Below are 57,671 nucleotides of genomic sequence, written 5' to 3'. Positions count from 1 at the left end.
ATCGCATCTACAGTTGCCTGATAAGCAGCTTAATCAGCCAGTTGGCCAGTTGAGCATTGGCCAACAACAGCGGGTGGCTGCGGCTCGCGCAATGATCGGCTCTCCAGAGTTAATTATTGCCGATGAACCCACCTCAGCGTTGGATAAAACCAATCGCGAACATTTTATGAACCTGTTGATGTCTGAGTTAGAGCACTGTGATAGCAGCTTGTTATTGGTGAGTCACGATCAAGAGCTAGCGAATCGTTTCCATCAGGTGGTTGATTTGCCAGCACTTAATTTGGGAGGTCAACATGAGCTTGCTTAAATTGGCTTGGCATAGTTTGTGGGCAAGGCGTGGTACCGCATTGCTTAGTTTGCTTACCATCGCCCTTAGTGTGGCCCTATTGTTAGGTGTGGAAAATCTACGTACTCAAGCTAAATCGAGTTTTGCCTCAACCATCTCTGGCACCGATTTAATTGTGGGTGCACGCAGTGGCCCTACTCAATTACTGCTTTATTCGGTATTTCGCATTGGTAATGCCACCAATAATATTAGCTGGGACAGTTACCAAGAAATTGCAGGTCAGTCGTCGGTAAAATGGTCGATCCCTATTTCCCTGGGGGATTCGCATCGCGGCTATCGTGTAATGGGCACCACCAATAGCTTTTTTGAGCATTATCAATACGCCAATAAACAGCCTTTAGAGTTTGCCCAAGGCCAGCAATTAAACGATACCTTTGAAGTGGTATTAGGCGCCGAAGTTGCCCGCAAGTTGGGTTATAAACTGGGTGACAAAATTGTAGTGGCACACGGAATTGCTGCAGTAAGTTTTGTTAATCATGACCAGTTCCCTTTTGAAGTGAGCGGCATTTTAAAGCCTACTGGTACGCCAGTAGACAGAACGGTGATAACCTCGCTTGCTGGCATCGAAGCGATTCACCTTCCACCGCAAGCACAGCCATTTACCGAGGCTCAGTTAACGCCTTCAAGCATCACTGCAATGATGCTGGGCACACAATCCCGCTTACAAATTTTTAATTTGCAGCGGCAGATTAATCAATACAAAAATGAAGCGCTGTTAGCGATATTGCCAGGAGTGGCTTTGCAAGAACTGTGGGGCATTTTAAGCATTGCCGAAAGTGCTCTGTTAGCGGTATCCATTTGTGTGGTTATCACTGGCTTAATGAGCATGTTAAGCACCTTGATGGTGAGCTTAAAAGAACGCCGTAGAGAGATGGCAATTTTGCGCTCGGTAGGGGCTAAACCGCGACATATCTTTGGTTTGTTACTGATTGAAGCCTTGTTATTGAGTGCGTTAGGCGCTTTGCTTGGCTTAGCCAGCATGTATCTAATTTTGGGGGCAGCGAAACCTATACTGCTTAATCAGTTTGGTTTCTATTTAGTGTTAAACTGGCCTACTGTAGAGCAATGCTACTTATTGCTGGCCGTAGTTGTGGTGGGCTTTTTAGCTGGCGTACTACCTGCTTGGCGCGCTTATCGTTATTCGCTTAGCGATGGCATGAGCATAAAAATTTAGTAAGGGTAAAACATGAAACTAGCTTATTACGTAGTGGGTTTATTGCTGGTTAGCATGAACCTACAGGCCAATGGCGTAGACGTTTGGAACGAGTTGCTGCCAGAAAATGAACGCAACATGCCGATGCCTGAAATTGATCACAACATACCGCTGGATCAGGCCGGTCAGCAAAATCTCAATGTGAGCGTAAATAAAGAGCTGGACGGCAAGCCAATCCGTATTCCGGGCTTTGTAGTACCGCTGGATACCGAAGGGGAGTTGGTGAAGGAGTTTTTATTGGTGCCGTACTTTGGCGCTTGTTTGCATTATCCGCCACCACCGCCAAACCAAATTGTTTATGTTACTCACTCAAAAGGTTTACAGCTAGAAGACTTATGGGAACCTGTTTGGGTTGAAGGAACCATCAATACTCAAGTTCAAACTGTTGAAGGGGTAGCCACCGCTGGCTATTCAATCAGCGAACCTGAGTCGATCGTGTTGTATACCGATTAATCTAACACAATACCTAGGGCGATATATGGCACTACGTAAAACGCAATAATAGCGGTTTTATACAGTGCCAAGCCTAGGTAATGAAAGCGGTCGAACTTCTCTACGCTAAGGTTGAACCATTTAGAGTGCAGTTTGTAGGTCCAGTCGTGAGCTAGGGTTAAAAAAGCAAACCAATACAGCAATACCGCAATATTGATAATGGCTCCCCAGCCTAACGCGCTGCGAATTAACTCAAGTTCCATAACGTCACCTGTATATTTTTAATTATTTGAAAGCAACTAAGCCACTTAATCAATTTACCATTGCTTAGTGTCACTGCAAGCCTATTGGCTTATTCCACAGTAAAGTTTTGTTCAAAAATGCGTACTTGCTGTTGATTGTATATCGCGACTTGCCAGTCGCCGCGACTGTTTAAGTCAAAGCGCTTGCTGGCATTGGTGCGCCAGCGTGGGCCACCAATGTCTAAATCAACCGATGCCTGAAGTTGCTGCTGGTGATACCAGTTTACTTGAATGCTTTGACCTTGCATCTCACGCAACTCCATAAACAAATAGACCTGCTGAATTTGATTGAGCTCAATTCGAGTTAAGTTGTCCACTGGCTCTCGTTGGCTAATGGTAGAACTTAGCTGGGCTCGAGCGACTTGGCTCGATGCCTTATTGGTTTGCTCAGAGCTGTGAGCAAGCTCCCTATCAACATTTCCGGCCGCAACGGCCTCTTCATTAGTTGCTGTTTCAACCTTGCTTGCTGCTGGCTCTACGACAACATTAGCTTGAGCGGCAGGTATGCTTATTTGCTCGCTAGCAAGCTCTGCTTGTTCTGAAGTGCTGGGAGTGGTGTTGGCTAAGTTATTAGCTTGCTGCTTAGCTTGTGCGGTATCGGTCTCCGGCTGAGCTAGGTTTGTTTTTGAGGTGTTCTTTGTTACTGCGACTACCGGCTCACTAACTGCCTGTTCCGTTTTTGAGGGCTGCAGCTGTTGCTCTTCATTAGCCACAATCGGCGAGCTTTCAGCTGCAATCTCTTCAAATTGTTCGGTTTGAGGTTGCTCGGTTGAGGCTTCTAAGGCTGGTAACTCTGCCTTATCGGAATTATTTTCAACTTGGCTGGCTTGTTGGTTTGTAAAGGCATTCGACTCGGCTGTAGGTTCTGCGTTAGCTGGCCACATTAAATGCAGCAAAGCGAATATAACTAAGGCAAGCACTATCAATGCGGCAAAAACTTTGCGTAAGTCAAAGGGTGGCTTTGGCGCGGGAACTTTATCTATAGTTGCCGCTTGGTCTGCGGATGAGTTGAAATGTATTTTGATGCTTACTTGTTCTGCCATGACTGAGGATTTGCCCCATACTCCAATGAAAACTGCTGGGCGATTTTACCGATTATGCGCCTTAGCTGCTATTGATTTACCTTAAATCTGGTCGTTGTTGTTGTGTGGTTGCGCTATGCCTTCCGTCTACTGTTTAGTAAAAGCGTTCATTTCTAGAGAGCTTTAGGCAGAAATCTCAGCATATTGTCTTAAAATCTCTTTTATCTTCGGAATTATCTAGCTTTTATCCTTCGGCTTCAAACAACGAGTGTTAAATATATTTTACATTTTTCCTTTTGTGTGCCAATTTAGCTTTAATTAAATTTGCTAAATTTTGACGAGGTTTTGCAGAGGATATGGAACATAAACAAGCTCTCATTGGTGTTATTACTTGTCATAAACCGCAAGGTTTATATCAGGTGCAAAGTGTTAATGAGTTTTACTTGAACGCTTTGGAAAGCTATGACGCAGCCCCGGTATTACTGACTCACCAGCTAAAAGGGAGAAGTTTGCAACGGGTATTAGATGGCCTAGATGGAGTATTATTTACCGGTAGCCATTCTAATGTGCACCCCGAGTTATATGGCGCTAAACATTTAGAGCCGCGCTTAGACCGAGGGCGCGATAGCTTGGCATTCTCTATTGTTGAATATTCTAAACAGCATGGTTTACCTGTTTTGGGAATTTGTCGCGGCTTTCAGGAGATGAATGTCGCCCTAGGTGGCAGCCTGCATCACAAAGTCTATCAACTTGGTGGTTGTGTAGAACACCGAGAGCCGGATACCGAAGACTTCACTAAAAAGTATGCTGATCAGCACTCTTTGCAGCTTGCTCAAGACAGCTGGCTGGGCGATTGGTTAGATAGCGATACGATTCAGGTTAATTCCTTACATAATCAAGGCATTAATCGGCTCGCTGAGCCTTTGTTGGTTGAGGCGCAAGCAGAGGATGGTTTGGTAGAAGCGTTTCGGCTTGCTGAACACCCATTTTTCTATGCTGTGCAATGGCATCCCGAGTGGCAAGCCAGCGAAAATAAGGTATCACAAGCCATTTTTAGCCAATTTTTGGCAGCGGCAAAACGCCGTGCTGCGTAGCAGTTACTAGGGTTAACAGACCATTGGAGAGCACCATGCAACAACACACGTCGTCTTATTACGCTGCCAGCACAAATAACCAGCGAGAGTTTCCTCAGTTAAATCAAGATATTCGTTGTGATGTTTGCATCATTGGTGCTGGTTTTAGTGGTTTGTCTTCGGCCTTGCACCTCGCTGAGAAAGGTTTCCATGTGGTGGTGTTAGAGAGTGCCAAGGTGGGCTTTGGCGCAACTGGGCGCAATGGCGGACAAGTAGTTAACAGCTATAGCCGCGACGTGGACGTAATTGAGCAGCGCTATGACAAAAATACCGCCCAAGCCTTGAATGAAATGATCTTTGAGGGCGGAGAAATCATCCGTTCTCGCATTGCCCAATATAATATTGAGTGTGACTACCAAGCCGGTGGTGTTTTTGCTGCCAACAACCCTAAGCAGTTTAAAGGCTTACAGGAGCAAAAAGCCAATTGGGAGCGTTTTGGCAATCACCAATTGCAATTGTTAGATAAAGCAGAGTTAGAACAAATAGTAGGTACCACTGCCTACCAAGGTGGCTTATTGGACATGCAAGGTGGGCATATTCATCCGCTTAATCTTGCTCTAGGTGAAGCCGAAGCGGTACTTGGTTTAGGTGGTGAGATTTATGAGCAATCGGCAGTGTTAAGTTACCAAGCGGGTGAACCTGCCAAAGTCACTACCGAACATGGCAGTGTTACTGCCAACTATCTATTGTTTGCCGGAAATGCCTACTTGGGTGGGCTTGAGCCAAAGCTGAGCGATAAGGCGATACGCTGCGGCACCCAAGTAATAGCCACTGAGCCTTTAAGTGATGAGCTGTGTCAGCAGCTATTACCAAAAAACTACTGTGTGGAAGATTGTAACTACTTGCTTGATTACTACCGTTTGACCGGAGATAAACGTTTATTGTTTGGCGGAGGAGTGGTTTATGGCGCTAAGCCTTTGGCGTCTATAGAAAAGCAAATTAGGCCTAAATTCGAGGCCCTGTTCCCGCAACTAAAAGGGACCGCGATTGATTACGCATGGACCGGAAACTTCTTGCTTACTTACTCGAGAATGCCTCAGTTTGGTAGGCTCGATAGCAACATATATTACTTGCAGGGTTACAGCGGTCATGGCTTAACCTGTACTCATTTGGCCGGTAAGTTGTTAGCCGAAGTGCTTAGTGACCAAGCGCAGCGTTTTGATGTATTTGCTTCACTTAATCACTATCGTTTCCCAGGAGGGCGGCATTTAAAGGTGCCATTCACCGCATTGGGTGCGGTGTATTACAACCTGCGAGATAAATTAGGTATTTAGCTTGTTTAGTCTTTAGGTTGGCTTACCGAATCGCGTTTTACCAGCGTAGGCACGTATTTATGAATAGGTGCAACACTTTCGCCACTGGCTAACGCTAAAGACATCTCGGCGGCTTCCATCGCCATCATCTCAATGGGGTAACGCATGGTGGTGAGTTTTGGGCGCAAGTAGCGAGAGAGTAATACGTCATCAAAGCCTATTACCGATACATCTTCGGGTACTCGATAGCCGTTGTCGCAAAGTACGGTGATGGCGCCAGACGCCATGGAATCGTTGTAAACAATTAGGGCGGTAAAGTCTAAGCCGCGCGCTAATAGGTTTTGCGCCGCAATCTCGCCGCCAATTTCATTAGGATCAGATGAGGCAATGGCATGTTCAGCTAAGGGCATGCCTTCTTCACTCAATACCGACTTAACACCTTCTAAACGCAAGCGTGGATCTTCGATGTCGTAGCTACTTGTTATGCAGGCAATGTTTTTGTGGCCTAATGATAACAAGTGACGGGCGGCTGCTTCTCCGCCGGCTTGGTTGTCTAACCATACACAACGGTGAGCTATTTCTGGGATATAGCGGTTAATTAACACTAAAGCTGGAACGGCTTCTGCGTAGTCAATTAAGGCTTGATTGCTTAAGGCTTTAGAGTGCACCACCAAGGCCTGACAACGCTGTTCTAAAAGCGTTTCAATGGCGCGCTTTTCACTCTCTGCACTAACTAAACCGTTACTGATCAATAACTGGATATTGTTGTTGCGGGTTACTTTCTCTACCCCGCCAGCTAGTGTGGCAAAAAATGGGTCTGTTAGCTCACTAAACACTAAACCTAAAGTAGGGTTGGTTTGGGTAACCAGAGCGCGGGCATTGGCGTTAGGCCGATAGCCTAGCTCTAACATCACCTTCTTTACAAGGTCGCGGTTTTTGGCACTTACTTTGGGGCCATTATTGACCACCCGAGATACGGTGGCGACAGAAACACCGGCGGCAGCTGCTACGTCTTTAATTGTGGCCATTTATACTCCAAGAAAACGGTTTTGCTTGTGACTAAGTTGAAAACACTAGCTATAAGATGTGCTGGCGTCACGACCAGTGACTAGGCGATGTAGTATCTATAATTTAACAAATGTAAATCAAATGTGGAAACGTTTTCCTTTGAACGCGAGTGTAATCACATATTATCTATGCTTTTTTTCGCTGTGGTGGCAGGGTTTGAGCTGTTCTGAAACTGTTAAGAAAAACTGTTACATACACTTGCTCGCTAAGCATTAGCCGCTTAAAGTAGCGCTAGATGCTAACAGCAACATAATTAAGGAGCGCTGAGTGAGCGTATCAAGAATGTTCCCTGCCACCCGCATGCGTCGAATTCGCCGTCATGATTTCTCTCGTCGCCTAGCCAGTGAAAACCAGTTAAGTGTTGATGATTTGATTTACCCAATGTTTGTGATTGAAGGGGAAAACCAAACAGAAACGGTTGCGTCCATGCCTGGTGTAAAGCGTTTTAGCATTGATCTGCTGTTAAAAGAAGCTGAACAATTAGTGGCCTTAGGTGTGCCGATGATTGCCTTGTTCCCGGTAACGCCGCTTGAGCAAAAGTCATTGTTGGCAGAGCAAGCCTATGCCGATGATGCCCTAGCGCAACGAGCGGTGCGCGCACTTAAACAAGCTTTTCCTGAACTTGGAGTGATGACCGATGTGGCATTGGACCCGTTCACCACGCATGGTCAAGACGGCATTATCGATGACGATGGTTATGTGCAAAACGATATAACCACCGAGATTCTGGTGAAACAGGCCTTATCTCATGCAGCCGCAGGGGCTGATGTTGTTGCGCCATCGGATATGATGGACGGCAGAATTGCCGCTATTCGAGAAGCGTTAGAGGAAGCGGGTTATCACAACACCATGATCATGGCTTATTCAGCCAAATATGCCTCTAGTTACTACGGACCATTCCGCGATGCAGTGGGCAGTTCTGGTAACCTAAAAGGTGGCAATAAAAAGACTTACCAAATGGATCCCGCCAATGGTCAAGAAGCACTACACGAAGTGGCTTTAGATATTGAAGAAGGCGCCGACATGGTAATGGTAAAACCAGGTATGCCCTATTTGGATGTGGTTCGCCAAGTTAAAGATGCCTTTGCAGTGCCTACCTTTGCTTACCAAGTAAGTGGCGAGTATGCGATGCATAAAGCCGCCATTGAGAATGGTTGGTTAGCCGAGCGCCCGGTAGTGCTTGAATCTTTACTTACCTTTAAACGTGCCGGTGCCGATGGCATTTTAACTTACTTCGCTAAAGACGTAGCGCAGTGGTTAGCCGAAACTAAATAAAACCTTACTAGGTAGTTGTTAAGCCCCCTCCGAGGGGCTTTATTGTAATATGAAGAAAATACTGTTTGCCCTACTCAGCCTTAGTTTATTGTTTGCTCTGGCGGTATTAATCGCCTTTGCGTTGATGGTATCTAAGCAAGCCACTGTGCTCACTCCTCCTTCGGTGAGTGCTCGGCAAGTTGCCGATGCCAAAGACTGGCTTAAACAAAACTTGCAGCTTTTTCGTCGCGGGCAGCAATCGGTTGATATTCAACTTAGCCAACAGCAGCTAGATGGCTTGTTAGCTTTATCATCCACAGCTTTTAGTGGTTTAGATGCTGAAGCTGCGTTTGCCGAATCTGAGTTACGCCTGCGTGGCAGTATTACCTTGCCTAAGAGCATTTACCAAGGCTATGTAAACAGCGAAATTAGTTTGCATTCCTCAACTCAGGGCTTGCAGTTTGGTCAATGGAAGGTAGGCCAACTAAGTTTACCGGGCAGCATGGCGCAATATATAGCGCTGCGCTTGGCAGAGCGTTTGTTCCCAGAGTTACAAGCCGATGAGCTATTAGCTAGCATTAAAGCAGTAGACGTTAGCCAGCAGCAAGTGCAGTTTAAGGTTGAGCCAGTAGAGGATTTAGGTTTAAAAGTCGCTGGTGCTTATAAGAACCTCAATCAGTTGAAAGATCCGCAGCTAGCCAGCTTACCAGTGGCGATTTACTACCAAAAGCTAAGCCAGTTAAGAAAGCAGTATGGTGAACAGCAAGCCATTTCTTTATATGATTATCTGTACCCACTGAGCTTTGATGTCGCAATGCGTGGTGAGCAAAGCGATGTTCTACAAGAGCAACAGGCTTTAGTGTGGGCAATGGCGATTTTTTTCAGCCAAGGCACTTTTCAAAAAGTGATGGCGCAACGTTTTGCTGATGACCTGACTCTAGAAGCCGCTCCAAACAACGTGACCCTTGCGGGGCGCAGAGACTTACTGCTGCACTTTGTCTATTCGGCGGGCTTGAGCATGGCTGCAGAGCAAGGTTTTAGTGCTTCAATTGGTGAGTTTAAAGAGCTATTTGATTCTTTAGAGGGTGGCAGTGGTTTTAGTTTTGCCGATCTAGCAGCTGATCGCACAGGCATTGAGTTTGCTGAATCGGCTAAAAACCTTAACAAGGCCGAACAGTTTTTGACTGTAATGCGCTCCGCACGTTCGGAACAGGCATTTTTCCCACGAATAGATGATTTAGCCGAAGGCATTAGTGAGCAAAGCTTTGCCCAAGTTTATGGTTCTACAGACTCTGAGTTGTATCAGCAAAAAGTGTTTTTTATCGACCAGCGCATCGCTCACTTACCGGCTTTTCTTAACCCTGAACACTAGGGTCTGTTGATCTTTGCTGATGGTTTTGCAGCAACTTATTAGCCATTTAGGCAATGCAGAGAGTGTGCAGTTAAGTGGGCTTAATAATCTCTCGCTAAGGCTGAATAAATGGCTAAGAAATGCTGCCCGAAGGGTTCGGATAAGCGAACTTTACTCTTTGTTAAGCACTTCTTGCTTAGCCCACTAGGCTTCTAAGTGCTCGCCGCGATTAAAGCCCGCTTATCTCGAACAAAATTTCAACACCAAAGATCAACAGCCCCTAGCCAAATATTAGCAAGGCGCTGCCTAGTACACATAAACCGGCGCTAAGCCAGGCCGAGCGAGTAGGCGCTTGTTTGGTTACTATCCATAACAGCGGCAGCACCAACACCGGTGAAGTTGATGATAACAGGGCAACCACTGATACATCGCCATATCGCAGGGCAAACAGCATCAATGTCATGCCTACTGCCATGGCTAAAAAGCCATTGGCAGCGATCATAACAAATAGCTTTGAGTTAATCGGCTTAAGTGTGCGCGCAAGCTTGTAACCGCTTAGCCATAGCAAACAGTGGGCTGAGAAGGCACTTAGCATTCGTAATGCTGAGCCCGCTACTGGGTCAATAGCGCTGTATTCTGGGGCGCTCATCAGCGGTTTTAACATTACTGTACCTAGGCTTTGGCAGAGCGCCGCCGTTAACCCCAAAGCAACTGCTATGCTGACTGAGCCGGTAATTTTTTCCCAGCTGTGCTGTTCACTTCGGCGACCAAAACTAACAGCTAATATTACGCCTAAGAACAAACAAGCAGCGCCTAATAGCGGCCAACCAAGCAAATCTTCATTAAATAGCCATACTCCTAAAAAGGCAGAGAAAGCGGCGTGACAGGCAAATAACAAGCTGGCGCGGCGTGGTCCTAGGCGGTTCATACAGGCAAACAAGGCGGTGTCGCCAACAAATACGCCAATAAAGCCTGACAAAGCAAACAATCCCGCTTGCGACAGGCTAATCATTTGCCATTGGTTATTGTATAAAGTGGCACCAAGCAGCATTAGGCTCACTAAGCCCATGCGCCAGCGGCTATAGGCAAAAGCGCCCATCACTCGGCTAGGGGTTACCGAGATTAAGCTGGTGCACGCCCATAGCGCAGCTGCCAGCAAAGCTAACCATTCATAACTCAATGTATGCTCCAAAAACGCAATAAGAGAGGGCTAAGTGAAACGCTGAGTTAACTTAGGCAGGTACCGCTTGGCTTGGCTGTGCCCAAGTGGTGACAAAGGTATTACGACCTTTGCGTTTGGCAGCATACATGGCATTGTCGGCGTCGATCAATAAACGGGACAAATCTTTTCTTTGGGTTTCAAAGGCAATGCCCATGCTAATGCTAATGGCGAGGTGTTGGTCGTTAACTGAGCAAGGTTTTTCGGCAACTTGTTTGACAATGATATTGGCTAAGTCTTGCGCATGTTGGCGCTGGCAATTGGCCCATAATATACAAAATTCATCGCCGCCAAATCGGGCAAACATTGCCTCTTCAGGGAGTTGTTGTTTCACGCAGGCTACAACATGTTTTAGCGCATCATCACCGGTGTGATGACCGTATTGGTCATTAATGTGTTTAAATTTGTCTATATCAAACAGCATTACTGCCATGCTTAATACAGATTCACATTGAGTATCAAGCTGGCGCTCTAATTCTCGGCGGTTCAAGATATTGGTGAGAGGGTCGATGCGCGCTTGCTCAGCAAGGTGGCGATGAGCGCGCTGAGTATCGATAGAAAACAGCTTGGCCACAATACTTAATAGAATGGCGCAGTTAATAAAGACCAAACCCATAGAACTTCGTTTTTGCTCTACATCACTGGGGAACATAGGGTCGCTTGGCCAGTAGAATACCGCAAAAAAGGCCACGCTTATTAGGGCTAAAATGGCATTGCGAATGGACGGCTTTTCTTGCCATAGCAAAAATGCCACTGGATAAATAACAATAAGATGGAAGAAAATAAAGGACTCGATACCAAACCAACGGGTAGAGGCTAAAGTAATATCGAGAACAAATACCGTTAACAACCAGGCTCTGGCTAGATCATTTTGATTTAACCAGTTAAACAGCAGCGTTAGGGTATAAGCAAATACCACTAAGCCATTAACCAGCCAGAATTCAATCGCCGTAATGTTGTGCTCAAGCGCTTGAACAATAACGTTTAGGGCAAGTAAAGGCAGGCCTATAACCACAAATAGATTGGTCATACGAACGGCGTGACGCTTTCCTTTGCTGGTGCCTATGTTAAGTATCTTGTTGAGCAACCGTGTTCCTTACAGTTAATACTCAAATAAAAACGATTGTATACCTGAAAAAGTAAAACTACTGTGAATTAGCTTAGATCGCGACTGTTTAATCGAAAGTTTGGCAATGTAACCCTGGTTACATTGCCACGTTACTTAATCTAGGTGCTTAATTAACCAAGCTATTGCGTCGGCGTATACAGGCGTCATCAGCGGTTCTAATTTCGCTAAACTTGCCAGTAACTGTGAACGCTCTGCAATGCTGATGTTGATGTGGCCAACTTTACGCCCTGGACGAACGTCTTTGCCATACCAAAATACTTCCACCCCTGGCACGCATAGCCACTGATGATTGTATTCAACACCAATCAGATTAAGCATCACACTTTGGGTTTTAACCAAAGGTTGCACTAAGGGTAAATCTGCCACGGCTCGAATATGCGCCTCGAACTGACTAAGGCTAGAGCCTGCTTGGGTCCAGTGGCCGCTGTTGTGTACGCGAGGTGCTATCTCATTAATAAGCAACTTATCGCCAACCTGGAAGCATTCCATGGTCATTACACCCACGTAATCTAACGAGTCCATTAGCTTACCAAGCATATTTTCAGCCTGGCCCTGAAGGCTCGCTTTACTCGCAACCGGTGATACCGTGGCTAATAAGATACCTTCATGATGCTGGTTAATCGCAAGTGGGTAGAATGCGGTGTCACCGTTGGCGTGGCGCATACCAATAAGTGATACTTCTTCGTCGAAGCCTATCGCTTGTTCTGCAATACAATGATCTAACCAGTCTTGTGGAATGGCACGTTGTTCAGCGTTGCCACTAAGCTTTAACCAATGCTGGCCTTTGCCGTCGTAGCCGCCGGAGCGCTGCTTTAGCAATACTCGTTCGCCTAACTCAGCAAACAGTTGTTCAGCGCTGTGACCTTGTTTTACATCTACCCAAGGGGCGGTGGCTAAGCCTAAGCTGTCGAGCAATTTCTTTTGGCTTGCTCGGTCTGCTAGCTGAGCTAAAGCCGGGCCGTTAAGAAAGCTTGAGTGTTGAGTAAGTTGCTCGGTGGCTGGCGTTACCGGCCAGTGCTCGCGCTCAACGGTAATAATGTCATTGGCAGCGATATCAAAGGTATCAGTCTCGTCAGTTTCTACTGGGCGAACCTCAATGTTTAATGGTTGCGCTGCGTGTTTTAGCATTGCTCCCAATTGGCCCGCACCTAAAATCCAAATCTTATTCATTTTGCTTACCACTACTCAGCTACGCGAGGATCTGGGTGGGCTAATACTGATTCTGTTTGGGCACTGCGGAAAGCCTCGATACGCTCAGCTAGTTCTGGGTTAGTGGTAGCTAAAATCTGTGCAGCAAACAATCCCGCGTTATAAGCACCAGCAGTGCCAATGGCAAGAGTACCAACTGCTACGCCTTTTGGCATTTGGGCAATCGATAACAAGCTATCCATACCGTTTAAGGCTTTACTTTGAACTGGCACACCAAGTACTGGTAAACGGGTTTTAGACGCTACCATGCCTGGCAAGTGAGCTGCGCCGCCGGCACCACCAATAATCACTTTAATACCACGGTCGGCAGCGTTGGCTGAAAATTCCATTAATTTGTCGGGAGTGCGGTGAGCACTAACTACTTCAACCTCAAATTCAACGCCCAATTGTTCTAGTACTTCGGCGGCGTTTTCCATAGTTGGCCAATCACTTTTTGACCCCATGATGATGGCAACTTGTGGTTGTGGCATTGTATTCTCCTCGACTTAAATAGCACAGTGGTAACACGTTTCTTAGCGGCAACAAAATTGTTGTCTATTTGCGCGCGCAGTTTGCCAGCCTTACCCGCTAAGGTCAATATTAGCGCAGTGTTAGCCAACAAAATCGAATTTTGTTCTAGCTGTACAGTGCTTTGTTTGGGTAAAAGTTCAGGTGCTTGCTATTTTTGTGATGTTTACTGCTTAATCAATACGAATTGAGTAGATTTGGACTACTGTTAAATGAGTACAGTAGCCTATAGCTAACAATAGAATTCATTAGCCTCTAAGGAGAGAAGCAATGTGGAAACTTGTGGTTATTTTATCTCTACTCAGTGCCCCGCTAATGGCAGCTAACGTAGAGTTACGTTTGCCTGCTTATTCCGATGATTCACACATTTTTTATCATGAACTGCTAGAGCAAGCCCTGCTTGAAGCTGGGCACCAGCCAGTGATTGATGTTCCTTCATCTAACTTACCGCAAAAGCGGGCTGAGTCGATGCTACGTAATGGCCAATTAAGTTTAGTGTGGCTGTTAGCGTCGGCAGAGCGTGATAAAGATCCTAATTTTACCCCAGTTCGCGTGGGCTTAACCAATGGCTTAATTGGTCACCGACTATTGCTGGTGCCACGCTCTGAGGTTGATGCTTATCGTTTTGTAAATACGCTAGAAGACTTTCAAAAGCTGGATAAAACCGGTGGTTTTGGCAAAAATTGGTTTGATGTAGATGTATGGCAAGCCAACCAGCTAAAAACCGTTGAAGTTGATGGAGAGTGGCGTCGTTTATACAAAATGGTAGCTAACCATAAACGTGGAATAGACTACTTCTCGCGAGGATTTACCGAGATTGTTAATGACTCACTACAACACCCTTATTTAGCGATAGAGCCCTATTTAATTTTGCAGTATGAGCGTGATTTTCAGTTTTATGTGAGTAACTCCCAGCCTGAGCTTGCAGCAATTATCGAAGACGCTTTAAAAAAGGCTGAAGACAGTGGCTTGTTGGATAAGCTGATTGAAGAATACTGGCGAGAAGACTTTGATTTACTTAATTATCGCCGACGGGTAAAAATTGAGTTAGCTACACCTAACTAGCACTTAACAAAGCGCTTCAATAATCTCTAAGGGATAACCTGCTTGGCTTTGCACTTTTGCTTCCAGTTCTAGTTCGGCTGCGCGTAAAGGATGTTGTTCATTCCAGGTGGGTGGAAAACATAGCCGCCAATCCTCTTCGGCTTGAAGCACGCTTATCTTAGGTACGCTCCCTTCGGTGCGGCGCATGCACACAATAATGGCAATGCGTAATAATCTAGCCAGCACCAAAGCTTCGGGCTTTTCTAAGGCATTTTGTTGAGCAAGAAGTTCGCTTTGCCAATCACCACGCTGGTTTAACAAAAGGCAGGAGACAAAGTGTTTTTGTGCGCTGGTAAAACCGGGCAAATCTGAATGATCAATAATATATGCGGCGTGTTGGGGCGCTTTCTTAAACTCAATATTTAAACCCACTTCATGGAACATTGCTGCCCACTTCAACAGGCTTAAAGCGCGATCACTAAGCTTGGGTGTTACTTGTTGCGCCATCGTTAAGGCGCAGTTTGCTACGCGTTCGGCGTGTTGATTGTCGATGCGATGACGTTTTACAAAGCTTTCCACGGTGCGAGCTCTTACACTGCTGGTATCTTTTTGGCTAAGTAGGCCATATACCAGTCCTTCACGTAAGGCACCACCTGCCAAGGAAAGAGACTCGATTTGCAGGCTTTCGAATAGTGCAATTAATATCGCTAAACCAGATGCAAAGACCGGTTTTCGCTCTTCAAGCAAACCTTTAATATCAAGCTTTTCAAGCGTGCCGCAAGCAACCACTTGTTGTTGAATTGCCTTTAATTTTTGGTAGGTAATACGTTCATCAAGACCTTGAGCGGTAATAATTTCTAACAGTGCTTGAATAGTACCTGAAGCGCCCACGCTGCTTTGCCAACCTAGACGGCGATAATCGCTAAGTACTGGGGAGATCACTTCTTTAGCCGCATCAATGGCAAGCTCAAAGTTGGTTTCGCTAAGCTCTTGTTGGAAGAAACGTTTTAACCAAGTAACACAGCCCATATCTAGGCTGTTCAGGAGTAAGGCTTCACTTTGTTCGCCGACTACTAGCTCGGTACTGGCACCGCCAATATCAATGACTAAACGCTTGCCACTGCCGCTGCTGGTATGTGCCACGCCACGGTAAATAATTTTAGCTTCGGTTTCGCCGCTAATGATATGTATCTTGTGGTTGAGAATTTTTTCGGCTTGCTGCAAAAACTCATCAGCATTAGTGGCGCGACGCAAAGTAGCTGTGGCGACAATTTTAATTTGCGCTTCTGGTATGTCTCTTAGCTGCTCGGCAAACAAGCTCAAGCATTGCCAACCACGCACCATGGATGCGTGATCGAGCTTGTCGTTGGCATCTAAGCCTGCGGCTAAGCGCACCTTTCTCTTCACCTTGGCAATGGTTTGCACGCTTCCACTCAGCTCCCGCACAATTAACATGTGGAAGCTGTTGGAACCTAAATCAATGGCTGCATATAGGGGTGAAACTTTAGACACGCTGTTCCTTGAATCTACTGCTTAGTGACGCTGACGTCGCTGGTTAGAGTGACCGCTATTACCGCGACTGTTTTTGCGGTTACCGCCACGGCTATTATTACCTTTGGTGCGATGGATTCGCGTTGCCTTGGGTAAATCACGCATTAGCGCCTCGGTATCATATTGGCTTACCGGCACTGGGTGCTTAATGTACTCTTCTATGGCAGGTAAATTAAATACGTACTCTTCACAGGCAAGGCTAATGGCATGGCCACTTGCGCCAGCACGACCTGTTCGGCCAATACGGTGCACGTAATCTTCGGCATCGTCTGGTAAGTCATAGTTGAAAACATGGGTTACCGACGGAATGTGCAAGCCACGGGCTGCAACATCGGTAGCGACTAATACGTCAAGTTTACCTTCGGTGAACTGTTCTAGTATTTGCACTCGCTTACGCTGCGGTATATCACCGGTTAGCAAACCAACGCGATGTTTGTCGGCACTTAAGTGGCCCCAAATATCTTCACAACGGTGTTTAGTATTAGCAAAAATTATGGCGCGTTCTGGCCACTCTTCTTCTATTAGAGTTTGCAACAAGGCCATTTTGTCGTCGTTAGACGGGTAAAACAGTTCTTCTTGAATGCGAGCGCCGGTCATTTGTTCGGGCTCTACAATAACGTGTTCCGGTTCGTTCATATGCTCAAACGCTAATTCTTTTACCTTAAAAGAAAGCGTGGCTGAGAACAGCATGTTTAAACGCGCTTTTGGCTCTGGCATGCGGCGCATTAAATAACGAATGTCTTTAATGAAACCAAGGTCGAACATGCGATCAGCTTCATCTAATACCATGGCTTGCACGGCATTTAAGCTAAATGCACCTTGTTTGAAGTAGTCGATCATTCGCCCGGTTGTACCGATAAGAATGTCTACACCTTCATCTAAAGTGGCACGCTGACTGGCATAACCTTCGCCGCCATAGACCAAACCCAACTTGAGACCCGTTGCTTTAGCAAGTAAGCGAGCATCGTTATGGATTTGAATAGCTAATTCGCGAGTTGGTGCGAGAATAATCGCACGCGGTTGATTTTGTTGGCGCGTTTCGGGCACTGCTGTGGTTAGCAAATGATTAAACGTAGCAACTAAAAAGGCGAGAGTTTTCCCCGTACCGGTCTGAGCTTGGCCCGCAATATCTTTACCAGTGGTTAAGATTGGGAGGCTTTGCGCTTGGATTGGGGTGCAATTGTGATAGCCGTGCTGCTCTAAGGCGGTTAATACCTTATCTTGCAGTCCTAACTCGGCAAATCGGAGTTCTGTTAAATGTGTTTTGCTCATTGCGTAAGCATATCACAGCTAAGTGGCACTACCAGCACCCATTCTTGGTAAATGTGTTGAGTTGTTTGCGGCTGTGATCTAAGCGCTGAGAATTTGCAGTTAATTCCCATGGATGAATCCGCTGCAGACCCTAGCTACTTGTAATTATATTGGTCTATTGCCTTTCTTTATTTACTAGCGAGATTTTGTGAGCAAAACCAAATAGGGGTGATTCGCTAGCACTTATGTTAATTGGTAGTAGCTTAGATTCCCTTGGAATGAGCTTAGGCTTGCATTCATTGGTCGGATCATTTCAAATAGTCATGAAATTATCGAGACAGATAACATAGAATTTTGGAGTATTAAATGAGCGATAAATTAGTTCAGTTGAGCGATGACAGCTTCGAGGCAGACGTACTAAACTCAAGCACACCAGTACTAGTTGATTTTTGGGCTGAATGGTGTGGACCTTGTAAAATGATTGCACCTATCCTTGACGAAGTTGCTGACGAATACGACGGCAAAGTAGTGGTAGGTAAGCTAAACATCGACCAAAATGCTGGTACACCGCCAAAGTTTGGTATTCGCGGAATTCCAACGTTACTGCTGTTTAAAGACGGTAAAGTAGCTGCTACCAAGGTTGGTGCACTATCAAAAGCCCAACTAACAGCGTTTTTAGACGAAAACCTGTAGTAACAATGTGAGCAGGTCGACATTCGTTGCCTGCTTTTGCTGGATCTTTCCCCACATTAGTGCTAATTTTATTTTCGAATTTTTCCTACGCCCGTAATAAAGGCTACCTCTTGGCCGACTAAACAGTCGAGTAAGCTTCTCTACTATACCTAACTCATGCTGCCGTCAGCCTATTTCGATAAAAATTGAAAACTCACCATTATGAATTTAACTGAGCTAAAAAATACCCCCGTCCATGAACTGATTACGCTAGGCGAGTCAATGGGCTTAGAAAATCTAGCCCGCTTACGCAAGCAAGACATTATCTTCTCGATCTTAAAGGCTCACGCGAAAAGCGGCGAAGCGATTTTTGGTCATGGTGTGCTGGAGATTTTGCAAGATGGCTTCGGCTTTTTACGTAGCGCCGACAGCTCTTACTTAGCTGGTCCTGACGATATTTATGTTTCTCCAAGTCAAATCCGTCGATTTAACTTGCGTACCGGTGATACGGTAGAAGGTAAGATTCGCCCGCCTAAAGAAGGTGAGCGTTATTTTGCATTGCTTAAAATTGGCATCGTTAATCACGACAAGCCAGAAAACTCGCGTAACAAAATCTTATTCGAAAACTTAACCCCGCTGCACGCTAATGATCGTTTGCGTATGGAGCGTGGTAATGGCGCTACCGAAGACATCACAGCACGTGTATTAGATTTGGCTTCACCTATCGGTAAAGGCCAACGTGGTTTGATTGTTGCTCCGCCAAAAGCTGGTAAAACCATGTTGCTGCAAAACATTGCGCAAAACGTGGCATTTAACCACCCTGAGTGTGAATTGATTGTATTGCTAATTGATGAGCGCCCGGAAGAAGTAACCGAGATGCAACGTTTGGTTCGTGGTGAAGTAATTGCTTCTACCTTTGACGAGCCTGCTAGCCGTCACGTTCAAGTAGCTGAAATGGTAATTGAAAAAGCCAAGCGTTTAGTTGAGCACAAGAAAGACGTAATTATCTTGCTTGATTCAATTACTCGTTTAGCGCGTGCTTACAACACAGTAATTCCTTCTTCTGGTAAGGTATTAACCGGCGGTGTAGACGCCAATGCATTGCACCGTCCAAAACGTTTCTTTGGTGCGGCTCGTAACGTAGAAGAAGGTGGCAGCTTAACTATTATCGCTACTGCACTTGTAGATACCGGTTCTAAGATGGACGAAGTTATCTACGAAGAGTTTAAAGGTACCGGTAACATGGAGCTGCACTTAAGCCGTAAGATTGCAGAAAAACGTGTTTACCCAGCAATCGACATTAACCGCTCTGGCACACGTCGTGAAGAGTTGTTAACTAGCGCCGACGAACTACAAAAAATGTGGATTTTGCGCAAAATTGTTCATCCAATGGATGAAACTGGCGCCATGGAGTTCTTAATTGATAAATTGGCTATGACCAAAACCAATGATGAATTCTTTGACGCGATGAAAGCGCAGAAGAAGTAAGTTAAAACTGGCCGTTAATTCGGCCAGTTTCGTTTTGGATGATGAAACGCTTACTGCTACTTCTTGGGCTATTATTTCACCTGTCTGCTCAAGCGGAGCAGCAAGGTCCTAATCCGCCCTCACAACCACTTTATCAAGATGTGCCGCTAATGATATTGCAGCGCAGCGTTGATACCTTAATGCAAAATCAGCCCGCTTGGGTGATTGATCTACTGCCTTATTTACGCCCTCATGATAGAGAGGTTTTGCTTTTTGAAAGCCTGCGTTATTTACATCAAAATAATCATATTCCAGACCAAACTTTAAAAAACTGGTTACTAGAACTGGCTTCCGAGCGACCAACAGTGCGCGAAGCTGCAGTCATCGACGGCTATGAAGTTATTCGTCCTAGTTTTGATTACCCTGCCCTGGCGCGAAGTTTAATTCTTAATAAAGTATCGGCAGAACGCTCACAGCTTTATTTAAGTGAACTGTTGCGTGATGAATTTCAATGGTCATTGATCTTTAGAAAAAACAATCCGTTACTATTGGCGCAGCAGTTGGATGTGATGCGGGCTTTTAGGCAATTAACCCCAGAGCAGCTTGAATATGTAAAACTGCATATGCCTGATCGTTTGTATTTTCCTGATAATAATGTGCGAGTTGCTATGGCAATAGGTATTGGCAGTGATGAAGCCTTGGCCGAAGTACTGAGCCTGCCAATGGATCAATATAGTGTGTCGTTGCTTGAGTGGCTTATTCAGCGGCTACCGGCAGAGCGCGCCTATCACTTGCTTCGCGGAGCAGCAGAAAATCCAGAACTGTTGTATTTTTCATACAGTGCTATTGCCCGTTTGGGGCGAGTATATCCTCCCGCTGCCCAGTTTATTTTGGCGCAGTTTAGAGAATCAGAACACCAAGAGTTGGCTGCAATGGTAATGATTGAGATGCAGTCTCAATAACTACACAAGCCAGAAACCAGGTTATTACAATGAAATATAAAGACTTGAGAGATTTCATTGATTTGTTAGAGCAACGTGGAGAGCTCAAACGAATCAGCTTAGAAGTGTCTACCGAACTGGAAATGACCGAGATTTGTGACCGAACATTAAAAGCCGGCGGTCCAGCCTTATTGTTTGAGAATGTTAAAGGCCATTCAATGCCAGTATTGGGTAACTTGTTTGGTACCCCCGAGCGTGTTGCTTTAGGCATGGGTCAAGAGTCAGTGTCTGCCTTGCGTGAAGTAGGCACTTGGTTATCTTATCTAAAAGAGCCTGAGCCGCCTAAAGGGCTAAAAGAGTTATGGGAAAAGCTGCCTATATTTAAGCAAGTGCTTAATATGCCGACTAAAAAGCTACGTTCTGCGCCGTGCCAAGAAGTTGTATGGATTGGTGATGAGGTGGACTTAGACAAGTTGCCGATTCAGCACTGTTGGCCGGGGGATGTTGCGCCGTTGGTTACCTGGGGGTTAACTATTACCCGAGGGCCTTATAAAAAACGCCAGAATTTAGGTATTTATCGCCAGCAAAAGCTAGCCAAAAATAAGCTTATTATGCGTTGGTTATCACACCGTGGTGGTGCGATTGATTTTCGCGAGTTTCAAGAGCTCAATCCAGGAAAACCTTATCCGGTGTCGGTGGCGCTGGGCGCTGATCCGGCAACCATTCTTGGCGCCGTGACGCCTGTTCCAGATACCCTATCGGAATATGCCTTTGCCGGTTTACTGCGTGGTGGTAGAACCGAAACGGTTCAATGTATAAGTAATGACCTAGAAGTGCCAGCCAGTGCTGAAATAGTTTTAGAAGGTTATTTAGAGCCCAATGAAACGGCTCCAGAAGGCCCTTATGGTGACCATACCGGTTACTATAATGAAGTTGATGAGTTTCCGGTATTCACTATTACTCATATTACAATGCGTAAAGATCCTATTTACCACAGCACTTATACCGGTCGTCCACCAGATGAACCGGCTGTGTTGGGCGTTGCCTTGAACGAAGTTTTTGTGCCTATTTTGCAAAAGCAGTTCCCAGAGATTGTAGATTTTTACTTGCCACCAGAGGGCTGTTCTTACCGTATGGCGGTGGTCACCATTAAGAAGCAATATCCGGGGCATGCTAAGCGGGTGATGTTAGGGGTGTGGTCTTTCTTACGGCAGTTTATGTACACCAAGTTTGTCATTGTTTGTGATGATGATATCAACGCCCGTTCTTGGCAGGATGTAATATGGGCTATTACTACCCGAATGGATCCAACACGCGATACTACGTTAATCGATCATACACCCATCGATTACTTAGATTTTGCATCACCCGTCTCCGGTTTAGGCTCAAAAATGGGTATGGATGCAACCAATAAATGGCCCGGTGAAACCAATCGGGAGTGGGGCGAAGTAATTGAAATGGCTCCAGAAGTGAAACAGCGTGTAGATAGTATTTGGGATCAATTAGGCATAGACTAATGGCCAACAATTATCGAGTAACACTAGCGCAGCAAGTATTTAGTGTTGGGCCTCAGCAAAGTATTCTTGAAGCCGCTTTAGCACAGGGCATTGATTGGCCACATCGATGCCGTCAAGGTGGTTGCTGCAGTTGCTTAGCCCGGTGTAAATCCGGCGAGATTATTTACCATGGAATGGCGCCAATGCTAAGTGAAGCCGAACAAACCAAAGGTTGGTTTTTAGCTTGCTTAGCCAGTGCAAAATCAGATTTGAATATAAGTTTAGAAGGGTGAAAGTATGAAGCGCATTAGTTGTAAGGTTGCATCGGTCTCGCCGATTTTAGATGATATTTTTAATGTAGAATTACAGCCACAAGAGAGCCAGAGCTTTGTGGCTGGTCAGTACCTGCAAATTGTTATGGCAGAAGATGATAAACGACCATTTTCACTAGCCAGTTCACCCGAGCAAAGCGATGTACTAGAGTTGCATATTGGTGCCCCAGAAGGTAATCCCTATGCTAGGCAGGTAATTGATAAATTAAAGAAAAGTGGTGAAATCGAAGTTGAAATGCCATTTGGAAATGCTGGCTTTGATGAGGCCAGCCAGCGGCCAATTCTGATTATGGTGGGCGGCACCGGTTTCTCTTACGCTAAATCCATTATCGAACACCTTGTAGATACCGAACAAGACCGCGAAATTTATTTGTATTGGGGTGGGCGTAATTTAGGGGGCTTGTATTTGCATGAGTTGGCCTACCAATGGGAAGAGTTGGATCAGGTTAAGTTTGTGCCGGTGCTTGAGCAAGCAATGCCGCAGTGGACCGGTAAAAAGGGTTTAGTGCATGAAGCCGTGCTAGAAGATTTCCCCGATATGAGCGGTTTGGAAGTATACATTGCTGGACGGTTTGAAATGGCTGATGTAGCCCGAACGGCGTTTACTAAGCAGGGCTTGCCGATTGAACAATTACATGGCGATGCTTACGAATTTATTTAAGCGTTCTATTTGAATAAAGAAGGCGAGCTAAGCTCGCCTTTTTTGTTTTCAGTTTTTAGTTTTAGTCTTTTAAATAGCCAGTGCCTGACGGTAGTAATGAATTGCCTGTTCGGGTTCATCTAGTTGGCGGTGTACCTCGGCTAAACCTTGATAACACTCTGCACTTGGCGCTAGCTTCATGCTTTCTTCAAACAGCGCTTTTGCTTCTTCCCACTGTTGTTGTTGCAGGTGTAATTGAGCAATCAAACGCAGTAAAGCAGCATTTTCTGGGTGCTTACGGCGTAAGCTAGACAGCTGCTGAAGCAAGGGATGCACGTCGTTCAGGTGTAATTCTGCTGCAACCTCTAATAACTCACTATCAAGATTTCGGTTGATGAGATCGCCAAGCAATTGATAAGCCGCTGCATTGTCGCCAGCGCTAATTAGAGCCCGGCAAGCGGCCGCAGCAATGGCCATCTGTTTCTTTTGTTTACGGGGCATGCCATTCCAGTGTTTAGCTACGGCATCAGAGCCTTGGCTATTGGCAAGCTCCAAAAATAAACTTTTGTAGGCGCTAGATAACTGTGTTTGATAATGGTCGCTGTCAATTAGGCCTGCTTTAAGTGCTAGCGGCAGTAAGTCGATATAGCGCTGCCAAAGGCTAAGCTCAGGAAGAATAGTAAGTAACATGCGTTTTACTGCATCTTGCTTGAGGTTCTCATGAGGCAGTTGCTCAATGCTGCTTAATGCTGCGCTGTAGTTTTGTTGCTTAAGTTGTAGGCGAGCTTGAGTGATTAATACTGCGGCATCGTTATTGGTGATGCGGGTTGCTTGCTCTAGGTACTTATCTCGTTTCTTATCTTGGCCTTGCTCTTGTGCCGCTTCTGCTGCGGTTAAATAGTTTAGTGCAGGTGCGTCGCTTAAATTGGCTGCTTTACTCACCAGTTTTTCGGCACTTTGATAGTCGCCGCGCATCATGGCCAGCATACCTTGCTGGGTATGGCTGTTGGCTTTTTGCTTACGACGGTGACCCCACCAAGCGCCACTGCGTGAGAAACTTAACCATAACCAGCGGGCTAACCATAGGCTGAGCAACAAGACACAAAAGCAAATAAAGCTTAGGAATATTGCGCTGGTTACCGACATTTCGATGGTGTAGTTATCAAAAGCAATCAGCACATAGCCTTTGTTACCAGCAAGCTGCGGGCCTAGCGCCAGACCCAGCGCGATGCACACTAGAAGAATAATAATCTTGACCATTACTCAGCTCCTTCTAAGGAAGGCAATAAGCGTTGTTGGCGCTCTTTAATCGCTTGTTCGGCGGCGCCTAGGCTGCTTAGTTGTTCAGGCAGTTTATCGACAATTTCTAGTTGTTGTAGCTGCTTTAAGTCTTCAATCATCGCTTGAGCTTGGGAGTTTTGAATGAAAAATTCACTCACCCATTGTTCGGCGCGTTGTAATTTGGCTTTAAATAGTTCGCCTTGCGAGCGGAACAATGCCTGCTCGGCTTGTTGTAATTGTAGTTTCAGGTTTTCTTTTAAGTACCAAGCATGCTGTGGCTCAATAAGTGCCTCTACTTGACCATCGCGGCGGCGCACAGTAATAAAGTTTTCGCTAAACTTACGCCAGCTTTTGGCTAGATTGTCTTGCCAATCGGCGCTATCTGCGCTGAGTTGATTGTCTTGTGCTGCTACAGCTTCTGGCAGTTCAATTTCCGCCAGTTGTAGGCTTTCTGCTTGCTGCAATATGCCTTCTAAGCGAAATGCGATGCCTTCTTTATCTACCAATGGAATGCTTTTTAGCAATTGCACGTCGGTATTAATCGCGCGCCGCAGTGGTAACAAATGTGGGTCGTCGGCATTGTTTATGCTGTTGTCGGCCTCGGTAAGTAGGGCAATAGCAGTAACCGGATCTTGCTCTAGCCACAGTTTATAAGCAGCTAATTGCAACAAGTAGTTGGCTTCGTTGAGGCGCCAATGGTTAGCATCTTTAATATTCAGTAGGGCTAGTTGGCGTTCTATGGTTTTGCGGTTTTGCTCGGTGAGTTCTAGCTGAGCTTGTAAAGCGGCCATAGCTTGATTTTGCCCTGCAACACTTTGCGATAATTCACTGATTTGATTATTGCTGCTAGCTTGCGCGCTAATTAGGTTTTGTTCTTTAGCTTGCAAGGTGGTTTTTAAAAGTTGTAGCTGAGTATCTGCGTGCTCCCTAAATTGGTGTCCATGCCAATATAAACCTACAGCAATAGATAGGCTGAGAATAATGGCAATAATGGCCAATATTTTTGCTAGTTTGTCGCCTTTGGCGGGAGCTGATGGTGTGTTGCTAGGGGGAGGCGTAGCAGCAGTGCTGCTGGTTGGTTGTTCTTTAGCACTGCTAGAATCGCTAATGTCGGTAGCCTTTGTTTGACTATCTGATTGTTTATTTTTGGTCATTTTCATTCCTTGCAGATGACTGCATTCGCGCTAACGCATCGATGCAAGCCTTATCTGATGCGCCGTTGCACAATACTGTATGCATAAAACCTAAGCTGTTTGCGTATTCAAGCAAACGCTGGCTGGGTACCAATAGTTTGGTATTTTTTAGCCACCTTAGTTGCTTAGGTTCACTCATAAGGGTAGTAAGGTGTTTCAAAATTTCACCACTTGTCGCCACAATAGTGTTGATCTGTGACCGCCATTGATCAAGTTGTTGCGATGAATAGTGCAGCAATTGGCGTTGATAACAGGTGAGATAGTTAACTTGAATGGCTTGTTTTTGGAGCTGCTCTGCGAGCCATTCTCGGCCTTGTTGGCCACGCAGAATATGCGCTTGCTTAATACCTTGCAGTTGATTGTTGATTAGCTGCAGCATGCCTTCGCTATCTTGGCGCGCAGGGACCATGGCCTTCACCCCATATTGCTGCCAACACTCGGCGGTGGCTTTGCCTACCGCTAAATATTGGCAGTTTTGTGGCCAACTAAGGGCGTGTTCTGCTAGATAAGTCTGGCAAGCTTCAACGGCATATTGGCTAACAGCAATGATTAAGTGTTGCTGGTTAACGGTTTTAACTAATGCAGGCAAATCCTCGATTTGCTCACTGGCGGTTATTTTAACCATGGGCGCAGCAATGGCTTGATAGCCATTGGCGTGTAACATGCTTACGCACCGTTGATTATGCGGCTCGGGCCGCGTTACAAGTACCTGCACCGCTACCTCTTATTGTTGTTGGTAAACCGCCTTAAGGATCGGTTCAGCCCCCGCATCTAACAGCTGTTCAGCAAGTTGCAAACCAAGCTGTTCCGCTTGCTGGCTGCTGCCAGTAATGTGTTTTTCTATCACTGTAGAGCCGTCAAGGGCGCCTACTAGGCCGCGAACAAATAATTGATCATCTTTAAGCTCTGCGTAGCAGCCAATAGGTACTTGGCAGCCGCCTTCTAAACGGCGGTTCATCGCCCGTTCAGCAGTCACACGAGCTGCTGTTGCTGAGTGATTCAAAGGGGCAAGCAATGCAAGTAAGGCTTGGTCGTCACTACGACACTCTATGCCTACAGCGCCTTGGCCCCCAGCAGGTAAAATTTGCTCAGGCTCGATATAAGCTCTAATGCGGTCTTGCATCTCCAAGCGCAACAAACCTGCGCTGGCTAAGATGATTGCGTCATACTCACCGGCATCTAGTTTGGCTAATCGGGTATTAACATTGCCACGTAAATCTTTGATTTGAATATCTGGACGTTGCGCCTTAAGTTGGCATTGGCGGCGTAAGCTAGACGTACCCACAACCGCACCTTTAGGTAAGTCTGCTAGGTTTTGGTAATTGTTGCTTACAAAGGCATCACGTGGATCTTCGCGCTGGCAAATGCAGTGCAACCCTAAGCCTTCAGGAAATTCCATTGGCACATCCTTCATCGAATGCACTGCAATATCGGCCAAACCTTCCAACATTGCTACTTCAAGTTCTTTTATGAATAGCCCCTTACCGCCAATCTTAGCCAGAGGGGTGTCGAGTATTTTGTCGCCTTTGGTGCTCATTGGCAGAAGTTCTACTTCAATGCATGGGTGGTGACGCTCTAACTCAGCTTTCACAAAATAGGCTTGCCACATGGCTAATGGACTTTTGCGCGTGGCAATTCTGACTTTATTCACAAACACTTACCTCTATTATTTATCCGGAGATAGTATCACCAGTTAGTTTATAGCCCAAGTAAGCATTACTGGCTTAAAAATAGCCAAAAGTTTGTTTTAGCTTAGGTATTTGTGAGGGTAACTTGCTTAAAATATACCCACTAAAAGTGTGCGTATCTGTTTACCACTATTATACTAACTGTTAAGATGATCACACTTTAGTGATGTCTAAATTACATTAAATACAAACGCGATAAAGCTAGGTAACTTAAACTTGCGAGATACGATTGCCACTCTGTTAGAGAAGGCTAACCAAACTAATCAACACCGAAAGCAGCTAGCATTGCAAACAATGCCAGCCGCTGTACAGCAGGTATTTGAACTGCTGCCTTCGATGTTGCATTACTCGCACCCTTGTATCCCTGGTTTTATTGAAGGCGACGTGCCTAGCGGCGTATGTCAATTTGCGCCAAGTGCTCGCCATGGCATTTATTTGCAGCAGCACTTTTTATGCAGTCCCGAAGAGCCTGAGCACTGTGAAATTCTCGGTTTGTATTCTATGGGCAGTACTGCCACAGTAGGCCAAACCGAATCTAGCGATTTAGATATTTGGGTATGTCACAACACCGACCTAGCACCAGAGCGTGTGGCGCTGCTGGCAGAAAAGTGCGAGCAAATCTCTTCTTGGGCTGCCCATCAGGGCGTTGAGCTTAATTTCTTTATGGTGCAAGAGAACCAGTTTAAAACCGGTTCAATTAGTGAATTGTCTAAAGACAATTGTGGTAGTGCCCAGCACCTTCTGTTACTTGATGAGTTTTATCGCACCGCTCTACCACTAGCGGGTAAGCAGCTGGTGTGGTTTGCAGTACCCAGTGATTTAGAACAAAGCTACGACAGTTTTGTGCAGCAGCAATTTGAGCTCGGTGTATTTAATCATGAGCAATGGCTGGATTTAGGCGGCTTAGATACCATTCCTGCCGAAGAGTATTTTGGTTCAGGTTTATGGCAGCTATATAAGGGCATTGATTCGCCGTATAAAGCAGTGCTTAAAACCATGTTGATGGAAGCCTATTCCGCCGACTATCCAAAGCCTAGCCTACTAGCGGTAGAAGCTAAGCGTTTGATGCAACAGGGCAAAGAGTTTGGCTTAGAGCAAGACGCTTACTATTTAATGCTTAACAAGGTGACCCAATACCTTGAGTCCATTGAAGATTATGCCCGTCTTGATTTAGTGCGCCGTTGTTTCTACTTAAAAAACTGTGAATGTAGCCCGCTGCCGAGTGATCTGTTAGATGTTCGTTCGCTAACTTGGCAACAGCGTTTTATGGCTAAACTGGTTAAACAGTGGGAATGGTCACAACAAAAAATTGAGCATTTGAACTTGCGCCGTGCTTGGAAGGTGCAAGATGTGCGGTTAGCCCACAGCGAATTGCTAGATGCGCTGATGCTTAGCTACCGTAACCTAATTCGCTTCGCTCGCCGTAACGACATTAGTGAGTCGATTAACCCGGAAGACATCGGCATTTTATCGCGTAAACTCTACGCTGCCTTTGAAAGCCTACCGGGCAAAGTTACCCTAATTAATCCGCAAATTTCTCCCGATTTATCGGAAGCTAACCTTAGCTTTATTCATGTGGGTAAAGGCCGCAGCTGCGCTGAAGGCTGGTATTTGTATAAGCAGCCGTTAACCGGCTTGGAGATAGTCGGCCAGCCTCCGTTAGAGCATGCGACCTACATTTCTAAGTTATTGGCGTGGAGTTATTTTAATCAGCTTAAAACTGACCAAACTCAGCTGAGCTTGCATACTCATCCGGGCGATTTAAATTTAGATACGCTTAATCAATTTGCCGAAGATTTACGTCGAGCCTTTCCAGTAAACGTAGATGCAGCCAGCAACTTAGCCTTAACTCGACCTTGTGAAATTCGCCATCTTGGAGTGTTTATCAATCTTGAAAAAGATCCTACCGCCAACTGGGGCGGTAAGGTGATTGAGTTTGATGCTATTTCTACCGATGTATTTAGTTTTGGCCGAGATTCCGATTGCCTAGTGGGTTCGGTAGATTTGGTCTATCGCAATACTTGGAACGAAATTAGAACGCTGCACTTCTCGGGTGATAGTGCAGTGGTAGATGCGCTGACAACCATATTGGGCAAGATGCACCGCGACGCAAATATCCCCGAGCATATTGATGTATTTTGTTACAGCGAAAACCTGCCTGAGCAAATTGGTGCTAACTTTAAGCAACTATTGGTCGAGAGCATTAAAAGCCGTTTGCAGCCTTTGGATAAACGGATTGTTAAAACCATTGTATTGGGTAACGAAAAATACGGTTTGTTTATTGAAGACCGTGGCGTATCGGTGAAAAAGCTAGAAAATGGCGTAGAGTTTTACCGTCAGCTTTCAAACAACAAATTGCAACGTTTGCCCTTGCAGTTAAACGCTGGTAATACCAAAAAAGTGCCTAATGTTGTAGAAGCGCATGCCAGTGAAGGTTTGGTTCAGTACTTCTTTGAAAACCTTACAACTGGCTTCAATATTTACATTGTAGATGAGCACAATCGCATCGAAATGTATCAAGACTTTGAAGGCAGTAAAGAAGAGTTGGTGCAGGGCATTAACCGTTTTTACACCTCTTCTCGCGAGCAATATGGTACCCGTCATGAAGTGGTGAATTTCAATTTGCCGCAGTTTTACGACATTGTTGCTGTAGATGGCCAGTGGCAGGTTGAGTCTTACCGCAGTAGCTAAAGGTTTTACTTCCTCCTTTTTATAACAAGCTTAATACTAACTTGCCGCTATCCCTAAACATAACAATTTTGCTGTCGTCTATGGCTAGTGGCAAGTTGATCTTATTGCTGTAGCATTTGTTACTAGAAGCTCAGTTCTTCACCGCTTTGCTTGGTGATAGACTCCACCAACAGGCTCCAAAACTCGTTACCGCTTCTATTACATATCCATTGCTGTTCGGCTTCATGCCACTCAAAGTGGTAGCCGCCAAACTTAGTGGCTAACCAAAGCTGATGCAAAGGCTCTTGTTTGTTAATCACCATTTTACTGCGGTTTTCAAACTCGAGTGTTAGCACGCCACCATTGATGTCACACTCAATATCGAAGTCGTCACTGTCCATGGTTTGCTCGATACGTTCAAAGGCATCATCTACTAGCTGGTGATATTGGCTATCATTCATCACAATCATCCTGTCCTATTGCTTTTCTTGCTTCGAATGCGGATTATAGAGGGCATTCAAAAAAGAATCATGGCTTAATCATGAACAAACAAGCAATTGCCGTTATTTTGCTAAGCATCGGCCTAAGTGGATGTGGTCAAAAAGGACCTTTAGTCCACCCGCCAGCCGAGCCAGAGAGCGCTCCCGAGCAAGTAACGCCAAGCGAGTAAGCAACGCAACACAATTAAGGACAGATCATTGGATTTTTTTAGTTATCAAAACGAGCACTTACATGCAGAACAATGCTCGGTAGCTGATTTAGCAAGTACTTATGGTACGCCTCTATACGTATATTCTCGCGCCACTATTGAGCGTCATTGGAAGGCTTTTGATAAAGCGGCGGGCGAACGTCCACATTTGATCTGTTATGCAGTAAAAGCCAACTCTAATCTTGCAGTATTGAACATTATGGCTCGCATGGGTTCGGGTTTTGATATTGTCTCTGGCGGCGAATTAGCCCGAGTGATTGAAGCTGGTGGCGATCCAAGTAAAGTTGTGTTTTCTGGTGTGGCAAAAACCGAAGCCGAAATCGCTGATGCACTAAATCATGGGATTCACTGTTTCAACGTTGAGTCTGAGCCAGAGCTAGACCGTATTAGTCGCGTGGCCCAAAGCCTTGGCAAACAAGCGCCTATTTCTTTGCGTATTAATCCAGATATCGACGCGGGTACTCACCCTTATATTTCTACTGGCCTTAAAGAAAACAAATTTGGCATCGCCATTGAGCGTGCTCTTGAAGCCTATGCTTATGCGGCCAGTTTACCGGGCTTGAAGTTAGTTGGCGTAGATTGTCATATTGGCTCTCAGCTTACGGAGATTTCTCCTTTTGTAGAAGCCATTGATAAGTTGCTTGCCCTCATCGATCAATTAGCCGAGCAAGGCATTGTGATTGAGCACCTAGACGTAGGTGGCGGCTTAGGCGTTAATTACGATGATGAAGTACCGCCAGAGCCTGCCGATTACGCCAGTGCTTTAGCCGAGCGTTTAGGCGATCGTAAACTCAAGCTATTATTTGAGCCTGGCCGTGCAATCATGGCCAATGCTGGCATCTTGGTCTCTAAAGTTGAGTTCTTAAAAATGTCGGAGAGTAAAAACTTCGCCATTGTTGATGCCGCAATGAATGACTTATTACGCCCTGCCTTATACAGCGCTTGGCAGCGAATTGTCCCTGTTATTAACAAGCCAGAACTAGCTATGGCCAGCTACGATGTGGTGGGCCCAGTGTGTGAAACCGGCGACTTTTTAGGTAAAGATCGCGAATTGGCCATCGAACCTAATGATTACATTGCAGTGCGCTCTGCCGGAGCCTACGGTTTCACCATGAGCTCTAATTACAACTCGCGCTGTCGCGCCGCCGAAATAATGGTAGATGGCGACAAAGCTCACCTAGTACGCGAGCGTGAAGTTTTAGCATCACTTTGGGCCGGCGAAACGCTGCTGCCTGAAGGATAAGCCAATGCTAGTAAACTTTACTAAAATGCACGGTTTGGGAAATGACTTTGTGGTTATCGACAATGTCACTCAAAACGTGTTTTTTAACCAAGAAGTGATTAGCCGTTTGGCTGATCGCAACTTTGGTATTGGTTTCGACCAGTTTTTGGTGGTTGAGCCGCCTTACGATCCAGAATTAGATTTTCACTACCGTATTTTTAACGCTGATGGCAGTGAAGTGGAGCAATGTGGCAATGGCGCACGTTGCTTTGCCCGTTTTGTTGTAAATAAAGGGCTAACCAATAAACGCAGTATTGGCGTAAGCACTAAGTCTGGCAAAATCGTTTTGCATGTTGAGAACGACGGTCAGGTGACGGTGAATATGGGGGTGCCGGAATTTGAGCCAAGCAAAATTCCGTTTAAGGCTAAAAAAGCCGAGAAAACCTATATTTTGCGTGACCAAGAACAAACAGTATTTGCTGGGGCTGTTTCAATGGGCAACCCCCACTGTGTCTTGGAAGTCGACGACATCAGCCAAGCGCCACTAGAAACCTTGGGAATGCGCTTAGAAAAGCACGAGCGTTTTCCACAAAAGGTGAATGTGGGTTTTAGCCAAATTATCGACGACAAAAATATTAAGCTGCGCGTTTTTGAACGTGGTGTTGGTGAAACCCTCGCCTGTGGCACTGGCGCGTGTGCCGCCATGGTGGTGGGGCGCCAACAAGGTAAGTTGGCAGAGACAGTAAATGTAGACTTGCCCGGTGGGCGTTTACGTATTCAATGGGCTGGAGAAGGCAAACCGGTGAAAATGACCGGACCAGCAACAATGGTTTTTGATGGCCAGGTACATATATGAGTGAGTTTGATCTATCTCAGCCCCTGCTGATTGATGAAAGTTTGGTTGTCGAGTTTCTGCTCGACAATCCCGACTTTTTTGCGCGTCATCCAAGCCTTATTAAGCAACTACGTTTGCCGCATAAAGAAAAGGGTGCGGTTTCCTTGGTTGAGCTGCAAGTTCAGCGATTGCGTGACAAGGTGCTGAGCTTAGAACAAGAAATCACCGATTTAATGAGTGTGGCCAGCCTCAATGAGCGAATTTACCATGTTTATGTAGATTTACTGCCAGACTTAATGGCTTGTGATTCGTTTGCCGAATTACAGCATCGCTTAAGCAGAGCCTTAGTGGATGACCTTGGTGTGGAACGTGTATCACTGCGCTTAAGCCACCAGTTCAACTTAGAAGATCTTTCGCCGGAATATGGCTTAGAGAAAGAGCAGATTGAGCGCGTAAGGGTGACTCGTTTAAGCCAGCAGCCACATTACTTTGGCCGCATGACAAAGGGTGAGCTGGAGTTGTTATTTGATAACACCGACGACATTGCATCGGTAGCGCTAATGCCTTTGGGTAATAATGCAGAGCTGGGCTTTTTTGTGGCCGCCAGCCGTGACGCCGACCATTATGTAGCAGGCATGGACAGTTTATTACTTACTCAGCTTTGTCAGGTTATCAGCAGCTTGTTATTACGATTAGTTCCGCTTCAGTCAGAGCAGTAAAATCTGATGATGCAGGATGATATAGAACGCTTCCTTCACTATTTAGAAGTGGAGCGTCGTTACAGCCCTGCCACTATAAGTTCCTACCAACGAAGTTTATTACAACAGAGTAAGCTGCTAGAAAACCTGGGCTGTAGCTCATGGCCTCAGGTGACCAGCGCCAACGTGCGTAGTGTATTACTTAAGCTTAAAACCAGTGGTTTGTCGGCACGCTCCATGGCTAATAAACTGTCGGCCTTACGCAGTTTCTTTAATTATTTACTTCAACAACAAAAAGTGAGCCTTAATCCGGTCGCCGGCGTTTCTGCACCTAAGCAAAACAAACCCTTACCCAAGAACCTTGATGTTGATTCACTTAACCAGTTGCTCTCAATGCAGGGAGATGATTTAGTCGCTAGCCGAGATTTGGCGATGATGGAATTGTTTTATGCCAGCGGTATGCGTTTAGCCGAGTTAGTAAGCCTAAACGTACAGGATATCGATTTTAAGCAGCGGCAGGTTATTGTTACCGGTAAAGGCAATAAACAGCGCTGGGTGCCTTTTGGCAGCAAAGCGGAGCAGGCCCTTAAACACTGGCTTAAACAACGCCGACTATTGGTGATGGATGAAGAAGAGCCGGCACTATTTGTGAGCGTAAGGCAGCAGCGTATTAGTCATCGTACCGTGCAAAAACGATTGCAGCATTGGGCGCAACAAATGCAGTTGTCTAGTACCTTGCATCCACATAAATTGCGTCATTCTTTTGCAACTCACTTATTAGAAAGCAGTGGAGATTTGCGGGTGGTTCAAGAGCTATTGGGCCACGCCAATCTAGCCACCACCCAAGTGTATACCCATCTTGATTTTACCCATCTAGCCACCAGTTACGACGCCGCCCATCCTAGAGCAAAGCGTAAACCTTAAATGAGTGATAGCATGATTTTTTATCGAAGTTGGTCACCAGTACAGGCTTTGTCTTTTGATTTAGACGATACCCTTTATGACAACTGGCCTTACATTAAGCGAGCCGAGCAATGGTTGACTGACTATCTCAAAGAGCAGGTATACGCTACTGCGCATCTTACGCATAGTCAGTGGCAAGCTTACAAGCGACAGGTTATTAAGCGAGATCCGCGTTTAAAAGGGGATGTAAGTGCTTGCCGTGTTGCTTGGTTACACCTCGCTTTTACCGAACATGGCATGGCAAACAGTGACGCTAGCCAGCTCGCTCAAGAGATTTTCCAGCAGTTTTTAGCGGTGCGCAGTGATTTTGAGGTACCTGCAGAGAGTCTTGCTTTGCTGCAAGCCTTGGCGCAGCGCTATCGATTGGTGGCCATAACTAACGGCAACGTTGATATTGCTAAAATTGGCTTAGGCAGTTTGTTTGAATTAGAACTTAAAGCTGGCGGCCAATTTAGAGCTAAACCCGCAGCTGATATGTACCAGTATGCTTGTCAGCAATTACAGCTTGCACCACAACAAATTGCTCACGTTGGCGACCACTGCATTACCGATGTAGCAGGTGCTACCAAAGCAGGTTATCGTTCAATTTGGCTTAATCAAAACAGCCAACAAGCGCGAAAACTACAAGCGCTTCCCGATATTGAAATAAGCCAACTGGCACAACTGCAACACCTGTTATAATATACAGGTGTTTTTACCCCTCAAGAGAATTCCATGGATATTTCCGAGCTGTTAGACGGCCTTAATGAAAAGCAGCGTGAAGCGGTTGCTGCGGCGCCAAGCAATATGTTACTGCTGGCGGGTGCCGGTAGTGGCAAAACGCGAGTATTGGTGCACCGCATCGCGTGGTTAATGCAGGTCGAGAATGTCTCGCCGCTATCGATTTTGTCGGTAACCTTTACCAATAAAGCGGCGGCTGAAATGCGCTCGCGAGTAGAGAAGTTAGTGGGTAGCCGCTTTCAAGGTATGTGGATGGGCACCTTCCACTCTTTGGCACATCGCTTATTGCGTGCGCATTATCGCGATGCCGGTTTACCCGAAGATTTTCAGATTATTGATTCCGACGATCAATACCGCCTGTTACGCCGTTTAATTAAAGCCATGAACTTGGATGAAAAACAGTGGCCAGCCAAGCAAGTGCAATGGTATATCAATGCGCGTAAAGACGAGGGGCAGCGCGCCGAGCACGTAGATTACAGTAATAATCCGATTGAGCGGCAGCAACTAGAAATTTATAAAGCCTATCAGCAAGCCTGTGACCGCTCCGGTTTGGTGGACTTTGCCGAGCTATTGCTACGCGCTCACGAATTGTGGTTAAAACAGCCGCATATTTTGCAGCACTACCAACAGCGTTTTCGCCATATCTTGGTGGACGAGTTTCAAGATACCAACACCATTCAATATGCCTGGTTGCGGATGTTGGTTACCGAGCACAATAACATCACCATAGTGGGTGATGATGACCAGTCTATTTATGGTTGGCGTGGAGCAAAAATCGAAAATATTCAAAGCTTTGAATTGGATGTGCCAAAGGTGAATACCATTCGCCTAGAGCAAAACTATCGAAGCAGCGCCAATATTCTTAAAGCCTCTAATCAGCTAATCGAAAATAACCAAGGGCGCATGGGCAAGAGCCTGTGGACCGATGACAAAGAAGGCGAGTTAATCTCGATTTACACTGCCTTTAATGACATTGATGAAGCACGCTTTGTGGTAGCGCGTATCCAACAGCGAGTAGAACAACACGGCGCAAGTTTGGCAGATTGTGCCATTTTGTATCGTAATAATGCCCAGTCGCGGGTATTGGAAGAAGCCTTGATGCAAGAGCGTTTGGCCTATCGAATTTATGGCGGTTTACGCTTCTTCGAGCGACAAGAAATTAAAGATGCACTCGCCTACCTGCGATTAATTAGTAACCCCCACGATGACGCGTCCTTTGAGCGAGTGGTAAATACCCCAACCCGTGGCATTGGCCAACGTACTATCGAGCTGCTGCGCCAAGCTGCGCGTGAGCAACAGCTTAGCTTGTGGCAGGCAGTAGACTATTGTTTGCAACACAATGCCTTATCTGGCCGAGCGGCCAATGCGGTGAAGCAATTTGTTGAGTTGCTAGGGCAATTAAAGTTACAAACTCAAGAAATGGCCTTAGGTGAGCAAACCGATTACGTGATTAAAGGCTCTGGCTTATTGGCGATGTATCAAGCCGAGAAAGGTGAAAAGGCCCAAGCTCGAGTAGAAAACTTAGACGAGCTGGTTACCGCTACTCAGCAATTTACGCAAATGGAAGAAGACCAAGATCTTTCTCCCTTGGTAGCCTTTTTATCTCACGCCGCCTTAGAAGCTGGCGACAATCAAGCAGAAGCCGATGAAGCAGCGGTGCAGCTAATGACCTTGCACAGCGCTAAAGGTTTGGAATTTCCAGTGGTGTTTTTGGTGGGTGTTGAGGAAGGCATGTTCCCAAGTCAGCAGTCGGCCGAAGAATCTGGTCGCTTGGAAGAAGAGCGCCGCCTGTGTTATGTAGGCATGACCCGCGCTATGGAAAAGCTTTACCTCTGTCATGCCGAAAGTCGCCGTTTGTGGGGCAAAGAAGTATTTCACCCACCGTCGCGTTTTTTAAGAGAATTACCCAGCGAATGTTTGGACGAAGTACGCTTAAATACAGCGGTAAGCCGACCGGTTCAACAAGGGCGGTTTTCTTCGCAAGTTCAACAAGCTGCCTTTGATGATAGTGGCTTTAGCTTAGGCCAGCGTGTATCGCACCCTAAGTTTGGCGCAGGTATTGTGCTTAACTACGAAGGCTCTGGGCAGCAAAGTCGTGTGCAGGTGCAGTTTGAAGAAGCTGGCGCCAAATGGCTGGTGTTGGCTTACGCGAGACTAGAAGCTATTTAATACCAATCGTACTAAATAACTGATCATTCTAACTGGTTAAAATACTCGATAACTGCGTTAGGATTTTTGATTGTAGAATAACTACTTATCGAAAAATCCTGCCTTATTCTCGAGCATTTTTCCTGCGTTATTTCTGACCACTTACTTAGTGTGATTGGTATAACTAAGCCAACAATTAACGGTGAGTCAAGCAGCCTAACTCGGCTGCTTTTTTTGTTTGCGCTTGTTACCAACAGCGTCCCAAGTAAATACCGCTAAACCCAACCAAATAAAGGCAAAGGTGAGCAATTTCATCGGCTCAAGCGGCTCACCATAAACGCTGGTGGCCAGCATAAACATTAGTGATGGGCCAATGTATTGAAAAAAGCCAATGGTTGATAAGCGTAAGCGGGTGGCTGCGGCTGCAAAACATAATAACGGCAGAGTTGTGACAATGCCTGCGCTAAGCAGTAGCGCATTTAAACCTAAACTGTTGTTAACTAAGTGACTGGTAGAAGAATCGGCAAATATCCACAAATACGCGGCGGCCAATGGCAACAGCCATAGTGTTTCTACAAATAAACCTGGTAAAGCGCCCAAGTTAACTTTTTTGCGTAACAAGCCGTATAAACCAAAACTTACCGCTAGGCTGATTGCAATCCAAGGTAGGGAACCATAGCTAATTACTTGAATTAATACACCAATCAAGGCCAACCCAATGGCAAGCCATTGAGCACGACGAAAACGTTCGCCCAAGAACAGCATACCCAGTATCACGTTAAATAGTGGGTTGATGTAATAGCCTAAACTGGCATCGAGCATACGATCGTTGTTCACTGCCCAAATAAAAATTAGCCAATTAATGCCAATTAGTACCGAGGTAAGTGCCAATATTGCCAATTGCTTGGGGTGCTTGATTACGGCGCTCACCGCCGACCACTGTTTACCTACGGCTAGCATCACTGCAACAAAAACACAGGACCATAGCACCCGATGCGCTAAAATCTCGTATGCAGGTACAGCACTTAAGCTCTTAAAATAAATAGGGGCAAAACCCCACATAATGTACGCGGCGAGAGCAAATATAACGCCGTGTTTAGTGGCTTGATTAGGCATAAACAATGAAAAAGGAAGAAAAGTCAGCGTAGTGTAGCAGGCAGGTGGTTAAGCAGCCATATATTAGCAGTCTAAGTTTTGTCAGCTAGCTAGACTGCCGAAGCGGCTTCGCAATATAGCTTGCTCCAAACTTTATGCAGTTGCGGTTCTGCTTGGCACAATGTGTCGATTTTCTGAATGATGGCTTTGCTCTGGCTATTTTGTGCTTCTAGCAACAGATGAAGTAGATGACCTAATACACCATGCACAAAACGTTCGTTTAAGGGCTCGTGATAGCTTTGCCAAGCTCGAACACAGCTATAGCCGGGAATGATGTCTTTCGCATAGCTAGATAAAATGCGCATTGGCCAAGGGCGTTGAATTTCATCTTGAGTATTCAAGCATTCTAGTAAGGGTTGTTGGATATGTAGGTAACGCAATAGGCAGCGATCGCGCTCGTTTAGGCAATCATCATGGATTTGTTCGAAATGCTGTAAGTCTTGCTCTGGTTTCTCAAATATTCCTAGCTGCTTACATTCAACAATGCGGTAGTCGGGGAAGTGGGCAAAATCGCCATAACCTTCCAGCTCGTGTTCGAGCCATTGGTCCAAGTCTTCTAGCTGTAAGTCGGCATTAATCTTTTTTACTTCTAGTAGCACGCTATTTAAAGTATTTATTAACAAAGAGGAGCTGTAAGTTGTGCTCATTATTTTACTAGCCTGTGCCGCAGTCGATGTTCTAATTCAGTATAGCCCTAACTGAGTGGAAACCATCAACATTGAATTGATATTTCGACAAAAATTCCTTTTTTGATGGCAAGTTTGCTGCACTAGCCCACTAAGTAAGTACCGGTGCCAAAGGCAATGTGGGTGCCTTCTTGATTGTGTAGTTCCATACGTGCAACGGTAACCTTATTGCCGGAGCGGATTATCTCGGCAGTGGCGTAAAACACTTCACCAATGCCTGGACGCAGATAGTCGATGCGCAGATCTATGGTGCCGGTTTTGGAGATGCGCGCAGACAGCTCTTTGCTGGATAGGTTTTCCAAACGTTTTACTGCCGCTGCTGCGGCGGTCATTCCCCCGGCTACATCTAAAATGGTTGCGGTAGCGCCACCATGTAAGATGCCGTGTATCGGATTGCCCACTAGTTTTGGGTCCATGGGTAGTTTTAGTTTTACTCCGGTCGCACTGTAATCCATTAGTTCGATGCCAAGTAATTGATTAAACGGCATTTGATTGATGAAGGTGTTGGCGATGGCTTGGCGCCACTTTTGTTGTCTTGGGCTGGTCATGCTGTATCCATACAAAGTTAAACGCTCGTTTAAATACTGTATAGCGAGAAAAGAATAAAGGCAAACCAAGACAAGCCGCCATAGCTTGATTACAATGTGCGACCGATTAGCCACTCTGTTTCTGGATTTCTAGCCTTAATGCAACGCGCCCAGCAAGTTTTACAAGATGTATTTGGTTTTGCCGAGTTTAGAACTGGGCAGGCTGCGGTGATCGAGCGCTTGTTAGATAACAAAGATTGCTTGGCAATTATGCCAACAGGTGGCGGAAAATCACTGTGTTACCAGATCCCCGCGTTGGTTAAATCGGGTTTAACCGTAGTGGTGTCGCCGCTTATCTCCTTAATGAAAGACCAAGTAGATAGCTTGCAACACAATGGTGTTAGCGCGGCGTATTTAAACTCAAGTTTAGAGCGTGAGCAGCAGTTTCAAATTTATCGTAGTTTGCAGCAGGGCGATTTAAAACTGTTATACATCTCTCCCGAGCGGCTGATTAATGGCGATTTAATTGAGCGCTTACAAGCGATGCCCTTGGCAATGTTTGCCATCGATGAAGCGCATTGTATTTCTCAGTGGGGGCACGATTTTCGGCCAGAATATAATGCCCTTGGTTGCTTAAAACAAAACTTTCCTAATGTGCCTTTAGTGGCCTTAACGGCTACCGCTGACGATACCACCCGCCAAGACATATTACAGCGGCTTGGATTGCCCGATGCCTTCACTCTAGTATCAAGTTTTGACCGACCGAATATTCGCTACACCCTACAAGAAAAGTATCGCCCGTGGCAGCAGCTTAGTGATTATGTAAAACGCCGTAAGGAAGATAGTGGCATTGTTTATTGCAGTAGCCGAAAACGGGTTGAAGAATTAGCCTTAAAACTTAGTGCAGAAGGTATTCGCTGCGCGGCTTATCATGCTGGTTTACCTATCGAGCAGCGCCAATTAGTGCAAGAGCAATTTCAGCGCGATGAAGTTGAAGTAGTGGTGGCTACCGTTGCTTTTGGTATGGGCATCGACAAACCTAACGTACGTTATGTTTTTCACTATGACATTCCTCGTAACATAGAAGCTTACTATCAAGAAACCGGCCGCGCGGGTCGCGATGGTACCGAGGCCGAAGCGGTGTTTTTGTACGATCCAGCCGATGCCAACTGGGTGCGGCGAATGATTGATGAAAACGAGAATGAACAACAGCGCCAAGTTGAGAGTCATAAGTTTAATGCTATTGTCGCCTTTGCCGAGGCGCAAACTTGTCGGCGTCAGGTATTGCTTAACTACTTTGGTGAATACCTCGCCAAGCCCTGCGGTAACTGTGATGTATGCTTAGATCCGCCAAAGCAATACGATGGCTTACAAGATGCGCAAAAAGCCTTGTCTTGTGTTTATCGGCTTGGCCAGCGTTTTGGCATTGGTTATGTGATTGAAGTGCTGCGTGGCAGCATGGGCCAGCGTATTTTAGAACAGGGTCATGATAAGCTTTCTACTCATGGTATTGGTAAAAGCGCCAGTCACGAGCATTGGATGAGTGTGCTGCGTCAGCTTATTCATTTAGGTTTGTTGCAGCAAAATATTGCGCGTAGCTCGGTACTACAATTGACTGAAGCAGCACGACCATTTTTAAAAGGTGAACAGCCCTTATCACTGGCTGTGCCCCGCTTAAATACCACTAAGCAAAGTAAAAAAGCCACTAGTTACGGTGTTTATGATAAACGATTATTCGCTTTGTTACGTAATTTAAGGAAGCGTTTAGCCGACGAGGAGTCGGTGCCGCCGTTTGTGGTGTTTAACGACGCCACATTAATAGAAATGGCCCAGCAGCAGCCACAAACCCAGCACGAGATGTTAGCCATAAGTGGCGTTGGTTTGAAGAAGCTAGAACGCTACGGTTATCAGTTTTTAGGTTTAATCGACCAGTATCAGGCCAGTTAAGACGCCGCCCTATTTAAGGATCGCAGATGGAATTTGTGAATCGTTTTTCCAATGAACTACCCGAGTTATGCCATCAGCAGCAGCCTACGCCGCTAAAAGATCCAGAGTTGGTGGCATATAGCCAGGCCGCTGCTGAGTTAATTGGCCTAGACAGTGAGTTTATGCAGGGAGAGCAGGCGCTTGGCCTAAGCGCTGGTAAGTTACTTATCGAAGGCATGCAGCCTGCCTCAACGGTATACGCTGGCCATCAGTTTGGTGGTTATACTCCGCAGCTGGGTGACGGTCGAGCCTTGCTACTTGGTGAAACAGTAAACGCGCAAGGTGAGTACTGGGAACTGCAACTTAAAGGCTCGGGTTTAACGCCTTTCTCTCGCCAAGGAGATGGTAAGGCAGTATTACGTTCTAGCATTCGCGAGTTTTTAGCTAGTGAAGCCATGGCCGCTTTGGGCATTGCAACAACCCGCGCATTAAGCTTAACGGTAGGTAGCGGTTTAGTGCAGCGTGAACGCTTTGAAAAAGAAGCTATGCTGCTACGTATGGCGCCTAGCCATATTCGTTTTGGTCATTTTGAATACCTGTATTACCAGCAACAAACTCAACCATTAAAAAGCTTAGTAGACTTTTGCTTAAACCATTATTTTAGTGATTGTTTAACTGCCGAAAATCCGGTGCTAGCTATGTTAGAACAAGTTGTGGATAGCACCGCGTTGATGATTGCTAAGTGGCAGGCCGAAGGCTTTTGTCATGGTGTAATGAATACCGACAACATGTCGATTTTGGGCTTAACCATCGATTATGGCCCTTATGGGTTTTTAGATGACTACAACCCTAGACACGTGTGTAACCATAGCGACCATTATGGGCGTTATGCCTTTAATCAGCAGCCCGCTGTAGGTTTATGGAACTTACAACGTTTGGCACAAGCCTTGTCTGACTATGTACCCAGCGCTAAAACCGAGCCGCTTTGGATACGCTACCAGCAGAAAATCAATCAACATTACCAGCAGTTGATGCTGAATAAGTTAGGTTTAAGCCAGTGGCAAGATGACGATGAACAACTATTAGGTTTACTGCTTAAAGTTATCGCCGAACAAAAGGCCGATTACCACCAAAGCCTGCGTGCCTTGGCGCAGCAGCAAAACCAATTAACTAAACAATTGCCTGATGCTTGGCAGGCTTGGTTGAAGTTGTACCGCCAGCGCTGTCAGCAAAGTGATGTTGATGAGCAACAGCGGATATCAGGTATTCAGCAACACGTGCCTTTATACATATTGCGCAACTACTTGGCGCAGCAGGTGATAGAACAAGCGGAAAGTGGCAGTTATGAGCAGTTGCGCCAGCTGCATCAGGTACTCAATACTCCGTTTACTGAGCAAGCCGATGCTCAGCATTTTGCGGCTCCACCACCCGCTTGGGGCAAGTGCTTGGAGATATCATGCAGCAGCTAGCAAATGGCATAGAAGTATTATCGGAGCATGCGGTAGTTACTATTGCTAAGCAGTTCTCCGAATCACAGTTTTTGGCTAGTGCGCAGCAGTTTGTAAAGCAGCAACAATGGCAACAAGCTTTTGTTGAGCAAGGCGCCGATTGGCAAGTTTTAGGTTTTTATATTGAACAACAATTATGGTGGTTTCGTTATGATGCACTAAGTCAGGGCGCTTGGTTTGAATGCGCCAATAGTGAGCATTTTCACACGAGCTCTGCCCCATTATTGGCTGCCTTAAATCATGCCAATTTTGACTAAACAAAATTATATTTTTAGGCTGATTAAAATGTGATCCATTACAAGGTTTCCCGCAGGCTTATCTTCTATATTAATCCACCTGCCAACGTTGAGTTGTTTATTAATTCACCGTAAGGCCGCGAAAAGCAATGTCACGGAATGATGTTTTCCACAATAAGGGAACTGTTTGCTGCTCCAATTTCTTGCCTTTCTTTATCTGTAAGTTACTGAATTAAAACTTATTTGTTGTTTTCTATTTAGCTTGTGAATTTTTCGCGAGAGAATTGCTGCTGTTTGTTAACAGAGTTATCCACAATTTGTAGCAGGCTATTACGCTTAGCTCTGGTGCATTTAGGGTGGCTGTGGCATCATCGAGCGCAATGAAAATCTGAACGATGGATCACGGTAATGGCAACCCTTCCCGACCAACCCTTAGTGCTTGTTGACGGCTCTTCTTATCTTTATCGCGCTTACTACGCTCCTCCTCATCTAACTAACTCTAAAGGTGAAGCCACCGGCGCAGTTTATGGCGTGGTTAACATGCTACGCAGTTTGCTTAAGCAATTTAAGCCAGAGCACATTGTGGTGGTGTTTGATGCCAAGGGTAAAACCTTTCGTGACGACATCTATAAAGAATACAAAGCCAATCGCCCTTCTATGCCGGATGATTTGCGCAGTCAAATCGCCCCTCTACACGCGGTAATTAAAGCGATGGGTTTGCCTTTAGTAGCCATTGAAGGTGTTGAAGCCGATGATGTTATTGGCACCTTAGCTAAGCAAGCTTCGGCCGAAAACAAAGCGGTAGTGATTAGCACTGGCGATAAAGACATGGCGCAGCTGGTCGATGAAAACATCACCTTGATTAATACCATGACCGATACGGTGATGGATCGTGCTGGCGTTATCGATAAATTTGGCGTACCGCCGGAGCTAATTATTGATTACTTAGCGCTAATGGGCGACAAAGTAGATAACATTCCTGGCTTACCAGGGGTGGGTGAGAAAACTGCTTTGGCCATGTTGCAAGGCATTGGTGGCGTGGATGACTTATTGGCCGACCCAGACGCGGTTGCACCATTAGGTTTTCGCGGCTCTAAAACCATGCCTAAAAAGTTGCGTGAACATGCCGAAGATGCCCGTTTATCCTATTTATTAGCCACCATTAAATGTGATGTTGAAGTCGGTTTTAGCATGGATGACATGTTGCGTACCGAAGAAGATAAAGATGCGCTGATTAAATTATTCGGTGAATTGGAGTTTAAGCGCTGGCTGAGTGAAGCGCTTAGCCCATCAAGTAACAGCGCCGCAGCAGAACCAAATGCTGAGGCCGAAGTGGTAGCTCCTGCTGTTGAGCTTAAAGGTGAGTACGAGACTATTCTTACTAAGCAGCAGTTTGAAGAATGGTTTGAACGCTTAAATAGCGCTGAGCTTATCGCTATTGATACCGAAACCACCTCGCTTAACTACATGCAAGCTGAACTAGTGGGTTTATCTTTTGCCGTTGAAGCAGGCAAAGCGGCTTACTTACCGGTAGCTCACGATTATTTAGATGCGCCTGAGCAACTAGAGCGTGACTGGGTATTAGCGCAGCTTAAACCATTATTGGAAGATCCTAATAAAGCGAAAGTTGGCCAAAACCTTAAGTACGATGCCAGTGTGCTTGCACGCTACGACATTTCGCTCAAAGGCATTAAGTACGACACCATGTTGGAGTCGTATGTGCTCAATAGCACCATTACTCGCCACGATATGGACTCGTTGTCGTTGCAGTACTTGCAACACAAAACCATCAAGTTTGAAGACATCGCAGGTAAAGGCGCTAAACAACTTACCTTCAATCATATTGAACTTGAAACAGCAGCACCTTATGCAGCAGAAGATGCAGACGTTACCTTACGCTTGCACCAAACTCTGTGGGCCAAGCTAGAGAAAGAGCCAAAGTTGAAAAGCTTGTTCGAAGAAGTCGAGTTGCCTTTGGTCAGTGTATTATCGCAAACCGAGCGTCAAGGCGTGCGTATTGATAGCCAACGCTTAGCGCAGCATAGTTTGTCTTTAGGCGAGCGTATCGACGGTTTAGAGAAGCAAGCGCATGAACTAGCAGGTGAACCATTTAACTTAGGTTCTCCTAAGCAGCTGCAAACCATTTTGTTTGAAAAAATGGAATTGCCGGTGATTAAGAAAACCCCAAAAGGTGCGCCGTCTACTGCCGAGGAAGTGCTGCAAGAGCTGGCGTTAGATTACAGTTTACCAAAAGTGATTTTAGAATATCGAAGCCTGTCTAAACTAAAATCTACTTACACCGACAAACTGCCTAAAATGGTAGAGCCAAGCTCTGGCAGAGTGCATACCTCTTATCATCAAGCGGTAACAGCAACGGGGCGTTTCTCATCTACCGATCCTAACTTGCAAAATATTCCTATTCGCCATGAAGAAGGACGTAAAGTACGTCAGGCTTTTGTACCTGCCGATGGCTACAAACTGGTCGCGATAGATTATTCACAAATCGAGCTGCGTATCATGGCGCATCTTTCTCAAGATGCTGGCTTGCTAAAAGCCTTTGCTGCCGGAGAAGACATTCATAAAGCTACCGCTGCAGAAGTGTTTGGTAAAGAGCTTGAAGCAGTAAGTGGCGATGAGCGCCGCAGTGCCAAGGCGATTAACTTTGGCCTAATTTACGGTATGAGCGCCTTTGGTTTAGCCAAGCAGTTAGGCATTGCTCGAGCCGATGCGCAAAACTACATGAATCGTTATTTTGAGCGCTACCCTGCGGTGTTGGACTACATGGACAGCACCCGAGATTTTTGCCAAGAACACGGATATGTAGAAACCTTATTTGGCCGCCGCTTGTATTTGCCCGAAATTAATTCACGTAACGGTATGCGTAAAAAAGCTGCTGAACGTGCTGCGGTAAACGCGCCAATGCAAGGAACCGCTGCCGACATTATTAAAAAAGCAATGATTGCTGTTGCTCAATGGCTAGATACTCAACCCAGTGAGCATTGTAAGATGTTAATGCAGGTTCACGATGAACTGGTATTTGAAGTATTAGAAAGCGAGTTGGATAAAGTTGTACCGAAGCTTACCGAGCTGATGGAACAGGCAGTGACACTAGATTTACCACTCGTTGCCGAATCAGGTATTGGTGAAAACTGGGATGAAGCCCACTAGAGCTAAATAGTGGAAGATAGCAAAGGAGGCGATGGCCTCCTTTTTTTTGCCTCAAGGTTTTGCGAATTTTGGTAATTATGAAAACCTTTTCGCGTAATTTAAAAACCAACATATACCTCTAAAGTGAAATTTCCTTACAAAAAGTGCTTTATTTTTCATCGATGATCCTCTAGAGTAACTCTTGTAGGGTACAGAGGTAAGATGTTCTATCTTTCAGACCTTTATTTCACGTAGTTGAAAAAGGCTATTTTGCCGCCCCGATGGGTTTCCATCGGGGCGTTTTTTTGTCTTAATGCCAGTGATTGCCTGCCTTCTCTCTTATTTTTTAAACTCCTTTATGCTCCTTGTCTAAGAGGGGGCTCTAGCTGTTGTTTCTTATTTTCTGATATTTGGTTGCTAAATTACGATATTTGGGAATTTTGTGTTCAAAATGCCACTGCTTGATGGTGTTTGATTGCTGTCGGTCTAAGGACTGGATGAATAACAAAAGCTTCTATGAAAGAAAATTGCACATTTTTAGAAAATTTTGTGAACTAATCGATTTTCAGAGAGTCATAATTAGTGCAATTGGAATAGTGCTTTCAGTTTTTAAGAATTTCTTTTCTTACATGCCCCATCGGACGATGGGGCTTTTTTTTTGCCTGCTGTTTAGTGCTGAGAGGTGTTGGTTTAGGCTCTGGATAGAAAAACGCCACGTTAAAGTGGCGTTTGGATTTAGCGAATAACTTGCTTACTCGTAGTAAGGCTTAATCACTTCAATCTTGCCGTTATCGTCAATGTTCAGCTCAGCCATCTTAATGCTGCGTAAGTGGGTTTGACCAGCCGATAAAGTGCTGTCGTGGTAGAACAAGAACCACTTGTCTTGGTACTTCACTATAGAGTGATGAGTTGTCCAGCCTAGCACTGGCTCTAAAATAACGCCTTCATAGCGGAACGGCCCATAAGGTGAGTCACTGCTCGCGTAAGCAATTTTGTGGGTATCGCCTGTAGAGTAAGAGAAGTAGTAACGGCCGTTGTGCCTGTGCATCCATGGGCCTTCAAAATAGCGGCGTTCGTTGTCACCCGCGAGTAGCACATCGCCATTCTCATCGACAATTTCGATTTCCTTCGGCGTTTCAGCAAACTCCAGCATATCGTCAGTCATTTTAGCCACTAAGGGTTTTAGCGCTGGTTGGTCGTCGGCTGGGAACTGCTCTTCACCAAACTTGCCGTTGCGCCAGTTTTGTAATTGGCCACCCCATAAACCGCCAAAATACATGTAGTGGCTACCGTCTTCGTCTTTGAATACCGCAGGGTCGATGCTAAAGCTGCCTTTAATCGCTTCTGCTTGAGGAGTGAAAGGTCCTTCAGGCTGATCGCCAACTGCTACACCAATTTGGAAAATGCCATCGTAGTTGCGCGCAGGGAAGTATAAGTAGTACTTGCCATCTTTTTCTGCAGCGTCTGGCGCCCACATTTGTTTCTCTGCCCAAGGCACGTCTTTTACATCTAGCGCGTTACCATGGTCGGTGACTACGCCAAAAGGACGGTCTAATGAGAAAACATGGTAATCACGCATGTCAAAGTGATCGCCGTTGTCATTTAGTGGCTGGCCGTTATCTACATCGTGAGAGGGATATACGTAAAGCTTGCCGTTAAATACATGGGCTGAAGGATCGGCGGTATACATATGCGTCACTAAGGCGCCACTAATCGGCTTTAGCTGGTCGGCACGTGCTTTATCTGCTGCGGTTACCGCTTCCGCATCACTGATCTCGCTAGGTTCTTCTACCCTAGTCTTCGTTGCGTCATTCACGCTCATGGTATTTCCTCATTAAGTTTTTGCGTCAGTATAACGATCTCAAACTTGATAAGTTTTACGTTCTTCGGTAGCCCAATTGTAAAATTTGTCCCGCAAGCACAATTTGTCATTAAACTATGATCAAGTGCACAAGCAGTGGGATATTTCATGAAACCCCATGAAATAAATGACGCGCGCTATGATGCGCTGGTTTGCTTTAAAAAGGAGTAAAGGTTGGAAGGTGAAAAGGAGCTCGCCGAAGCAGCGAGCATAGTCTGTCAGTTTATTCAGCGTCGCTTGGGGAATTTTCTAGATGTTGATCAAACCATCCCACTAAGGTGTTTTGAAGCACGTCTAAACCTTGTTTTTTCAAAGAAGAAAAAGCTTCTACTCGAACATTGCCACCAAATACCTTGGCTGTCTCACGGCCCTTCAGAATCGCTGTTTTACGCGCGCCTTGTTTTAACTTGTCTGATTTAGTTAAAAGCGCGAGTACTGGTAGTTCACAATCTACAGCCCACTGGATTAGACCGGCATCGGTATCTTTGAATGGATGGCGAATATCCATTAATACCACGATGCCTTTTAAGCTTTGGCGATCTTGTAAGTATTCAGACAGTGACTTTTGCCACTGCTTTTTAACTTCTTCTGGCACTTGAGCAAAACCGTAGCCAGGTAAGTCAATTAGGCGAAAACCTTCGGATATTTCAAAAACGTTAATTAATTGAGTTCGACCTGGTGTTTTACTGGTTCGTGCTAAGCTTTTTTGACGAGTAAGGGTATTTAAAGCACTAGACTTACCCGCGTTTGAGCGTCCGGCAAAGGCGATTTCAATTCCACTATCTTCAGGCATAGCCTGAATATTAGGCGCGCTAGTTATGAAGTGGGTGTTTTGAAAATGATATTGCGCCATGGTTATGTTGAGCTCCACAAGGAAATTAGGGTAATACATTACGTTTTTGGCAAAATTGTGTAAAATAATGCCGTTACTGGACTCGCTAAGTGTATCACGGGCACCAGTGTGTGGTTTGGAATAATACTAATAAATGGAATGTCATGAAAAAACTTACCTTAGTTTTAATGTTAATGGCGGGTGTTGCCAGTCCGGTTTGGGCAAAGGGAGATGCTGCTGCTGGAGAGCAAAAAGCTGCAACTTGTAAAGCTTGTCACAATGACCAAGGTGAAGCTGCTGGTTATCCTAAATTAGAAGGCCAACACGCAGGCTACTTGGTTAAACAGTTAAAAGAATTTAAAGCCGGCGCTGCTAGCGGCGGTAAAGAAGGGCGCAACAACGCCGTAATGGGTGGTATGGCTTTGCCATTGTCTGAGCAAGACATGGAAGACTTAGCAGCCTATTATTCTGGCCAAGCGATGAGCCCAAATACCACTGCCCCAGAATATGTTGAAGCCGGTCAAATGCTTTACATGGGTGGCGATTTAGAACGTGGTATTGCTGCTTGTACTGCTTGTCATGGCCCACGAGGTGTTGGCCAAAGCTTGGCTGGCTTCCCACGAATTTCGTCGCAATATGCGGGTTACATTAAATCGCAATTGGAAATGTTCCGCAGCGGTGAACGTGACAACGACTTAAACGGTATGATGCGCGATGTTGCCGCTAAACTAAGTGATAAAGATATCGAAATATTGTCGCAATACTTAGGTGGCTTACACTAAGGTTTATCTGGGCAGCGCCCGCTGCCCAGCTGTTTTTGATTTATTATTCGCCATCTTCGTTCTAAGTGTTACACTTGCGCCCCTAAAAAATACGGCAAGGTGTTGATTGGTGAAATGCCCACTCTGTAGTGCCACATCATCCAAGGATTTTTATCGCAATAAACGTTGCCAATACTGGCATTGTTCTGAGTGTGATTTGATCTTTGTAGACCCTGACGATGTACTCAGTACTGAAGCTGAAAAAGCCCAATATGACTTGCACAATAATGACCCGCAAGACCAAGGCTATTTAAACTTTTTACGACGTTTAAGTGAGCCAGTGTTAAGCAAACTCACAGAGCCCGTTGTTGGCTTAGATTTTGGCTGTGGCCCTGGGCCAGCGCTGTGTGAATTGTTGGCGCAAGCAGGGCATCAGTTACTGAACTATGATCCAATATATTACCCCGATGAGCAGCGCCTAACCGAGACTTATCGCTTGGTCACTAGCAGCGAAGTGGTGGAGCATTTTAACCACCCAGCCCAGTCTTGGAAGCTGTTAACAGGCCTAGTGGCCGAAGCGGGTTTATTGGCCGTAATGACTAAACGCCATTGGGGAACGGAAGTATTTCCACAGTGGCATTATAAAAATGATCCTACCCATGTAGCGTTTTACAGTGATAAAACCTTTACTTGGTTAGCTAATCATTATCAGATGAGATTGGAGATAGTTGGCCCCGACGTGGCGCTATTTCACAGAGGTAAATAAAATGTCTAGAAAAAAGAATCGTAAAGGCGGCTTAATTGGGGTGCGTAAAGACCCTGACTTTAAAGCTAAACGTGTTACTGCGCCGGATCGTAAAAAAATTGGTAAGGGCAAAGCCTCTGGCAGTCGTCAGCAAGAAGCAGAGTTAGTGCAGCAGCAAGCCGCTAATGCCCAGAAAAAAGACCCGCGTCACGGCAGTAAAGAGCCTGTAGAACTCGGCGTTGCCAAGCCTGCGGCCAAACCTGCAGCTAAGCCCGCTAAAGCAAAAGCTAAAGTTGAACTAACACCTGAGAAAGAACTGGCGATGTTAGAAGCCGATACGCGTCTTGAAAGTCTTATCGATGTGTTAGATGAAGGCGGTGAAATTAGCAAACAAGAGCAGCAGTGGGTGGATAAACAACTAGCACGTCATGCTGAATTGCTAGCCGAACTAGGTTTGTCGGAAGAAGCCGAAGAAGCGGAAGCTTTAGATGATGATGAGCAATTATGGCGTTCGTTAAATAGTTCTTCCTTGGATCAATATAAGGATTAGTCTTGATGGTTTGGTTAGCTGTAGCCGCAGTTATTATTGTTTCAGCCTTAGCCATTTATGCCGCCTTATTAGTAGGGCGCTTAATGGGGCAACAAAAAGTGATTAAAAACGCGGTTGCTAAGCGTAATCAAAACTTGGTAACCGATATTCGCTACATAGCAAAAGCCATGCAGGAAGACCGTTGTGGTTTGTCTGAGGGTGTGATCCGCATCAGCAATCTGTTGATTGCTTTGCAAACTCCGCAACTAATTGATTGGGCGCAGCGCTACCCTGCTGTTTTTCAGTTATATAATGCGGTAAAAGAGTTACCCACTCATGAGGCGCGCAACAAACTGCCTTTGCAGCAGCGTATGCGCCAAGATCTGCAGCGTGAAGCAGAAGAAAAAGCCTTAGAGAAACAAATATTACAAGAAGCTGAAGCACTGGAACAACTCAGTGCCAAGGCACTCTAGGAGAGCACGTAAATGTCATTAGCAATGGTGGATTGGGATCAGCAACTGATCGAGAAGTATAACTACTCGGGCCCGCGTTACACCTCTTACCCCACTGCCCTTGAGTTTAATGAAGACTTTGGCGAGCAAGAGTTTGGCCTTGCTTGTGATAAGTTTCCTGAACGTGATTTATCGCTGTATGTGCACATCCCGTTTTGCCATAAGTTGTGTTACTACTGCGGTTGTAACAAGGTGATTACCCGTCATCAGCATAAGGCCGACATTTACTTAGACTACCTAGAACAAGAAATTCAGCTGCAAGCGCCACGTTTTAAGCAACGTAAAGTAAGCCAAATGCATTGGGGCGGCGGTACGCCAACTTACCTAGAGCCAGAGCAGCTTAAGCGCCTAACTACTCAGCTATTTAGCCAGTTTGAATTTGCCGATAATGCCGAAGTTAGCATTGAGGTCGACCCACGCGAAATAGAACTTTCTACAATTAACCTGCTGGCCGAATTGGGCTTCAATCGCTTGAGCTTAGGTGTGCAAGATTTTAATAAGCAAGTGCAACAGGCGGTTAATCGCGAACAAGACGAAGCGTTTATTTTTGCCTTGGTAGAGCGGGCTAAACAAGTTGGTTTTAATTCGGTAAATATTGACCTTATTTATGGTCTTCCGCATCAAACACGTGCGAGTTTCCAACAAACCTTAAGTCGCGTGCTGGATTTAGATCCAGACCGTTTATCGGTATTTAATTATGCCCACCTACCTAGTCGTTTTGCAGCGCAACGTAAAATAGACGAAAGCGCCATGCCAAGCAGCGACGAGCGCTTAGGTATTTTGCGCGACAGCATCGAGTTTTTAACTACTCACGGCTATCAGTTTATTGGCATGGATCATTTTGCCAAACCTGATGATGAACTTGCCATTGCTCAAAGTAAGGGTGAGTTACACCGTAATTTTCAGGGCTACACCACCCAAGGTGAGGCCGATTTACTGGGTTTAGGGGTGTCTTCTATTTCGATGTTGGGTGACGCTTACAGCCAAAACCAGAAAGATCTTAAAACCTACTACGCGCAAATCGACCAACAAGGGCATGCGCAGTGGAAGGGAATTGCACTAAACCAAGATGATTTAATTCGCCGCGAATTGATAAAGACCCTGATATGCAATTTTCAACTGAGCTTTAAAGATATAGAACAGCAGTTTGATTTAGATTTTCAGCAATACTTTGCTGAAGATATGCAGCTGCTAAAACCTTTTGTTGAAGATGGTTTAGTAAGTTTAAGTGCCGATGCCTTGCAGGTAACCAACAAAGGACGCTTGCTGATTCGTAACATTTGTATGTGCTTTGATGTGTACTTTAGAAGCCAAGCGCGGCGCCAGCAATTTTCAAGAGTGATATAACATTGCGGAGCTTAGGCTCCGCTTTTTGTTAGTGGCTTAAACACTCGTGGTAAGAGTCGGCCAGTTGTTGCAGTAATTCAAAGTAGCCGTTTTTGTCATTGCTTACGCTAATCCCTAGAGGGTCGAGCAAGCTAATTTGCGCACCACTATGTTGGCTAATGCTTTCTAGCAATGCACCATCAAATTGTGGTTCAGCAAAGATACATTTGGCTTTGCCTTGCTCTAACTGCTGGCGAATATTCAGCAAGCTTTTAGCGCCAGGACGACGCTGTGGGTTAATGGTAAATTCACCTAAACGATTTAAGCCAAACTCGCGTTCAAAATAACTATAGCCATCGTGAAAAACAAAATAGCCTTGCTGTTTAACCGCTTGGAGTTGCAGATTAATGCTACTCACTACCTTTGCTAGCTCTTGATTAAAGCGTTCAAGCTGCTGCTCTAATTTGGCTTTGTCTTCGGGCATCTTAGCAATTAACTGCTCGGTAATTGCGGCGGCAATAAGCTTAGCTTCATTGGGGCCTAACCAAATGTGTGGGTCTACTTCATGATGGTGGTCACCATGGTGGTGTTCGTGGCCTTCATCGCCATCAATTAGTTCTAGCTGGGGTATGTCTAGCAGTGTTAGCTGGCTGGCACTGGTTTGGCTAAGCGGTTTACTTAAGAATGGCTCTAGCTCATCACCTACCCAAATAACTAAATCGGCCTGGCGCAATGCACGCACATCCGATGGACGCAGCGCATAATCGTGCGGCGATACATTGGGGCTTACTAGGTAATCAACATTGAGTTCACCTTCACTTAAGCTGCTAACAATGAGTTGCAAAGGTTTAATACTAACTAAGATGTTTGGGCTTGTGGCCCAGCTTGGTATAGCGAAGAACATCAGAACAAAAAGCAGGTTACGCATACAAGATTTTGAGAGTGATTTGGTAAAATAATACGATAGTGTAACATCTAGTGTAGAATAGCGCGCCCTAGTAAACGCCACTGGGGCTTATTCAGCTAGTTATCTATAGGATGCAGGATTGACCACTTTACTTTCGCTTAACAATATTTGCGTTAGCTTTGACCAGCGCATGGTTCTCGACCATGTCTCGTTGGAGCTAAATCGTGGTCAAATCACCACATTAATTGGCCCTAACGGTGCCGGTAAAAGCACCTTGATTAAGGTTATTTTGGGCCTTATTTCTGCAGACTCCGGTGATATTACACGTGCTTCAAAATTACGTATTGGTTACGTACCGCAAAAAATCAGTTTAGATGAATCGTTCCCACTCACGGTGGAGCGCTTTCTTAAGCTAGCTCGGCATTCTTCTAAGCCAGGTTTAACTAAGGTTATTCGCCAGCTTAGTATTGATAGCTTGCTAAAGCGGCAAATGGTGCGTTTGTCTGGCGGCGAAATGCAGCGAGTATTATTGGCGCGGGCCTTGTTGGGTGAGCCGCAACTGCTGGTATTAGACGAACCTGTGCAGGGAGTCGACATCTCTGGGCAGATAGAGCTTTATCAATTGATTGCTGATATCGCTCAGCAAATGGGTTGCGGGGTGCTGTTGGTCTCTCACGATTTGCATTTGGTAATGGCGGGCACCGACCATGTAATTTGTTTAAATCACCATGTATGCTGCCATGGGGAGCCCGAGAGCGTGGCTCAACATCCAGAATTCGCACGGCTTTTTGCGCAAAACGAACGCCAACAGCTTGCCGTTTATACCCATCACCATGTTTGTGACGATCACGACCATAACCACAATCATCAGCCAAGCACTGAAGAGAACAACTAGCGCATGGACGACTTTTTAATAAATGCTTTATTGGCAGGCTTAGGTATTGCGGTATTAGCGGGGCCGCTGGGTTCCTTTATGGTGTGGCGCCGTTTAGCTTATTTTGGCGATACCTTGGCGCATGCCTCGTTATTAGGGGTAGCGCTAGGTTTATGGTTGCAAATCAACCCGGTGATAGCGGTGGTCTTTAGTGGGGTTATGCTGGCTATAATTTTGTTATCGCTGCAACGCTACAAGCAGCTAGCCAGCGATACTTTACTGGGGATTATGGCGCATTCGGCTTTGTCTTTAGGTTTAGTCGTGGTTGCTTTAATGGACAATGTGCGCATTGATCTAATGGCCTATTTGTTTGGTGATTTGCTAGCGGTAACTCAACAAGATTTATTGTGGATTTGGGGCGGCGGTGCCTTGGTGCTTGGTTTATTGCTGAGCCAGTGGAACAAGCTATTGTCGGCCACGGTGAATGAGCAAATCGCCGAGGTGGAAGGGGTAAACGTGGGCATGATGCGTGCGCTACTGTTGCTATTATTGGCGGTGGTTATTGCCATCGCCATGAAAATAGTTGGCGCATTAATTATTAGTTCGCTGTTGTTAATTCCTGCTGCAACGGCACGCCGTTTAAGCCGCTCTCCCGAGCAAATGGCATTGTTTGCCATCGCCTTTGGTGCTATCTCAGTAGTGCTTGGTTTGTGTTTATCTTGGTACCAAGATACCCCTGCGGGGCCATCGGTAGTGGTATGTGCCGCGCTGCAATTTTTATTAGTTCATAGTTTAGTTAAAGTGCAAAAATAATGACCGACTCTTTAGTTACTCCAGTAAGTGATTCAATTGAGCAAGCCGTTGCCACACTTAAGCAAGGCTTGGTATTAGCCTATCCAACAGAAGCGGTTTACGGCCTTGGCTGTGACCCCGATAAGCAAGCGGCGGTAGAACAAATTCTGGCAATAAAACGCCGGCCTGTTGAAAAGGGGCTTATATTGCTCGCCTCCGAGTTAGAGCACTTATTGCCTTACATCGATTATGCTGCGTTATCTGCCGAACAGCAGCAGTTGTTAGTGAGTGTTCAAGCTCGGCCAACCACTTGGTTAGTGCCAGTATCTACCAAAACACCAAAGTGGATTAGTGGGCAGTTTAGTTCAGTGGCGGTGCGTTTAACCCAGCATCCTATTGTTGCAAAGCTGTGTGCCGGTTTAGGTAAGCCAATTGTGTCTACCTCGGCTAATTACAGTGGCGAAGCCCCGGCCGAAACTGCGCAGCAAGCAGCTAAGTTGCAAGGCTTGGGTTTAGCATTAGACGGGGCGTTGGGCGCCGCTAAACAAACTAGCCAAATAAAAGACATTTTTACTGGGCAAGTGATCCGCGCCTAGATTGAATACAGGAAGCCTTATGCAAGACGTTGATATCGAAGCCGTTCGCCAATTCTTTCTCACGCTACAACAATCCATCTGTCAGCAACTGGAATTACAAGATGGCGCAGCAACATTTTTGCATGATGATTGGCAGCGTGACCCAGCCGAGCATAAAGGCTTAACTGGCGAGGGCCGTACTCGGGTGCTTACTAATGGTAAGGTATTTGAGCAAGCGGGAGTCAACTTCTCTCACGTTTGTGGCAAAGAAATGCCGGCTTCCGCTACCGCGCAGCGCCCAGAGTTGGCTGGCCGTTACTTTGAAGCGATGGGCGTCTCCTTGGTGATTCACCCAAACAATCCAATGGTACCTACTTCACATGCTAACGTGCGCTTCTTTGTGGCAGAAAAAGAAGGTGAAGAGCCTATCTGGTGGTTTGGTGGCGGTTTCGATTTAACCCCGTATTACGGCTTTGATGAAGACTGTATCTCGTGGCATCAAACCGCAGCTGATTTATGCCAACCCTTTGGTGAAGATGTTTATCCGAAATATAAAGCTTGGTGTGATCGTTATTTCTTCCTAAAACATCGTAACGAAACGCGGGGCGTAGGAGGCTTATTTTTTGATGATCTCAATGAAGCTGGTTTTGCTCAGAGCTTCGCCTTTACTCAAGCCGTTGGCGAGGGCTTCTTAAATGCCTATTTGCCGATTGTAGAGCGACGTAAAGACAGCCCGTTTAGCGAGCAACAACGAGATTTTCAATTGTATCGTCGTGGCCGCTATGTTGAGTTTAATTTGGTTTACGATCGCGGAACCTTGTTTGGCCTGCAATCGGGTGGTCGTACCGAATCCATCTTAATGTCATTACCGCCCTTGGTGAAGTGGCGTTATAACTGGCAGCCAGAATCAGGTAGCCCAGAAGAGCGTTTATATCAACGTTATTTGGTTCCGCAAAACTGGTTAGAGATGGCGAGCTAAACGCTGTAAAAAAACCGACTTATTTTCTTGCAAGAATGTCGACTATGGATTAATTATTTTAACTGTTGGGTTTTAAGTCCCCCACTTTTGATGATTTTTTTTTAGTTGAGTCTGAGCTATGAATGGATCGTTTTCGGCAAAACGCCGATTTGCAGATGATAAAAACTTTCGCCGCGGCTTTTCTCGCAGCGGCGCCTTCACCATTAAAGAAGCCGAGTTACTTGAGCGCTGCGGTAGCGCGTTTAAAGAGCTTGATGAATCTATCCGCGAGCCCGTGGATGATATTGAATCTCACTTTGTATCGGTATGTCGTGGGGATGCGGAGCCCGAAACCGCCGAGCAGAAGGTCTGGCTTAAATATAAAAAGCTTACTGGTCGCAAAGCATTTCATGGTTTAGTGAGTAATCCGCCTAAAGCCAGTGTGACCGAAACAGCCGCTAACAGCGATGATGACGATGTTGAAGAGGTAGATGGTCCCGAGATTGACGACGAAGATTAATTATTGCGTCGTTACTGGGTTAATTTTTCAACTTTGTACTTTGGCTTTTTCTTAAAGCCTTGTTAAGGTGCGTTATTATTTGTTTTAGTAGCGCACCTAATGGATTTATACGCAGTATTTGGCAACCCAATTAGCCAGTCGAAGTCTCCTTTCATTCATACTTTGTTTGCTCGCCAAACCCAGCAGCAGTTAAGTTATACCGCCATTGAACCAGCAGAAGACGGCTTTGCAGACGCTCTTGCTAAATTTTGGCAAGAAGGCGGGAAGGGCTGCAATGTTACAGCACCATTTAAAGAGCAAGCTTTCCAAGCTGCACAGCAACATACCGAGCGGGC

The 57,671-nt window shown here is 45.7% G+C and carries 57 protein-coding genes (2 of these 57 cut by a window edge); 37 read left to right on the top strand and 20 right to left on the bottom strand.

The window, feature by feature from the left end:
* The 3 genes in view from K5620_RS20850 to K5620_RS20840 are tightly spaced (at most 12 nt apart) and all read left to right on the top strand, a layout consistent with a single transcriptional unit that may run on beyond the window.
* A protein-coding gene (locus tag K5620_RS20850) for an ABC transporter ATP-binding protein (protein ID WP_016400102.1) crosses the window boundary here: on the top strand, positions 1-307 show its final stretch. The gene continues 410 nt to the left of window position 1, outside the view; the window shows 307 of its 717 coding nt (coding positions 411-717); its start codon lies beyond the left edge, outside the window; the stop codon is at positions 305-307.
* On the top strand, positions 294-1,520 hold the full coding sequence (locus K5620_RS20845; protein ID WP_016400101.1) for an ABC transporter permease: 1,227 nt from the start codon (positions 294-296) through the stop codon (positions 1,518-1,520). The genes K5620_RS20850 and K5620_RS20845 overlap by 14 nt, the downstream gene beginning before the upstream one ends.
* A 12-nt stretch (positions 1,521-1,532) precedes the next feature.
* The gene (locus K5620_RS20840; RefSeq protein WP_016400100.1) at positions 1,533-2,012 is read left to right on the top strand and encodes a DUF3299 domain-containing protein; all 480 of its coding nucleotides are present in this window, start codon (positions 1,533-1,535) and stop codon (positions 2,010-2,012) included.
* Here the strand turns inward: K5620_RS20840 and K5620_RS20835 are convergent.
* Both K5620_RS20835 and K5620_RS20830 read right to left on the bottom strand, forming a co-directional pair.
* The gene (locus K5620_RS20835; protein WP_016400099.1) at positions 2,009-2,254 is read right to left on the bottom strand and encodes a DUF6868 family protein; all 246 of its coding nucleotides are present in this window, start codon (positions 2,252-2,254) and stop codon (positions 2,009-2,011) included. The genes K5620_RS20840 and K5620_RS20835 overlap by 4 nt on opposite strands.
* 89 nt (positions 2,255-2,343) lie before the next feature.
* Entirely contained in the window at positions 2,344-3,336 is a 993-nt protein-coding gene (locus K5620_RS20830) for a DUF2914 domain-containing protein (protein WP_016400098.1), read from the bottom strand.
* Between the two features lie 335 nt (positions 3,337-3,671).
* On the opposite strand from K5620_RS20830, the gene K5620_RS20825 reads away from it, so the two are divergent.
* Both K5620_RS20825 and K5620_RS20820 read left to right on the top strand, forming a co-directional pair.
* Positions 3,672-4,409, top strand: coding sequence for a gamma-glutamyl-gamma-aminobutyrate hydrolase family protein (locus K5620_RS20825; protein ID WP_016400096.1), 738 nt, complete (start codon positions 3,672-3,674; stop codon positions 4,407-4,409).
* 35 nt (positions 4,410-4,444) lie between these two features.
* A complete protein-coding gene (locus K5620_RS20820; protein WP_016400095.1) occupies positions 4,445-5,722 on the top strand; it encodes an NAD(P)/FAD-dependent oxidoreductase in 1,278 nt (425 codons plus the stop codon).
* Between the two features lie 5 nt (positions 5,723-5,727).
* Here K5620_RS20820 and K5620_RS20815 read toward each other — a convergent pair whose 3' ends face one another.
* Positions 5,728-6,729, bottom strand: coding sequence for a LacI family DNA-binding transcriptional regulator (locus K5620_RS20815; RefSeq protein WP_016400094.1), 1,002 nt, complete (start codon positions 6,727-6,729; stop codon positions 5,728-5,730).
* A gap of 322 nt (positions 6,730-7,051) precedes the next feature.
* Between K5620_RS20815 and hemB the strand changes: the two genes are divergently transcribed.
* Positions 7,052-8,044: a porphobilinogen synthase gene (gene hemB / locus K5620_RS20810; RefSeq protein ID WP_040306735.1), complete on the top strand. Its 993-nt coding sequence runs from the start codon at positions 7,052-7,054 to the stop codon at positions 8,042-8,044.
* A 49-nt stretch (positions 8,045-8,093) separates the two neighbouring features.
* Positions 8,094-9,395, top strand: a complete 1,302-nt coding sequence (locus K5620_RS20805) for a YfiM family lipoprotein (protein WP_016400092.1) — start codon at positions 8,094-8,096, stop codon at positions 9,393-9,395.
* Between the two features lie 259 nt (positions 9,396-9,654).
* On the opposite strand, the gene K5620_RS20800 is transcribed toward K5620_RS20805, so the two are convergent.
* The 4 genes from K5620_RS20800 to purE all read right to left on the bottom strand — a co-directional run bounded on the left by K5620_RS20800 (position 9,655) and on the right by purE (position 13,401).
* Positions 9,655-10,554 carry a DMT family transporter gene (locus K5620_RS20800; protein ID WP_016400091.1) on the bottom strand — a complete coding sequence of 300 codons (900 nt, stop codon included), beginning with the start codon at positions 10,552-10,554 and terminating at the stop codon, positions 9,655-9,657.
* 52 nt (positions 10,555-10,606) lie between these two features.
* Positions 10,607-11,680 (bottom strand): GGDEF domain-containing protein, encoded by a 1,074-nt coding sequence (locus tag K5620_RS20795; RefSeq protein ID WP_016400090.1) that lies wholly within the window; start codon positions 11,678-11,680, stop codon positions 10,607-10,609.
* 135 nt (positions 11,681-11,815) lie between these two features.
* Positions 11,816-12,892, bottom strand: coding sequence for a 5-(carboxyamino)imidazole ribonucleotide synthase (purK, locus tag K5620_RS20790; RefSeq protein WP_040306733.1), 1,077 nt, complete (start codon positions 12,890-12,892; stop codon positions 11,816-11,818).
* Between the two features lie 11 nt (positions 12,893-12,903).
* Complete coding sequence (gene purE, locus K5620_RS20785; RefSeq protein ID WP_016400088.1) at positions 12,904-13,401, bottom strand: 5-(carboxyamino)imidazole ribonucleotide mutase; 498 nt, start codon at positions 13,399-13,401, stop codon at positions 12,904-12,906.
* 307 nt (positions 13,402-13,708) lie between these two features.
* Between purE and K5620_RS20780 the strand changes: the two genes are divergently transcribed.
* Positions 13,709-14,503, top strand: a complete 795-nt coding sequence (locus K5620_RS20780; protein WP_016400086.1) for a type 2 periplasmic-binding domain-containing protein — start codon at positions 13,709-13,711, stop codon at positions 14,501-14,503.
* Positions 14,504-14,506: 3 nt separating this feature from the next.
* On the opposite strand, the gene gppA is transcribed toward K5620_RS20780, so the two are convergent.
* Positions 14,507-15,994 carry a guanosine-5'-triphosphate,3'-diphosphate diphosphatase gene (gppA, locus tag K5620_RS20775; RefSeq protein WP_016400085.1) on the bottom strand — a complete coding sequence of 496 codons (1,488 nt, stop codon included), beginning with the start codon at positions 15,992-15,994 and terminating at the stop codon, positions 14,507-14,509.
* 21 nt (positions 15,995-16,015) lie between these two features.
* Positions 16,016-17,305 carry an ATP-dependent RNA helicase RhlB gene (gene rhlB / locus K5620_RS20770; RefSeq protein WP_016400084.1) on the bottom strand — a complete coding sequence of 430 codons (1,290 nt, stop codon included), beginning with the start codon at positions 17,303-17,305 and terminating at the stop codon, positions 16,016-16,018.
* 345 nt (positions 17,306-17,650) lie between these two features.
* On the opposite strand from rhlB, the gene trxA reads away from it, so the two are divergent.
* The 6 genes from trxA (at position 17,651) to fre (ending at position 22,853) form a co-directional block, all read left to right on the top strand.
* Positions 17,651-17,977: a thioredoxin TrxA gene (gene trxA, locus K5620_RS20765; RefSeq protein WP_016400082.1), complete on the top strand. Its 327-nt coding sequence runs from the start codon at positions 17,651-17,653 to the stop codon at positions 17,975-17,977.
* Positions 17,978-18,178: 201 nt separating this feature from the next.
* Entirely contained in the window at positions 18,179-19,444 is a 1,266-nt protein-coding gene (gene rho / locus K5620_RS20760) for a transcription termination factor Rho (RefSeq protein ID WP_040306731.1), read from the top strand.
* A 38-nt stretch (positions 19,445-19,482) separates the two neighbouring features.
* Positions 19,483-20,385 (top strand): hypothetical protein, encoded by a 903-nt coding sequence (locus K5620_RS20755; RefSeq protein ID WP_215426321.1) that lies wholly within the window; start codon positions 19,483-19,485, stop codon positions 20,383-20,385.
* A 29-nt stretch (positions 20,386-20,414) separates the two neighbouring features.
* On the top strand, positions 20,415-21,881 hold the full coding sequence (gene ubiD, locus K5620_RS20750; RefSeq protein ID WP_016400079.1) for a 4-hydroxy-3-polyprenylbenzoate decarboxylase: 1,467 nt from the start codon (positions 20,415-20,417) through the stop codon (positions 21,879-21,881).
* Positions 21,881-22,153 carry a 2Fe-2S iron-sulfur cluster-binding protein gene (locus K5620_RS20745; protein ID WP_016400078.1) on the top strand — a complete coding sequence of 91 codons (273 nt, stop codon included), beginning with the start codon at positions 21,881-21,883 and terminating at the stop codon, positions 22,151-22,153. The genes ubiD and K5620_RS20745 overlap by 1 nt, the downstream gene beginning before the upstream one ends.
* 4 nt (positions 22,154-22,157) lie before the next feature.
* Positions 22,158-22,853, top strand: coding sequence for an NAD(P)H-flavin reductase (fre, locus tag K5620_RS20740; protein WP_016400077.1), 696 nt, complete (start codon positions 22,158-22,160; stop codon positions 22,851-22,853).
* 69 nt (positions 22,854-22,922) lie between these two features.
* Here fre and K5620_RS20735 read toward each other — a convergent pair whose 3' ends face one another.
* From K5620_RS20735 to hemC, 4 genes are read right to left on the bottom strand one after another with little or no spacing between them, the layout of a single operon-like run.
* Complete coding sequence (locus K5620_RS20735; protein ID WP_016400076.1) at positions 22,923-24,092, bottom strand: heme biosynthesis HemY N-terminal domain-containing protein; 1,170 nt, start codon at positions 24,090-24,092, stop codon at positions 22,923-22,925.
* Positions 24,092-25,267, bottom strand: a complete 1,176-nt coding sequence (locus K5620_RS20730) for a uroporphyrinogen-III C-methyltransferase (RefSeq protein WP_040306729.1) — start codon at positions 25,265-25,267, stop codon at positions 24,092-24,094. The genes K5620_RS20735 and K5620_RS20730 overlap by 1 nt, the downstream gene beginning before the upstream one ends.
* Positions 25,254-25,970 (bottom strand): uroporphyrinogen-III synthase, encoded by a 717-nt coding sequence (locus K5620_RS20725; RefSeq protein ID WP_016400073.1) that lies wholly within the window; start codon positions 25,968-25,970, stop codon positions 25,254-25,256. Before K5620_RS20725 ends, K5620_RS20730 begins: the two co-directional genes overlap by 14 nt.
* A gap of 60 nt (positions 25,971-26,030) precedes the next feature.
* Positions 26,031-26,957 (bottom strand): hydroxymethylbilane synthase, encoded by a 927-nt coding sequence (gene hemC, locus K5620_RS20720; protein WP_425514905.1) that lies wholly within the window; start codon positions 26,955-26,957, stop codon positions 26,031-26,033.
* 253 nt (positions 26,958-27,210) lie between these two features.
* Here hemC and K5620_RS20715 point away from each other — a divergent pair, with 253 nt between their 5' ends.
* The gene (locus K5620_RS20715) at positions 27,211-29,685 is read left to right on the top strand and encodes a class I adenylate cyclase (protein ID WP_016400071.1); all 2,475 of its coding nucleotides are present in this window, start codon (positions 27,211-27,213) and stop codon (positions 29,683-29,685) included.
* A gap of 122 nt (positions 29,686-29,807) precedes the next feature.
* Here K5620_RS20715 and cyaY read toward each other — a convergent pair whose 3' ends face one another.
* Positions 29,808-30,131, bottom strand: a complete 324-nt coding sequence (gene cyaY, locus K5620_RS20710) for an iron donor protein CyaY (protein ID WP_343212557.1) — start codon at positions 30,129-30,131, stop codon at positions 29,808-29,810.
* A 74-nt stretch (positions 30,132-30,205) separates the two neighbouring features.
* Here cyaY and lptM point away from each other — a divergent pair, with 74 nt between their 5' ends.
* Genes lptM through uvrD form a run of 7 tightly spaced genes read left to right on the top strand, consistent with a single transcriptional unit; the run spans position 30,206 to position 36,980 of the window.
* The gene (lptM, locus tag K5620_RS20705; protein ID WP_016400069.1) at positions 30,206-30,334 is read left to right on the top strand and encodes an LPS translocon maturation chaperone LptM; all 129 of its coding nucleotides are present in this window, start codon (positions 30,206-30,208) and stop codon (positions 30,332-30,334) included.
* Between the two features lie 28 nt (positions 30,335-30,362).
* A complete protein-coding gene (lysA, locus tag K5620_RS20700; protein WP_016400068.1) occupies positions 30,363-31,616 on the top strand; it encodes a diaminopimelate decarboxylase in 1,254 nt (417 codons plus the stop codon).
* 4 nt (positions 31,617-31,620) lie between these two features.
* On the top strand, positions 31,621-32,451 hold the full coding sequence (gene dapF, locus K5620_RS20695; protein ID WP_016400067.1) for a diaminopimelate epimerase: 831 nt from the start codon (positions 31,621-31,623) through the stop codon (positions 32,449-32,451).
* Positions 32,448-33,149 (top strand): DUF484 family protein, encoded by a 702-nt coding sequence (locus K5620_RS20690; RefSeq protein ID WP_016400066.1) that lies wholly within the window; start codon positions 32,448-32,450, stop codon positions 33,147-33,149. The genes dapF and K5620_RS20690 overlap by 4 nt, the downstream gene beginning before the upstream one ends.
* Positions 33,150-33,155: 6 nt before the next feature.
* Complete coding sequence (gene xerC / locus K5620_RS20685) at positions 33,156-34,052, top strand: tyrosine recombinase XerC (protein WP_016400065.1); 897 nt, start codon at positions 33,156-33,158, stop codon at positions 34,050-34,052.
* Complete coding sequence (locus K5620_RS20680) at positions 34,053-34,772, top strand: HAD-IA family hydrolase (RefSeq protein WP_016400064.1); 720 nt, start codon at positions 34,053-34,055, stop codon at positions 34,770-34,772.
* Between the two features lie 33 nt (positions 34,773-34,805).
* The gene (gene uvrD / locus K5620_RS20675) at positions 34,806-36,980 is read left to right on the top strand and encodes a DNA helicase II (protein WP_016400063.1); all 2,175 of its coding nucleotides are present in this window, start codon (positions 34,806-34,808) and stop codon (positions 36,978-36,980) included.
* 195 nt (positions 36,981-37,175) lie between these two features.
* Here the strand turns inward: uvrD and rarD are convergent, their stop codons facing one another.
* The 3 genes from rarD to K5620_RS20660 form a co-directional block, all read right to left on the bottom strand.
* Positions 37,176-38,075, bottom strand: coding sequence for an EamA family transporter RarD (gene rarD / locus K5620_RS20670; protein ID WP_016400062.1), 900 nt, complete (start codon positions 38,073-38,075; stop codon positions 37,176-37,178).
* A gap of 89 nt (positions 38,076-38,164) precedes the next feature.
* Positions 38,165-38,761: an AbiTii domain-containing protein gene (locus K5620_RS20665; protein WP_040306726.1), complete on the bottom strand. Its 597-nt coding sequence runs from the start codon at positions 38,759-38,761 to the stop codon at positions 38,165-38,167.
* Positions 38,762-38,883: 122 nt separating this feature from the next.
* Positions 38,884-39,348 (bottom strand): thioesterase family protein, encoded by a 465-nt coding sequence (locus K5620_RS20660; protein WP_016400060.1) that lies wholly within the window; start codon positions 39,346-39,348, stop codon positions 38,884-38,886.
* Between the two features lie 138 nt (positions 39,349-39,486).
* Between K5620_RS20660 and recQ the strand changes: the two genes are divergently transcribed.
* The 4 genes from recQ to polA all read left to right on the top strand — a co-directional run bounded on the left by recQ (position 39,487) and on the right by polA (position 46,165).
* On the top strand, positions 39,487-41,274 hold the full coding sequence (gene recQ / locus K5620_RS20655) for a DNA helicase RecQ (RefSeq protein WP_016400059.1): 1,788 nt from the start codon (positions 39,487-39,489) through the stop codon (positions 41,272-41,274).
* Between the two features lie 26 nt (positions 41,275-41,300).
* Positions 41,301-42,722: a protein adenylyltransferase SelO gene (locus tag K5620_RS20650; protein ID WP_221077428.1), complete on the top strand. Its 1,422-nt coding sequence runs from the start codon at positions 41,301-41,303 to the stop codon at positions 42,720-42,722.
* The gene (locus tag K5620_RS20645) at positions 42,710-43,018 is read left to right on the top strand and encodes a DUF3630 family protein (RefSeq protein WP_016400056.1); all 309 of its coding nucleotides are present in this window, start codon (positions 42,710-42,712) and stop codon (positions 43,016-43,018) included. The genes K5620_RS20650 and K5620_RS20645 overlap by 13 nt, the downstream gene beginning before the upstream one ends.
* A 387-nt stretch (positions 43,019-43,405) precedes the next feature.
* Positions 43,406-46,165 carry a DNA polymerase I gene (gene polA / locus K5620_RS20640; RefSeq protein WP_221077427.1) on the top strand — a complete coding sequence of 920 codons (2,760 nt, stop codon included), beginning with the start codon at positions 43,406-43,408 and terminating at the stop codon, positions 46,163-46,165.
* Between the two features lie 730 nt (positions 46,166-46,895).
* Here the strand turns inward: polA and K5620_RS20635 are convergent.
* Complete coding sequence (locus K5620_RS20635; protein ID WP_016400053.1) at positions 46,896-47,966, bottom strand: glycoside hydrolase family 43 protein; 1,071 nt, start codon at positions 47,964-47,966, stop codon at positions 46,896-46,898.
* A gap of 262 nt (positions 47,967-48,228) precedes the next feature.
* Positions 48,229-48,864: a ribosome biogenesis GTP-binding protein YihA/YsxC gene (gene yihA, locus K5620_RS20630; protein ID WP_425514909.1), complete on the bottom strand. Its 636-nt coding sequence runs from the start codon at positions 48,862-48,864 to the stop codon at positions 48,229-48,231.
* Positions 48,865-49,001: 137 nt separating this feature from the next.
* On the opposite strand from yihA, the gene K5620_RS20625 reads away from it, so the two are divergent.
* The 5 genes from K5620_RS20625 (at position 49,002) to hemN (ending at position 52,731) form a co-directional block, all read left to right on the top strand.
* Positions 49,002-49,619, top strand: coding sequence for a c-type cytochrome (locus K5620_RS20625; protein ID WP_016400051.1), 618 nt, complete (start codon positions 49,002-49,004; stop codon positions 49,617-49,619).
* A gap of 109 nt (positions 49,620-49,728) precedes the next feature.
* Entirely contained in the window at positions 49,729-50,364 is a 636-nt protein-coding gene (locus tag K5620_RS20620; protein ID WP_040306722.1) for a methyltransferase domain-containing protein, read from the top strand.
* 1 nt (position 50,365) lies between these two features.
* Positions 50,366-50,893: a Der GTPase-activating protein YihI gene (gene yihI / locus K5620_RS20615; RefSeq protein WP_016400049.1), complete on the top strand. Its 528-nt coding sequence runs from the start codon at positions 50,366-50,368 to the stop codon at positions 50,891-50,893.
* A 5-nt stretch (positions 50,894-50,898) separates the two neighbouring features.
* On the top strand, positions 50,899-51,345 hold the full coding sequence (locus K5620_RS20610; RefSeq protein ID WP_016400048.1) for a DUF2489 domain-containing protein: 447 nt from the start codon (positions 50,899-50,901) through the stop codon (positions 51,343-51,345).
* A gap of 12 nt (positions 51,346-51,357) precedes the next feature.
* Positions 51,358-52,731, top strand: coding sequence for an oxygen-independent coproporphyrinogen III oxidase (gene hemN, locus K5620_RS20605; RefSeq protein ID WP_016400047.1), 1,374 nt, complete (start codon positions 51,358-51,360; stop codon positions 52,729-52,731).
* Between the two features lie 28 nt (positions 52,732-52,759).
* Here hemN and znuA read toward each other — a convergent pair whose 3' ends face one another.
* A complete protein-coding gene (gene znuA / locus K5620_RS20600) occupies positions 52,760-53,638 on the bottom strand; it encodes a zinc ABC transporter substrate-binding protein ZnuA (protein ID WP_051147549.1) in 879 nt (292 codons plus the stop codon).
* Between the two features lie 118 nt (positions 53,639-53,756).
* Between znuA and znuC the strand changes: the two genes are divergently transcribed.
* From znuC to aroE, 6 genes are all read left to right on the top strand, one after another.
* A complete protein-coding gene (gene znuC, locus K5620_RS20595) occupies positions 53,757-54,512 on the top strand; it encodes a zinc ABC transporter ATP-binding protein ZnuC (protein WP_016400045.1) in 756 nt (251 codons plus the stop codon).
* A 3-nt stretch (positions 54,513-54,515) separates the two neighbouring features.
* Positions 54,516-55,304 carry a zinc ABC transporter permease subunit ZnuB gene (znuB, locus tag K5620_RS20590; RefSeq protein ID WP_016400044.1) on the top strand — a complete coding sequence of 263 codons (789 nt, stop codon included), beginning with the start codon at positions 54,516-54,518 and terminating at the stop codon, positions 55,302-55,304.
* The gene (gene tsaC / locus K5620_RS20585) at positions 55,304-55,879 is read left to right on the top strand and encodes an L-threonylcarbamoyladenylate synthase type 1 TsaC (protein ID WP_016400043.1); all 576 of its coding nucleotides are present in this window, start codon (positions 55,304-55,306) and stop codon (positions 55,877-55,879) included. The genes znuB and tsaC overlap by 1 nt, the downstream gene beginning before the upstream one ends.
* 19 nt (positions 55,880-55,898) lie before the next feature.
* Positions 55,899-56,837: an oxygen-dependent coproporphyrinogen oxidase gene (gene hemF, locus K5620_RS20580; RefSeq protein WP_016400042.1), complete on the top strand. Its 939-nt coding sequence runs from the start codon at positions 55,899-55,901 to the stop codon at positions 56,835-56,837.
* A gap of 118 nt (positions 56,838-56,955) precedes the next feature.
* Complete coding sequence (locus tag K5620_RS20575; protein ID WP_016400041.1) at positions 56,956-57,336, top strand: MaoP family protein; 381 nt, start codon at positions 56,956-56,958, stop codon at positions 57,334-57,336.
* Between the two features lie 99 nt (positions 57,337-57,435).
* A protein-coding gene (gene aroE, locus K5620_RS20570; protein WP_016400040.1) for a shikimate dehydrogenase crosses the window boundary here: on the top strand, positions 57,436-57,671 show its 5' end (the start). It continues 583 nt past the right edge of the window; 236 of the gene's 819 nt are visible here — the first part of the coding sequence; it begins with the start codon at positions 57,436-57,438; its stop codon lies off the right edge, out of view.

This window comes from Agarivorans albus (assembly GCF_019670105.1).
GTDB lineage: Bacteria > Pseudomonadota > Gammaproteobacteria > Enterobacterales > Celerinatantimonadaceae > Agarivorans > Agarivorans albus.
This window is presented reverse-complemented; position numbering and strand designations above follow the sequence as displayed.

Coding starts and splice junctions, on each gene's coding strand:
- rarD (WP_016400062.1), bottom strand. CDS start 38,075: ATGCCTAATCAAGCCACTAAACACGGCGTTATATTTGCTCTCGCCGCG.
- K5620_RS20680 (WP_016400064.1), top strand. CDS start 34,053: ATGAGTGATAGCATGATTTTTTATCGAAGTTGGTCACCAGTACAGGCT.
- K5620_RS20830 (WP_016400098.1), bottom strand. CDS start 3,336: ATGGCAGAACAAGTAAGCATCAAAATACATTTCAACTCATCCGCAGAC.
- K5620_RS20635 (WP_016400053.1), bottom strand. CDS start 47,966: ATGAGCGTGAATGACGCAACGAAGACTAGGGTAGAAGAACCTAGCGAG.
- fre (WP_016400077.1), top strand. CDS start 22,158: ATGAAGCGCATTAGTTGTAAGGTTGCATCGGTCTCGCCGATTTTAGAT.
- K5620_RS20745 (WP_016400078.1), top strand. CDS start 21,881: ATGGCCAACAATTATCGAGTAACACTAGCGCAGCAAGTATTTAGTGTT.
- K5620_RS20835 (WP_016400099.1), bottom strand. CDS start 2,254: ATGGAACTTGAGTTAATTCGCAGCGCGTTAGGCTGGGGAGCCATTATC.
- purE (WP_016400088.1), bottom strand. CDS start 13,401: ATGCCACAACCACAAGTTGCCATCATCATGGGGTCAAAAAGTGATTGG.
- dapF (WP_016400067.1), top strand. CDS start 31,621: ATGCTAGTAAACTTTACTAAAATGCACGGTTTGGGAAATGACTTTGTG.
- tsaC (WP_016400043.1), top strand. CDS start 55,304: ATGACCGACTCTTTAGTTACTCCAGTAAGTGATTCAATTGAGCAAGCC.
- K5620_RS20690 (WP_016400066.1), top strand. CDS start 32,448: ATGAGTGAGTTTGATCTATCTCAGCCCCTGCTGATTGATGAAAGTTTG.
- znuA (WP_051147549.1), bottom strand. CDS start 53,638: ATGCGTAACCTGCTTTTTGTTCTGATGTTCTTCGCTATACCAAGCTGG.
- xerC (WP_016400065.1), top strand. CDS start 33,156: ATGATGCAGGATGATATAGAACGCTTCCTTCACTATTTAGAAGTGGAG.
- recQ (WP_016400059.1), top strand. CDS start 39,487: ATGCAACGCGCCCAGCAAGTTTTACAAGATGTATTTGGTTTTGCCGAG.
- K5620_RS20780 (WP_016400086.1), top strand. CDS start 13,709: ATGTGGAAACTTGTGGTTATTTTATCTCTACTCAGTGCCCCGCTAATG.
- yihI (WP_016400049.1), top strand. CDS start 50,366: ATGTCTAGAAAAAAGAATCGTAAAGGCGGCTTAATTGGGGTGCGTAAA.
- K5620_RS20755 (WP_215426321.1), top strand. CDS start 19,483: ATGATGAAACGCTTACTGCTACTTCTTGGGCTATTATTTCACCTGTCT.
- K5620_RS20730 (WP_040306729.1), bottom strand. CDS start 25,267: ATGACCAAAAATAAACAATCAGATAGTCAAACAAAGGCTACCGACATT.
- znuB (WP_016400044.1), top strand. CDS start 54,516: ATGGACGACTTTTTAATAAATGCTTTATTGGCAGGCTTAGGTATTGCG.
- rho (WP_040306731.1), top strand. CDS start 18,179: ATGAATTTAACTGAGCTAAAAAATACCCCCGTCCATGAACTGATTACG.
- lptM (WP_016400069.1), top strand. CDS start 30,206: ATGAACAAACAAGCAATTGCCGTTATTTTGCTAAGCATCGGCCTAAGT.
- K5620_RS20805 (WP_016400092.1), top strand. CDS start 8,094: ATGAAGAAAATACTGTTTGCCCTACTCAGCCTTAGTTTATTGTTTGCT.
- hemF (WP_016400042.1), top strand. CDS start 55,899: ATGCAAGACGTTGATATCGAAGCCGTTCGCCAATTCTTTCTCACGCTA.
- K5620_RS20825 (WP_016400096.1), top strand. CDS start 3,672: ATGGAACATAAACAAGCTCTCATTGGTGTTATTACTTGTCATAAACCG.
- polA (WP_221077427.1), top strand. CDS start 43,406: ATGGCAACCCTTCCCGACCAACCCTTAGTGCTTGTTGACGGCTCTTCT.
- K5620_RS20815 (WP_016400094.1), bottom strand. CDS start 6,729: ATGGCCACAATTAAAGACGTAGCAGCTGCCGCCGGTGTTTCTGTCGCC.
- K5620_RS20660 (WP_016400060.1), bottom strand. CDS start 39,348: ATGACCAGCCCAAGACAACAAAAGTGGCGCCAAGCCATCGCCAACACC.
- K5620_RS20665 (WP_040306726.1), bottom strand. CDS start 38,761: ATGAGCACAACTTACAGCTCCTCTTTGTTAATAAATACTTTAAATAGC.
- rhlB (WP_016400084.1), bottom strand. CDS start 17,305: ATGAGCAAAACACATTTAACAGAACTCCGATTTGCCGAGTTAGGACTG.
- K5620_RS20645 (WP_016400056.1), top strand. CDS start 42,710: ATGCAGCAGCTAGCAAATGGCATAGAAGTATTATCGGAGCATGCGGTA.
- K5620_RS20725 (WP_016400073.1), bottom strand. CDS start 25,970: ATGTTACACGCCAATGGCTATCAAGCCATTGCTGCGCCCATGGTTAAA.
- purK (WP_040306733.1), bottom strand. CDS start 12,892: ATGAATAAGATTTGGATTTTAGGTGCGGGCCAATTGGGAGCAATGCTA.
- K5620_RS20575 (WP_016400041.1), top strand. CDS start 56,956: ATGAATGGATCGTTTTCGGCAAAACGCCGATTTGCAGATGATAAAAAC.
- hemN (WP_016400047.1), top strand. CDS start 51,358: ATGTCATTAGCAATGGTGGATTGGGATCAGCAACTGATCGAGAAGTAT.
- K5620_RS20840 (WP_016400100.1), top strand. CDS start 1,533: ATGAAACTAGCTTATTACGTAGTGGGTTTATTGCTGGTTAGCATGAAC.
- hemB (WP_040306735.1), top strand. CDS start 7,052: ATGTTCCCTGCCACCCGCATGCGTCGAATTCGCCGTCATGATTTCTCT.
- K5620_RS20820 (WP_016400095.1), top strand. CDS start 4,445: ATGCAACAACACACGTCGTCTTATTACGCTGCCAGCACAAATAACCAG.
- K5620_RS20735 (WP_016400076.1), bottom strand. CDS start 24,092: ATGGTCAAGATTATTATTCTTCTAGTGTGCATCGCGCTGGGTCTGGCG.
- uvrD (WP_016400063.1), top strand. CDS start 34,806: ATGGATATTTCCGAGCTGTTAGACGGCCTTAATGAAAAGCAGCGTGAA.
- trxA (WP_016400082.1), top strand. CDS start 17,651: ATGAGCGATAAATTAGTTCAGTTGAGCGATGACAGCTTCGAGGCAGAC.
- ubiD (WP_016400079.1), top strand. CDS start 20,415: ATGAAATATAAAGACTTGAGAGATTTCATTGATTTGTTAGAGCAACGT.
- K5620_RS20625 (WP_016400051.1), top strand. CDS start 49,002: ATGAAAAAACTTACCTTAGTTTTAATGTTAATGGCGGGTGTTGCCAGT.
- K5620_RS20845 (WP_016400101.1), top strand. CDS start 294: ATGAGCTTGCTTAAATTGGCTTGGCATAGTTTGTGGGCAAGGCGTGGT.
- K5620_RS20610 (WP_016400048.1), top strand. CDS start 50,899: ATGGTTTGGTTAGCTGTAGCCGCAGTTATTATTGTTTCAGCCTTAGCC.
- K5620_RS20650 (WP_221077428.1), top strand. CDS start 41,301: ATGGAATTTGTGAATCGTTTTTCCAATGAACTACCCGAGTTATGCCAT.